Genomic DNA, 55799 nt, shown 5'->3' on the forward strand with positions numbered 1-55799 from the left:
CACGCGCCGCGAGAATGCTGATGGAGCTGCATCCGCGCGAGCTGGCGCCGGCCGCCGTCCAGGCCGCGCTGGCGAAAATCGGCGTCGACGCCCCCGGACGCACGGCCGGCGAGCTGCTCGATGCAGCCGCATGGGCGGCAGCCGCGGAACAGGTCCGGGCGGCGGGCTTCCCGGCCGAGGCGCTGGCCGGCCTGGAACCCTGGTTCGGCGCCATCAGCCTGTACACGGGCGCGCTCGGCGCCGCCGGCTACGATGCCGCGCTCGGCGTCGATCAGCAACTCGGCGAGCGCGCCCTGCGCGACGGGCTCCCGGTGTCCGGCCTGGAGACCCTCGAGGAACAGCTGCGCCTGTTCAAGGGGCTCGAACTGCCGACCCAGCTGGCCCTGCTGGCCAAGACACTGGAGGAGCTCGACACGGCCGGCGCCGACACGGCACGGCTGGTGGCCGAGTGGCGCGCCGGCGACGTCGCGGCGCTGGCGCGGAGGCTGGAGGCCGATTTCGCCGGCTATCCCCAGCTGCGCGAACAGGTGGTCGAGGGGCGTAATCGCCGCTGGACGCCCGAGGTCGCGTCACTGCTCGACGCGGAAGGCGTAAGCCTGGTGGTGGTGGGCGCGTTGCACCTGGTCGGCCCGGAAGGCTTGCCGGAGCTGCTGCGCCAGCGGGGCCTCGTGGTCGAAGCCCTGCAGGATCACTGAGGGGCCGACCTGGTGCGGCGGACGCCCATGCCGCGAGTGCGGCGCTAGATCTCGATCATCTCGAAATCTTCCTTGCCCGCACCACAATCCGGGCAGCGCCAGCTGAGGGGAACGTCGTCCCACTTGGTGCCGGGTGCCACGCCCCCGTCCGGGTCGCCTTCCGCTTCTTCATACACATAACCGCAAATCACGCACATGTAAGCTTTCATCGCTGCTCCGGCACGGGGATAATCCAGGTCGGCGCGAATTCTCGCATGCGAACTTCCCCAGCCCAAGCCGGACGCCTGCCATGCCTCCCACCGTACTCGTCATCGCCGGCAACGATCCCTCCGGCGGCGCCGGCATCGCCGCCGACATCCAGGCGATCACCGCGGCCGGGGCGCATCCCGCGCCCGTGATCACCGCGCTCACCGTGCAGGACACGGTGAATGCCAGTGCCGTGGAACCCGCCGCCCCGGAGTTCGTCGCCGCCCAGGCGGAGGCCGTACTGGCCGACATGCCGGTCGCGGCGGTGAAGATCGGGCTGCTGGCGACGGCAGGCATCGCCGACGCCGTCGCCACGGTGCTGGCGCGATACCCGGCGATCCCCCTGGTGCTGGACCCGGTGCTGGTGGCGGCGGGCGGCGCGCGGCTCGCCGAGGAAGCCCTGGTGGACGTGGTGCTGGACCGCCTGTGCCCGCTCACGACCCTGCTGACGCCCAACGCGCTGGAGATCCGCCGCCTCGCGCCGGCAGCCGGCGATACGGCTGCACGTGCCGGCAGCTTGCGGACGGCGGGCTGCAAGTGGGTGCTGGCCAAGGGCGGCGACGAGGCCGACGAGGGCCGCCAGGAAGTGGTCAACACGCTCTACGGCCCGGGCGCGCCGCGGGTCTTCCGCTGGCCGCGCCTGGCGGGCGGCTTCCACGGCTCCGGCTGCACGCTCGCTTCCGCCTGTGCCGCGCGCATCGCGCTGGGCGACCCTGTCGACACGGCGGTGGCCGCGGCCCAGGCGCTGGTGCACACCTGGCTCGAGCGTGCCTTCCGCCCGGGACGCGGCCAGCTCGTCCCCCTGCGCCGCCCGGCCTGACATGGGACGCGTGACGCTGCCGCCCGGCCTGTACGCCATCACCGACCCGGAGCTGGTGCCGGAGGCGGTGCTCGGCCAGGCCGTGGCTGCAGTCGTCGCCGGCGGCGCGCGCGTGGTCCAGTACCGCGACAAGACGGCCGACGCCGACACGCGCCGGCGCCGCGCCGGCCTCGTGCTGGCCGCCTGTCGCGCCGGCGGCGCGCTGTGCATCATCAACGACGATCCCGTGCTTGCTGCAGCACTCGGCGCCGACGGCGTCCACCTGGGCCGCGACGATGACGACATCGAGTCGGCGCGGCAGCTGCTGGGGCCCGAGCGGCTGATCGGGCTGTCCTGCTACAACGAGCCGGCGCGCGCCCATGCCGCGGCGGCAGCAGGGGCCGACTACGTCGGCGTCGGCAGCGTCTGGCCCTCGGACACCAAGCCGGGCGCGGTGCGCGCGCCGTTGACCCTGCTCGGCGAACTTGCCGCAACCCTGCCGGTGCCGGTGGTCGCCATCGGCGGCATCAACCGCGACAATGCGGCCGCCACCATCGCCGCGGGCGCGCATGCGGTGGCGGTGATCCGCGACCTGTTCGCAGACCCGGACCCGCGCAGCGCAGCGCAAGTACTTTCCGCAGCCTGCGAGCGCGGGCGCGCGCAGATAAAATAACGGTTTTGCCGCGCGCCTCCGCGCCGGCCCAGATCCAGGAGACCCGGCATCGTGAACCTGTTCCAGGAAGCCCAGCGTTACATCCCCGGCGGCGTCAATTCACCCGTGCGCGCCTTCCGTTCCGTCGGCGGCGAACCGGTGTTCATCCGCAAGGCGGCCGGCCCCTACATCTGGGGCGAGGACGGGCGCCGCTACACTGACTACGTCGGCTCCTGGGGCCCGATGATCCTCGGCCACGCGCATCCCGACGTCATCGAGGCCGTGCGCACCGCGGCGCTGGACGGCCTGTCCTTCGGTGCGCCGACTGCGATCGAGACGGAGCTGGCACGGCGCGTGTGCGAAATCATGCCGTCGATCGAGCTGGTGCGCTTCGTCAGCTCGGGCACCGAGGCGACCATGAGCGCGATTCGCCTGGCGCGCGGCTACACCGGGCGCGACAAGATCGTGAAGTTCGAAGGCTGCTATCACGGCCACTCGGACTCGCTGCTGGTGAAAGCAGGCTCCGGCGCACTGACGCTGGGCGTGCCGACCTCCCCCGGCGTGCCCGCCTCGCTGGCGCAGCACACCATCACGCTGACCTACAACGATCTCGAAGAAGTGCGGCAGGTATTCGACGAGATCGGCGCCGAGATCGCCGGCATCATCGTCGAGCCCATCGCCGGCAACATGAACATGGTGCTGCCGGCGCCCGGCTTCCTCGAGGGACTGCGCGAAGTGTGCGACCAGCACGGCGCCGTGCTGATCTTCGACGAGGTCATGACCGGCTTCCGCGTCGCGCGCGGCGGGGTGCAGGAGATCTCCGGCGTCAAGCCGGACCTGACCACGCTGGGCAAGATCATCGGCGGCGGCATGCCGGTGGGCGCCTTCGGCGGCAAGCGCGAGGTGATGGAGCAGATCGCCCCGCTGGGCCCGGTCTACCAGGCCGGCACGCTGTCCGGGAACCCGGTCGCCATGCATGCCGGCATCGCCACCCTCGACCGCCTGCAGCCCGAGCTCTACCAGGAACTGGGCGCCCGCACCGAGCGGCTGGTGGCGGGAATCCAGGCGGCTGCGGATGCCGCCGGCATCCCCTTCACCGGCCACTCCGTCGGCGGCATGTTCGGCCTGTTCTTCAGCGGTGATGGCCCGGTCCAGACCTTCGCCCAGGTGATGGCCTGCGACCAGGAGCGCTTCAAGGCCTTCTTCCACGGCATGCTGGACGAGGGCGTCTACCTCGCCCCGTCGGCCTTCGAGGCCGGCTTCGTGTCCCTCGCCCACACCGACGAGGACATCGACGCCACCATCGCGGCCGCCGGGCGGGTGATGCAGAAGCTGAAGGGCTGACCGCCCCGGCGACCGCGGCTACCCGTCCGCGGCGCGACGGCACGGGGTGGCTCCGGCTACCCGTCCGCGGCGCGACCGCGTGATGCGCCCCTCTCGGTTAAAGGAGATGCCCTCGAGTGGCGCATCACGCGTTTCGCCGCTGCCTTGCCGGTCCAGGAAGCCTCCCGAGCGCGTCGCGTCGAGGCGGGCGCGCCGGGCTTGACCCGCACCCGGCCAATCCTGTGTCGCATTCGCTGCGTTTGCGGCGTCTGCCTGCGGATCACGGGCGCCAGCCACCTTGGCCGGAGCCCGGGGCGATCGCCCAGGCACGTCGCCCACCTCGCACCCGCAAAGTCATGCGAACCAGCAGCGCAGCGCCGCGGGATGTCATCGCCTCACCGAGCGAGATAAAGATTTCCGAGGGAGGGGAGGCGATGACAGTCCGCGAGCGCGGGCGGGCGGCAGTCGGGGATGGCCGGTCCGCGAGCGCGGCCGGGCAGACGTCGCGGCGAGTACGCGGGCGGGTCAGAGGCCGAGGGGGGCGGTCAGGCGCCGCGCTCCCGCGCGCAATTCCAGCAACTCTCGAAACTCGACGCATTGACCTCGCCGCAGCCGGAGCAGGTCCACTCCCCTTCCGCCGGGCGTTCGCTGCGGTAGCGCTCCAGCACCGCCACGGCCGCGAGACGATCGCGCGCGGCAACCAGCAGGCGCACGTCGCACACCTTCGGCACGCCGCTGTATCCGCCCACCAGGTCGGCGCCCGTCACCGTGGCGGCAATACCCTCGCTCTCGAGCAGGCCTTGCAGCAACGCCGCCTCGATGGGATCCGTGCCGCGTTGCACGCACACCAAGGCGCGGCTGTCACCCGAGCCGTGTCCCGCGAAACCGCTCACCTCAGCGCCCCAGGCTCTTCAGCAGCGGCTCGAGGTACTCGAGCCGTTTCACCGCATCGAACAGCTCCAGGCAGTGCTGCTTGTGCTCGAGGTCGATGGGCAGCAGCTCGGCGAGGCGGCAGCCGACCCACCCGGCGTCGTCGAAGCGTGGCTGGACGTGCTGGTACTGCGGGCCGAGGTCCTCGAAAACGCTCTCCAGCAGGCGCGCCATGTCGGCGAAACGCGTCGGCAGCGCCACCACCGGTTCGTCCTGCAGCAGCTCCACCATGCCCACGTTCAGGCCGTCCGGCTGCCGCGACACGGAGCGCACCATGAAGCGCGTGCTGCCGAGCACGACGATGCCGAGCGTGCCGTCCGCGAGCTGGTCGAAGTCGACGATGTTCGCCACCGTGCCGAAATCGTGCATCGAGGCCGCGCCGGTTTCCTGCCCGCTCTTGATGAGCGTGACGCCGAAGCCGACGCCGGACTTCATGCAGCGCCCGATCATGTCGACGTAGCGCGGCTCGAAAATCCGGAGCGGCAGCGGGCCGCCCGGGAACAGCACGGTCTGCAGCGGGAACAGCGGCAGCTCGAGCGGCGCGCTCATGACGCCCCGTCCATGCCCCAGGGCGTCACCAGGTGCTGCGGCAGGCCGAGGTGGTCGAGCACGCGGGCGACGACGAAGTCGACCAGCGCGTCCACCGTCCGGGGGCGATGGTAGTAGCCCGGGTTGGCGGGCATGATCACGGCGCCGGCGCGCGCCAGGGTCAGCATGTTCTCCAGGTGGATGGCCGAGAACGGCGTCTCGCGCACCACCAGCACCAGCGTCCGGCGCTCCTTCAGCACCACGTCGCCGGCACGCTCGATCAGGCTGCGACTGGCGCCGGTCGCCAGCGCCGACACGGTGGCCGTGGTGCAGGGGCAGACCACCATCGCGTCAGGCGCCGCCGAGCCGCTGGCGACCGGCGCGGTCCACTCCTCGCGACCGTAGACCTGGAGCTGCGCCTCGTCCACGCCGTGCCGCGCGCAGAAGAAGCGGCGGATGTCGGCGCTGCGCGCCGGCAGCGCCAGGTCGGTCTCCATGCCGATCACCACCTGGGCCGGCTTCGAGATCATCAGGCTCACGCGGCAGCCGCCCGCGAGCAGGCATTCCAGCAGGCGCAGGCCGTATTGCGCTCCCGAGGCCCCGGTCATCGCCAACGCGACGTGCAGACTCATTCTTTCCCGCCCTGTTCCCGTGTTTGCAGCGCGTGCAGCAGGCGCCCGTGCAAGCCGCCGAAACTGCCGTTCGACATCACCACGACGCGATCGCCGGGGCGCAGGTCTGCCTCGAGTATAGCTTCCAGCTCCTCCAGCGCCGCGCACACCCGGACACGCTCGCCCAGCCCGCCGAGGGCGCCGGCGGCATCCCAGTCCAGCTCCGCCGGCGCGTACACGTATACCGCGTCCGCCGCAGCCAGCGACGGCGCCAGCGCCGCCGCATGCACGCCCATGCGCATGGTGTTGGAGCGCGGTTCCAGCACCGCCACGAGGCGCCGCCCCTCCGCCCCGCCGTGCATGGCCTCGAGCGTGCGCGCGATGGCCGTAGGGTGGTGTGCAAAGTCGTCGTAGAGTTCGACGCCGGCGGCCGTGCCGATCCACTCCTGGCGCCGCTTTACGCCGCGGAAGCGCGCCAGGGCGCGGGCCGAGACCTCGAGCGGCACCCCGGCGTGGCGCGCCGCCAGCATTGCGGCGAGCCCGTTCTCGGCGTTGTGCGCACCGGGCATGGACCACTGCACCACCGCCGCCACGTCTCCCGCCGGATCGATAACCTCGAAGCCGCCCGGCACCAGGCGCGCAGCGTGCGCGCCTTGCGGGGGCGCCTGCCCCGGGCCGCTGAAGCGCTCCACCGGCGTCCAGCAGCCCTGCGCCAGCACCTCCTCGAGGGCCGCGTCGCCGGCCTTGCTGACGATCAGCCCGGAGCCCGGCACGGTGCGCACCAGGTGATGGAACTGGCGCTGGATGGCCCCCAGGTCGTCGAAGATGTCGGCATGGTCGAACTCGAGGTTGCCGAGCACCAGCGTGCGCGGGCGGTAATGCACGAACTTGGAGCGCTTGTCGAAAAAGGCGGTGTCGTATTCGTCCGCCTCGACCACGAAAAAGGGCGCCGCGCCGAGACGCGCCGAGACGCCGAAGTCGGCCGGGATGCCGCCGACGAGAAAACCGGGCTCGAGGCCGGCCGCGTCGAGCAGGAAGGCGAGGATGCTGGTGGTGGTGGTCTTGCCGTGCGTGCCCGCCACGGCCAGCGTCCAGCGCTCGTGCAGCAGTTCGCGCGCCAGCCACTCCGGTCCCGAGCAGTACGCCAGTCCCGAGTCGAGCAGGCGCTCGACCACCGGCATGCCGCGGCGCATGACGTTGCCGACCACCACGCAGTCCGGCGCCGGTTCGAGCCGGTCGTTGTCGTAACCCTCGATGATCTCGACGCCGAGCGCCGCCAGCTGGGTGCTCATGGGCGGATACAGGGCGCGGTCGGACCCGGTGACGCGGTGCCCGCGGGCGCGCGCCAGGGCGGCGATGCCGGCCATGAAGGTGCCGCCGATGCCGAGAATGTGCACGTGCATCAGGACACCGGGAACACGCTGCGGAAGACGAACGTGCTGAGGGCGAAATACGCCGTGGCGGCCATCACGCCGCCGGCATAGCTCCAGTCCAGCGCGTGGCGCAGGATATGGCCCGTGACCAGCAGCGAGGCCAGCAGCAGGCCGAACAGGGCGATGCTGCTGAGCGCTGCCGCCGGCGGGATCGTCTCGGGCATCGTCTCCACGCCGCCGAGGGTCGCGGCCAGCAGCCACACGAAAGGCAGCGCCGCGGCGCTCAGCAGGGCGCCGGTGCCGAACAGTGCCGCCAGGGTCTGCCCCAGCCGCGCGGCCCGCCCGGTCAACGCCAGCAGGGCCGCGCACACGGCGACGATCAGCACCAGGTCGAGGATGAGCTGGCCGAACACCTCGCGCGTCCCGGACGCCGTGGGCCAGAGTGCAGCGGCGCCGGCCAGCAGGTAAGCCCCGAGGGCAAACACGAACACGCCCCGCTCCGCCGGCACGTCCTGCGGGCCCTTGCGGTGCATGGCGATGTCGAGAAAGAGCCGGATCACTGTCGGCAGGCCTCGGTGCTCATGGTTGCGCATCATACCCGCGCCCCTGCGCCCGCGGCAGATTCTGGGATAATCGCCCGATGACTGATTACCTCTTCATCGACACCGCAACCGAAGCCGCGGCCCTGGCGGCCGACTGGGCCGGCGCGACACGGCTGGCCGTGGATACCGAGTTCGTGCGCGAAAGCACCTACCGGGCACGCCTTTGCCTGCTGCAAATCTCCGACGGCGAACGCATCGCCTGCATCGACACCCTGGCGCTCGGCGGCCCGGGGCCGTTCACCGGGCTATTGCTCGACCCCGGCGTGCGCAAGGTCTTCCACGCGGCGCGCCAGGACCTCGAGGTGCTGAACGACCACCTGGAGACGGTCCCGGGGCCGGTGTGGGACACCCAGGTCGCCGCCGCCATGCTCGGCCATCCCGACCAGGTCGGTTACACGCAGCTCACCGGCGCAGAGCTCGGCGTGACGCTGCCCAAAGACCACGCCCGGACGGACTGGAGCCGGCGGCCGCTGGCCCCGGAACAGCTGCACTATGCCGCAGCGGACGTGGAATGGCTGCTGCCGCTGGCCGACCGCCTGGCCGCGGCGCTGCAGCAGCGCGGGCGCCTGGAGTGGGCCGAGGCCGAGAGCGCAGCCCTGTGCGACCCGGATCTCTACGCCTTCGACGATGCCGGAGCCTGGCGACGCGTGAAGGGGGCCAGCCGGCTCGATGCGCCGGCGCTCGGCCGCCTGGTTGCGCTCGCCGCCTGGCGCGAGCGCGAGGCGCGCGACCGCGACCGCCCGCGACGCTGGATCCTCAAGGACGAAGACCTGGTGGCGCTGGCCGAGCGCAATCCGCCCGACCGCGAGGCGCTGGCGCGCGAGACGCGCCTGCCCGGCGCCTCGCTGCAGCGGCTGGGCGGTGTCTTGCTGGATGTGCTGCAGGCGGCAGCAGACGTGGCGCCGCCGGCGGTGTCCATCCCGGCCCGGCTCGAGCCGGCGCAGGAGCGGCTGGTGAAACAGCTCCTGGCGCGACTGCGGGAGATTGCAGAATCGGCACAGGTTTCTGCACCCATGGTCGCAACCCGCAAGGACGTCGAAGCGCTCGTCCGCGGCCGGCGCGACCTGGCCCTGCTGCAGGGATGGCGACGCGCGCTGGCGGGCGACGAGCTGCTGCGGATGGCGGAACGCGCGGGGCCGGCCGCGGCGCCACCGGGCTGAATCAGAGCCCCAGCGCAGCCACCAGGCGCGCGTATACCTCGGCGAAGGAACCGTCGGCGTCGACCACCTTGAGCTTGCCGAGCTCGCGGTAGTAGTCGACCAGGGGCGCGGTCTCGTTGCGATAGACCTCGAGCCGGCGACCGATGGTCTCCTCGCGATCGTCGGCACGCTGCACCAGCTCGCCGCCACAGCTTTCGCAACGGCCGTCAGCGGGCGGCGGCAGGAAATGGATGTTGTAGACGCGGCCGCAACCGGTGCAGCTGCGCCGCCCGGTCAGGCGCTTGAGCAGGATGTCGAAGTCGAGGTCCATCAGCACCGCGGCGTCGAGCGGCTGGCCGAGCTCCGCGAGGACCTCCTCCAGCATCCGGGCCTGCGCCAGGTTGCGCGGGAAGCCGTCGAGGATGAAGCCGTTGGCGGCGTCCGGCTGGGCGACGCGGTCCTTGAGGATTCCGAGCACGATGTCGTCCGACACCAGTTGGCCGGCGTCCATGGCGGCCTTGGCCTTGAGGCCGTATTCGGTGCCGCGCGCCACGGCATCACGCAGCAGGTCGCCGGTCGACACCTGGGGATAGCCGTAGTCTGCGACGAGTTTTTTCGCCTGGGTGCCCTTGCCAGAGCCCGGAGCGCCGAGCAGAACGATGCGCATGCAGTTTTCTCCTGGTTCCATAGGCCGGTCGCCGGGCCTGGCCGCCAAGCTTGCCGTCCGCGGGCGGCGCGGTCAAACCTTGCCGCCGCCTGTGACCACGGCGCAGCGAATCCGCTATTCTTGCCCTGCCCCCGCAAATGCCTGCCAGAGGAGCCCGGATGAAGAAGCGGAACCTGTTTTACGCCCAGTCCGGCGGCGTCACCGCCGTCATCAACACCACGGCCTGCGGCGTCATCGAGACCGCCCGCAAGCAGCCCGGCCGCGTCGGCAAAATTTATGCGGGCCGCATGGGCATCGTCGGCGCCCTGCGCGAGGAACTGGTGGACACCGGCAAGGAGTCGGCGAAGGACATCGCGGCGCTGCGCCACACGCCGGGCGGCGCCTTCGGCTCGGTGCGCTACAAGCTCCGCAGCATCGAGCAGAGCGCCGCCGAGTACCAGCGCCTCATCGAGGTGTTCCGCGCCCACGACATCGGCTACTTCATCTACAACGGCGGCGGCGACTCCATGGACACCGCGAACAAGGTGGCGCAGGTCGCCAAGTCGATGGACTACGACATCACCTGCGTGGGCGTGCCCAAGACCGTCGACAACGACCTGCCCATCACGGACACCTGCCCCGGCTTCGGCTCGGTGGCGAAGTACGTGGCGGTCTCGACTCTCGAGGCCGGGATCGACATCGCCTCCATGCCGGCCACCAAGGTCTTCATCCTCGAAGTCATGGGGCGCCACGCCGGCTGGATCGCGGCTGCCGGCGGGCTCGCCGGCAAGGACCGCAGCGAGCCGCCGCACATCATCCTGTTCCCGGAAGTGCCCTTCGACGAGGACCGCTTCATCGACAAGGTGCGCGAGAGCGTGGAGCGCTACGACAGCTGCGTCATCGTGGCCTCGGAAGGCATCCGTCGTGCCGACGGCCGTTTCGTCGCCGAGTCGGGCACCAAGGACGCTTTCGGCCATGCCCAGCTCGGCGGCGTGGCCCCGCAGCTGGCGGAGCTCGTGCGCGGCAAGCTGGGCTACAAGTTCCACTGGGGCGTGGCGGACTACCTGCAGCGCTCGGCGCGCCACATCGCCTCGAAGGTGGACGTGGAGCAGGCCTACGCCATGGGCAAGGCCGCGGTGGAGATGGCGCTCGCCGGCGTGCACGGCAAGCTGCCGATCATCGTGCGCACCTCCGATGAGCCCTATCGCTGGAAGGTCGGCCAGGCCGACCTGGCCAAGGTGGCCAACGTGGAAAAGAAAGTGCCGAAGCGGTACATCACCGCCGACGGCTTCCACATCACGGCCGCGTGCCGGCGTTACCTCGCGCCGCTCATCAAGGGCGAGGACTACCCGCCTTACAAGAACGGCTTGCCGCAGTACGTGAAGCTGAAGAACCGGTTGGCGCCGAAGAAGCTGCCGCCCTGGCAGGGCGGCTGAGCGGCGCGCTGCGGCGGGGTTGCGGGGCAGCGCCTGTCTCACTCGCAGGCATCTGAGCCAAGAGGGAGGCAGGCGCTGTCCCGCAACTTTCGTGTCCGCGCCCCGCGGCGCGCTGCTAGAGGATGGGGACGAGAAGCAGCGCGACGATGTTGATGATCTTGATGAGCGGGTTGATGGCCGGCCCGGCGGTGTCCTTGTAGGGATCGCCGACGGTGTCGCCGGTCACGGCGGCCTTGTGGGCCTCCGAACCCTTGCCGCCATGGTTCCCGTCTTCAATGTACTTCTTGGCGTTGTCCCAGGCGCCGCCGCCGGTGGTCATCGACACCGCGACGAAGATGCCGGTGACGATGGTGCCGATCAGCAGGCCGCCGAGCGCCTCCTTGCCGAGGACGAAGCCGACCACGATCGGCGCCGCCACGGGCAGCAGCGAGGGCACGATCATCTCCTTGATAGCCGCCTTGGTCAGCAGGTCCACCGCGCGCGAGTAGTCGGGCTTGGCTGTGCCTTCCATGATCCCCGGGATCTCGCGGAACTGGCGCCGTACCTCGTTGACCACCGAGCCGGCGGCGCGGCCGACGGCTTCCATCGCCATGGCGCCGAACAGGAAGGGGATCAAGCCGCCGATGAACAGGCCGATGATGACCATGTGGTTATCGAGCAGGAACTCCCCACCCTTGCCATAGGCCTCGAGCTTGTGGGTGTAGTCGGCAAACAGCACCAGCGCCGCCAGGCCGGCGGAGCCGATGGCGTAACCCTTGGTCACGGCCTTGGTGGTGTTGCCCACGGCATCCAGCGGGTCGGTGATGTCGCGGATCTCGCTGGGCAGCTCAGCCATCTCGGCAATGCCGCCGGCGTTGTCGGTGATCGGGCCGTAGGCGTCCAGGGCCACGATCATGCCTGCCATCGACAGCATGGCGGTCGCGGCGATAGCGATGCCGTAGAGGCCGCCCAGGGTGTAGCTGGCCCAGATCGAGAGGCAGACAGCGATGACCGGCAGGGCGGTGGACTTCATGGAGACCGCGAGACCGGCAATGATGTTGGTCGCATGACCGGTTTCGGAGGCCGCCGCCACCGTGCGCACGGGGCCGTACTCCGTCGCCGTGTAGTACTCGGTGATCACAACCATCGCGGCCGTGAGCGCCAGGCCGACCAAGGCGCACAGGAACAGGTTGGTCGCGCCCAGCGGCGAGTCCGCCATGAGCGACTGCGTGATCGGATAAAAGGCCGCCGCGGCGATGACGCCGGAAACAATCACGCCCTTGTACAGGGCATTCATGATCTTGCCGCCTTCGCTGGTCTTGACGAAGAAGGTGCCGATCACGGAGGCGACGATCGAGGCGCCGCCCAGCACCAGCGGAAAGAGCACGCCGTTGGCGCCGACGGAAGCAGCCATCACCACGCCGAGGAACATGGTGGCGATGATGGTCACGGCGTAGGTCTCGAACAGGTCCGCGGCCATGCCGGCGCAGTCGCCCACGTTGTCGCCGACGTTGTCGGCGATCACGGCCGGGTTGCGCGGGTCGTCCTCAGGAATGCCGGCCTCGACCTTGCCCACCAGGTCGGCGCCGACGTCGGCGCCCTTGGTGAAGATGCCGCCGCCGAGACGGGCGAAGATGGAGATGAGCGACGAGCCGAAGGCCAGCCCGAGGAGCGCCTGCACGGCGTACTCGACGTCGCCGAACTGCAGCAGCACCATGTAGTACCCCGCAACGCCCAGCAGGCCGAGGCCAACCACCAGCAAGCCGGTGATGGCGCCGCCCCGGAAAGCCACCTGCAGGGCCGCCGCCAGGCCGCCTCGCGCCGCCTCTGCCGTGCGCACGTTGGCGCGCACCGAGATGAACATGCCGATGTAGCCGGCCGCCGCGGACAGCAGCGCGCCGATGGCAAAGCCGATGGCGGTGCCCCAGCTCAGCACGAAGCCGACAATGACGAACAGCACGACGCCGACGACACCGATGGTGCTGTACTGGCGGTTCAGGTAGGCCTGCGCGCCCTCCTGGATGGCGCCCGCGATCTCCTGCATGCGCGCGTTACCGGCGGGCTGCTTGAGCACCCAGCCCACTGACCACGCGCCGTAAACCAGCGCGAGCACGGCGCAAGCAAGCGCCGCTATCAAGCCGTATTCAATCAACATGATGGTTGTTCTCCAAGTCTCCCCAAGTGCGCCAAACGCGCCCACCCCCGGCCGGGGGCTGACAAAACCTGAGCATTATAAACACACGGGAGGTGGTTGTGAGAGAGGCGGTGGCCTCAGGCCGCGCGTTCCCCGATGGGCACCGGGCGGCCGATGGCATAGCCCTGCACGAAGTCGACCTTCATCGCCCGCACCATCTCGAAGGCCTGCTCGGTCTCCACGTGCTCGGCGATGACCTTCACGCCGAGCGAACGCGCCAGCTCGATCATGGCCGTGACCATCGCGGTGCTGACGTCGTCCTTGCCGAGACCGCGGATGAAGGAACCGTCGATCTTCAGGTAGTCCATCGGCAACTGCTTGAGGTTGGCGAAGGAGCCCAGGCCGCTGCCGAAGTCGTCCAGCGCGAACGTGCAGCCGAGCCCGTGCATGACGGCGATAAAGCGCGCCGCGTGGGCATGGTGCGACGCCACCGCGGCCTCCGCCAGCTCGAAGCACACCTGCTCCGGGCGCACTGCGCCGCGGTCGAGGCACTCGACCACGAACTCCAGGAACTGCGGATCGCCGAGCGTCTGGCCGGAGATATTGATGGCGACGCTGCGGCCGTCGGGGATCTTGAGCACGCCCGAGCCGACTGCCGCGAATGTCGCCTGCACCACCCACCGGTCCAGGTTCGGCATCAGCTGGTAGCGCTCGGCGGCCTGCATGAAGTCCATGGGCAGGCTCTCGACCCCGTCCGCGTCCTTGAGCCGCAGCAACACCTCGAAGGCCGGACCGGTGTCGGGACGGCCCGCCACGGCCACGATGGGCTGCACGCGCAGCTCGAAACGGTTCTCTTTCAGCGCCGCCTGCAGGCGCTGCAGCCAGAGGATCTCGCCGCGCTGCCGGGCCGCGGCCTCGTCGCGCGAAGAGTAGACGTGGATGCGCCCGCGCCCCTGCTGCTTGGCGATGTAGCAGGCGGAATCGGCCGCGCTCAGGATATCCTCGATGGAACCGCTCTCGCTGGCCATCTGCACCAGGCCGACGCTGACGCCCACGCTGTAGATCTTGTCGCGCCAGACGAAATTGAAATCGCGCACCGCTGCGCAGACATCGTCCGCGATCTGGCGCGCCTTCTCCAGCGGGCAGCCCATGAGCAGCAACCCGAACTCGTCGCCGCCGATGCGCGCCACCACGTCGGAGTCGCGCACCTTCTCTTTCAGGATCCCCGCCAGCTCGCGCAACATGTTGTCGCCGGCGGTGTGGCCGCTGGTGTCGTTGACGGCCTTGAAACGGTCGAGGTCGAGATAGCACAACACGTGGCTGGCGCTGCGCGCACGCGCGTCCTGCAAGGCCTCTTCCAGGCGCCGCTCGAATTCACGCCGGTTCACCAGGCCGGTGAGGGGATCGTGACTCGCCTGGTAGGACATCTGGCGCGTGATGCCGCGCAGCTCGGAGACGTCGTGCAGCACCATGACGCAGCCGGTCGGCTGGCCGCCATGGCTGCTGCGGATGGGAGACGCGCGCATCTCCACGGAGAGTTCCTGGCCGGACGCCCTGGCCACCAGCAGGGCCCGGCGGCCGAGATCGATGCGACGGCGCTCATCCAGGCAGCGGTGCACGGGATCGGGCAGGGCGCGCCGGTCGCCTTCCTCGACCAGCGCCGCGAGATCAGCCAGCACACGCCCACGCGCCTGGTCGACCTTGCACCCCAGCATGCTCTCGGCCGCCGAGTTGAGGTACTCGATCTGCCCGCGCGTGTCAGTGATGATCACGCCCTCGCTGATGGAGTCCAGGGTCGCCTCGGCGAGCTCGGCGCCTTCGCGCCGCACCGAGCGCATCAATTCCTCGCGCGACAGCCGCACCACCGTGCCGAGGGCGCCGTCCGCGCCCGCCACGGGAAAGCCGGAGAGCTCGCAGTTCAGCGTCGCGCCGTCGTCATCGCGCAGCCGCAGGCTGACCACCGACTGGCGCCCCGCCCGGCGTGCGTTGAGCCAGGCCGCGAATGATTCTTCCTGGCCCGCATCGACCAGCTCGGCGAAGCGGCGACCGACCAGCGGCCGGCCGGCGCCCAGCAGGGCCTCGGCCGCGGCATTCGAGTAGCGGATGTCGTCGTCGTGCAACAGCACGGCGTCGCTGACGCGCTCGGCGAGGCTCAGGAACAGGTGCTGGTCGCCCACGGACACCCCGGGGCGCGGCCCCTGCGGAGAGGCTCCGCCGCTGGCGCGATGCGGCAGTGGGATGAGCTTGCCCTGCGTTGCCGACATGGACATGGAGCCGGCGCCTGGTTCCTCGCGCGGCTCGCCGCGCCGGCGCCACAACGACACGCCGAGCCATGCGAGCGCCCCGGCGGCGACGGCAATGGTGGCGGTTTCGAGCACTGGCATTCCTGTTGCCTCCCCCTGCGCCTGTCCTCAGCCCGGCCGGTAGACCTTGGCTGCCCCCTGGCGAAACTCGACCGATTTTTCCGCCATGCCGCGCTGGCGCGCCTCGTCCACGCTGGCATGCCCACGGGAAGCGGCGTACTCGCGCACTTCCTGCGTGATCTTCATGGAACAGAACTGCGGTCCGCACATGGAACAGAAATGCGCCAGCTTGTGCGCCTCCTTGGGCAGCGTCTGGTCGTGGTACTCGCGCGCGCGCTCCGGGTCGAGGCCGAGGTTGAACTGGTCCTCCCAGCGGAACTCGAAACGCGCCTGCGACAGGGCGTTATCGCGCAGTTGCGCGCCGGGATGCCCCTTGGCCAGGTCGGCGGCATGGGCCGCGATGCGGTAGGCGATCATGCCTTCTCTCACGTCTTCACGATCGGGCAGTCCCAGGTGCTCCTTCGGCGTGACGTAGCACAGCATCGCCGTGCCGTACCAGCCGATCTGCGCCGCGCCGATGGCCGAGGTGATGTGGTCGTAGCCCGGCGCGATATCCGTGGTGAGCGGGCCGAGGGTGTAGAACGGCGCCTCCGCGCAGGCCGACAATTCCTTGTCCATGTTCTCGCGGATCAGCTGCATGGGCACGTGGCCGGGACCCTCGATCATGACCTGGACGTCGTGTTCCCAGGCCTTCGCCGTGAGCTCGCCCAGCGTCTCCAGCTCCGCGAACTGCGCCTCGTCGTTGGCGTCCGCGATCGAGCCGGGGCGCAGGCCGTCGCCGAGGGAGAAGGCGACGTCGTAGGCCGCCATGATCTCGCAGATCTCTTCGAAGTGGGTATAGAGAAAGTTCTCGCGGTGATGCGCCAGGCACCACTTCGCCATGATCGAGCCGCCGCGCGACACGATACCGGTGACGCGCTGCGCCGTCATGGGAATGAAGGGCAGGCGCACGCCGGCGTGGATGGTGAAGTAGTCCACACCCTGCTCCGCCTGCTCCACCAGCGTGTCGCGGAACAGCTCCCAGGTGAGTTCCTCGGCGCGCCCGTCGACCTTCTCCAGCGCCTGGTAGATCGGCACCGTGCCGATGGGCACCGGCGCGTTGCGGATGATCCACTCGCGCGTCTCGTGGATGTGCTTGCCGGTGGACAGGTCCATCACCGTGTCGGCGCCCCAGCGGATGGCCCACACCAGCTTCTCCACCTCTTCCGCGATCGAGGAGGTCACGGCCGAGTTGCCGATGTTGGCGTTCACCTTCACGCGGAAGTTGCGCCCGATGATCATCGGCTCGAGCTCGGGATGGTTGAGATTGCAGGGGATGATCGCGCGTCCCGCGGCCACCTCGGCACGCACGAACTCAGGCGTGACCTGCGCCGGCAGGCGCGCGCCGAAGGACTGCCCCGGGTGTCGCGCCAGCAGGCCGGCCGCGGCGTAGGCTTCGCGCCGGGCTTCGAGATCGGCGTTCTCGCGCAGCGCCACGTATTCCATCTCCGGCGTCACGATGCCGCGCCGCGCATAGTGCATCTGGGAAACGTTCCGGCCACGCAACGCGCACCGCGGGCTACGCCCGCCGGGGAATGCCAGCGCCGCCGCCTCGAGGTCGCGTGCGCGCTGGCGCGCGAAGGCGGAGCTGCGATCGTCCAGCGGCGCCGAGTCGGCGCGCTCCGCGATCCAGGCCGCGCGCAGCGGGGGCAGACCCTGCAACAGGTCGACGCCGTGCGCGGGATCGGTGTAGGGACCCGAGGTGTCGTAGACCACGATCGCCGGATTGAGCCGGGAGCCGCCGGCGGCCGGTGTCGGCGTCTGGCTGATCTCGCGCATCGCCACGCGCAGGTCGTCCCTGCTGCCGGTGACGTGAATCTTGCGGGAGCCCGGATAGGGCTGCGTCACGGCGTCGCCGAGGCGGGCCGGATCCCGGAGTTCGTCGCGAGGACTTGCGCTCATGTCTTTCCTTGCCGCCGGGAACGACGGGACTCGTTTAATCCGCAGAGCTTAACCCATTCGCGCCGGCGCCCTGCAGAGGCGCCACGATAATCCAATGCGCCGCCGCTTGTCACACTCCGCGGCAGCCACTAACCTCAGCACGCTCGGCCGCAGCGCGGCCCGTCTGAAGCGTTCCGCAAATGGACCTCGCTACTGCAAGACAACAAATGGTAGGCCAGCAGCTCCGTGCCTGGGACGTGCTCGACGAGCGCGTCCTCGACGTCATGGACGCCGTGCCGCGGGAGCGCTTCGTCCCGTCGGAATGGCGCGGGCTGGCTTACGCGGACGCCGAGATCCCGCTGGGCGCCGGCAAGCTGCTGGCACCGCCCAAGCTGCAGGGCCGCGCCCTCCAGGCGCTGCTGCCGCAGGCCGAGGACAACGTGCTCGAGATCGGCACCGGGACGGGCTATATGACCGCCTGCCTCGCGCTGCTGGCCCGCAGCGTCACCTCGGTCGAGCTGCACCCCGCCCTGGCGGCGGCCGCGCGCAGCAACCTGGCGGCCCTCGACATCCGGAATGCGGAAGTCGTCGAAGGCGACGGCCTGGCAATGGAATTCCCGCCCGAGTTCGATGTCATATGCCTGAACGGCTCGCTGCCGGTCGCCGAGCCGCGCTTCGCGCACCTGCTCAGGCCGGGCGGCCGGCTGTTCCTCGTCGCGGGCAAGCCGCCAGTGATGGAAGCGCTCCGGGTGACGCGCCATGGCGAGAACGCCTGGACGACCGACAAGTTGTTCGAGACCTGCCTGCCGCCACTGGAAAATGCGCGGCAGCCGGCGGAGTTCGTATTCTGATGATCAAGGAAATGAGTCCGGTGGAATTCGTGGCGCGACGCGACAAGGGCGAGACGCCCGTGTTGCTGGACGTGCGCGAAGACTGGGAGCTGGGGATCGCCCGCGTCGAAGGCGCCGTGCACATCCCCATGGGGGACATTCCGGCCCGCCTGGGGGAGCTGGAGCCTGAGCGCGAGGTGGTGGTGCTGTGCCGCAGCGGCGGCCGCAGTGCCCAGGTGGCGCGCTTCCTCGAGCAGCAGGGCTTCTCCAGCGTGTGGAACCTCGCCGGGGGCATCCTCGCATGGGCCCAGCAGGTGGATCCCAGCCTGACGCCCTACTGAGACTGCACCGGTCCGGACTTGCTCCCGGGACAGCGATATGGTGATATATCTCACTATATCACCGGCGCCTCAAACAGCAGATTCAAGGAATCGCCCATGAAGCTCAACAGCCTGTATTCGTTGCTCGCGGCCCTGGCGCTGCTCGCCTCCTCCCAGGCCGGCGCCACCAGCCTGTTCGAAGCCTATCGCGACGCCCTGCGCAGCGACCCCACCCTGCGCGAGGCCGCCGCGAATCGTTCCGCCACGCTGGAAGCGAAGCCGCAGGCGCGCGCCGCCCTGCTGCCGCAGATCGAGGCCACCGGCAGTTACCAGCACTCGTCCAGCTCGGGCACGCAGACCTTCACCCAGCGGCTGGAATCGGGGCAGGTCGTGACGTTGTCTTCCGGCTTCCGCCAGGAAGTGGAGCCGCTGCGCAACTGGCAGCTGCGCGTCACCCAGACCCTGTTCCGCTGGGACCAGTGGGTCGCCTTGCGCCAGGCCGACAAGGAACTGGCGCGGGCCGAAGCCGAGTTCCGCGCCGCCGAGCAGGACCTCATGGCGCGTGTCGCCAACCGGTATTTCGAGATCCTCGGCGCACGCGCCACCCTGGAAGCGGCGGAAGCCGCGCGCGAGGCCATCGGCCGCCAGCTGGAGCAGGCCGAGAAACGTTTTGAGGTCGGCCTGTCCGCCATCACGGACGTGCAGGAAGCCCAGGCCAGCTTTGACGCCGCCACCGCCGGCGTCATCGAGGCGAAGCGGACCTACGCCGTCGCGCGCGAGTTCCTGCGCGAAATCACGGGCGTGTATTACGACGATCTCGCCGACGCAGGCCCCGACACGCCGCTGGTCTCGCCCGAGCCCGACGACGTCGATGAATGGGTGCAGACGGCGCTGTCGCGCAACCTGAGCCTGGAGGCTGCCCGCATCGCCGCGGACATCAGCCGCGACAATATTTCCCTGCAGCGCAGCGGCCACTATCCCGCGCTGGAGCTGTTCGCCACGCGGGGCAATTCGCGCGTCACGGCCGAGCGCCAGGACAGCCCCGTGGTCCTGCCCGGCGACCCGGATCCCGGCCCGCAGCCCTTCCTGCCGGCCGACAGCGATTCCTGGCAGGACGCCTACGGCGTCCAGGTGCGCGTGCCCATCTACTCTGGCGGCGCCGTCAGCGCCGGGGTGCGCGAAGCGACTTACCGTCATGAAGCCAGCCAGCAGCAGCTCGAGCGCGTGGCCCGCCAGACTGAGCGCGCCGCGCGCGACGCGTATCTCTCGGTGACCTCGGAAATCAGCCGCGTCGAGGCGCTGACCCAGGCCGTGGAATCCGCGCAGACCGCGCTGCGCGCCACCGAGGCCGGCTTCGAGGTCGGCACGCGCACCACGGTGGACGTCCTGCAGTCGCGGCGCCAGCTGTTCGAGGCCCAGCGCGACCTGGCCAACAGCCGCTATACCTACCTGGTCAACGCGCTGCTCCTGAAGCAGGCGGCGGGCACATTGCAGGAGGCGGACATCAGGGAAATCGATGGCTGGCTGAAGCCCGCCGACCAGGTGCCCACGCCCAGCCAGCCGGCGCCCTGAGCGGCGACAGCCTCAGCGCTACGCCAGCAGCGGCGCCAGCAACTCGCGGAGCTTCTCCAGCGCGCCGCTGCTCTGCTCGAAGACCCGCCGGGCGCGGGCGCCGCGCTCTGCGCGCAGTGCGGTATCCAGCAGCAGGGCTGTGACCGCCGCGCCGAGCCGCTGCGCATCGGGCACGATCTCCAGCCCGCCGGACTCCGCCAGGATCGAGGCGATGTCCTCGGCATTGAAGTTGTGCGGACCGGCCAGCACCGGCAGGCTCAAGGCGGCCGGCTCGAGCAGGTTGTGCCCCCCCACCTCCACCAGGCTGCCACCGACGAAAGCCACGTCGGCGGCGGCGTAGAACATCGGCAGCTCGCCGAGCGTGTCGACCAGGTAGACCGGCTCGGCGTCGCGTGCACCCTGCCCGAGCGTCCGGCGCCCGAATGCCGCGTGCCGGTCAGCAACCTGCTCCGCGACCGCGCCGAACCTGTCCGGGTGGCGCGGCACCAGCAACAACAAGGCGTCCGGGATTCGTGCGGTGACGATCGCATGGGCGTCCAGCGCTGCCTTCTCCTCGCCCTCGTGGGTGCTCGCAGCGATCCACACCGGGCGTGACGGCGCATGCTCGTCCCGGAACGCGCGGCCTGCCGCAACCAGGGCATCCGGGAGCGCCACGTCCGCCTTGAGGTTGCCGGCCACGACCACGTTGGCCGGATTGGCGCCGATGAGCCGGAAGCGCTCGGCATCCTGCTCGCTCTGGGCCGCCACTACGATGCCGTGCGCCAGCGCCGCGCGAAACAGGCTGCTGAAGCGGCGGTAGCGTCCCACCGAGCGCGGCGAGATGCGGGCATTCGCCAGCACCAGCGGCACGCGCTGCGCGCCGCACTCCGCGAACATGTTGGGCCAGAGTTCGGTTTCCATCACGATCACCAGGCGCGGCTGCATGCGGCGGAAAAACCGCCGCACCGAACCGGGGGAATCGTACGGGGCGTAGCTGTGCAGCACGCGATCGCCGAACAGCTCGCTGACGCGCGCCGCGCCGGTCGGCGTCGCCGTGGTCATCACCAGGGGCATGCCGGGGTAGTCGCGCAACAAGGCCTCGACCAGGGCAGAGGCCGCGACAACCTCACCCACGGAAACCGCGTGCACCCAGATGGAGGGGCGGTCGAGCCGCGGGCGCCCGAAGCCGAACCGCTCCGGGAAGCGTCGCCAGTAGGCGCGGTTGCCCAGCCCTTTCCAGAACAGGATCAGGGCGACGACAGGGACCGCAAGGTAGGAGATGAAGACGTAGAGACGGAACAACGGCGCCGAACCCGAAGGGTGTCGGCGATGGTATCACAGCGTCCGCCGCGCCCGGCCCGGATGGCTATAATGCCGGCAAATTGCACGCCCGCTCCGCACCGGACACCAGCTTGAGCAGCACCTCCACGCCCCTGTACCGTTTCCTTGCCCCGCGCTACTGGCCGGTCTGGCTCGCGCTCGGCGCAGTGCGGTTGCTGGTCGCGCTGCCCTACGGCGCGCAACGGATCGCGGGGCGCATCATCGGTCGTACGGCGCTGGTGTTCGCGCGCCAGCGGCGGGCGATCGCCGCGCGCAACCTGGAGCTCGCCTTCCCCGAGCTCGACGCCGCCGCGCGCCGCGAGCTGTTGCGGCGGCACTTCGAGTCACTCGGCATGTCCATCATCGAGACCGGGATGTGCTGGTGGGCCAGCGACGCGCGCATCTCGCGCCTGGTCGAAGTGTCCGGCCTGGAGCATGCCGAGGCGGCGCTCGCTGCAGGCCACGGCGCGATCATGCTCACGGGCCACTTCACCACCCTCGACCTCGGTGGGCGGTTCCTCACTCGCGTGGCGCCGGTCAGCGCCATGTACCGGCCGCATCGTAATCCGCTGTTCGAAGAGATCATGCGCCGCGGGCGCGAGCGCTCCGCGCGCCAGGCCTTCGTCAAGACCGACGTGCGCGCCATGATCCGCGCGCTGCGCACCAACCACCTGGTCTGGTATGCGCCCGACCAGGCTCACAAGCGCGGCAAGTACAGCGCCGTGGTCCCGTTTTTCGGCGTGCCCGCGCCCACCAACACGGCGACCTCCGCCTTCGCCCGGCTGGGCCAGGCGCCGGTGATCCCTTTTTTTCCCGTGCGGCTGCCGGGGCGCGGTGGCTACCGCCTGGAAATTCTCCCGCCACTCAAGGACTTTCCGGGGTCAGACCCCGATGCGGATGCGCTGCGCATCAACCACCTGCTGGAGGAGCGCATCCGGCTGTGCCCCGAGCAGTACCTGTGGGTGCATCGGCGCTTCAAGCCAGCGGGCGCCGCGGGCGAGGACCACTACGGCCCGCTGGGCCGCAAGCGCAAGCGGCGCGCCTCGGCGTAACCCGCCAGCAGCAGGCCCCAGCCCCCAGAACTGAAGGGCGGCATCGTCGCATCGCGCGCGATCTTGCGCAGTGAGCGCTCGAGCCGCGCCAGGTTGTGCTCGCGCCAGGCGCCCGGCGCCCGGAAACGACCGCGATCAAAGTCCAGCAACCAGGCGGCACCCGCTGCGTCGAGCATGATGTTGTGCGCATTCAGGTCCGCGTGGCAGGCGCCGGCAGCATGGAAGCGCCAGATCGTCGCGCCGAGCTCGCGCCAGTCGACCGCCTCGCCCTGCGCGAGCCGGCTCGAGAGGGGTACGGCGGACGGAATGCGCTGCGTGACGAGATCCGCGCGGTACCAGGGCCCGGCGCGGCGCCAGGCCGCGGCGACCGGCCCGGGCACAGGCAGGCCGAGTTCCGCGAGCGCCGCGAGCATGCGCCATTCGCGGTAACAGCGCGTCCGCTCCGCACCGAGCCAGGCATAGCGATCCTGCACGAGGCGACCGAACAGGCCGCCGCGGCGGTAGTGCCGCACGGCCCACTCGCCGCCCGGGGCCGGCACGAACACCACTTCGCCGCGACCGCGCTCGGCGAGCCCGGCCGGGGCGCGCGCACGCAGGGAGGCGATGAAACCCGGGCCGGGCGCCGCGACCAGGGCCGGATCGTACAGCAGCCCCCAGCCGGCGCCCTGCGCGAGCGCGGCGTTCACGGCCGCGCGGGCCTCACTCGGGCGCGCCCGGCGCGTCGGCCAGCACGAACACGGCGCCGCAGTAGGGGCACTTCGCGCTGCCCGTGGCCTCGATGGGCAGGTAGACGCGCGGGTGCGAGTTCCACAACTTCATCGCCGGCGTCGGGCACGACAGCGGCAGGTCGCTGCGCGTGACCCGGTAGAGGCACTCGGTGTTGGCGTCGAGGGGTTCTTCTCCGGCCATGGTCGCTCCCGCAATGTGGGGCGCATTATAGCGGGCCGGGCGCCTCCATGATGCGCTGCCACAGCGCCTGCACCCGGTCGCGCAGTGCCGCCACCTCCGCGACCGGCGCCACCCCGGGGGCGCCGGCCAGCGCCTGGCGATGCAGGCGCTGGCGGAACTCCAGGTAAGCCTCGTGCAGCAGCGCACTGTCCGCGGGGTCCAGCAGGCCGGCATCACGCAGGTCCTCGAGCTGGCGCACGTTATCGCTCCAGCGCAGCAGCGCCGGCCGCTCGGCAGCGTGTTGCAGCACCAGGTACTGCACCATGAACTCGATATCGGCCACGCCGCCCGCGTCCTGCTTGATATCGAACAGCGCCTGCGTCCCGGAAGACAGCTCGCTGCGCATGCGCTCGCGCATCGCGGCCACTTCCGCGCGCAGGTTTTCGCGCCGCACTGCTTCGACCAGGACGCGCTCGCGCAAGGCCGCGAAGGCCGCGCGCACACCCGGGTCCCCGGCCACCGCCCTGGCGCGCAGCAGTGCCTGGTGCTCCCAGGTCCAGGCGCGCTCGCGCTGGTAGGACTCGAAGGCGTTGAGCCCGGTCACCAGCAGCCCGCCCTTCCCGCTCGGACGCAGCCGCGTGTCCACCTCGTAAAGCACGCCGGCCCCCGTGGGCGTCGCCAGCAGGTGCACGATGCGCCGCGTCATGCGCGCGAACAGCATGCCGGTCTCGATGACCGCCGGGCCCTCGCTGCGCTGGATCTCGCCCGCCGCGTCGTGCACGAACACCAGGTCGAGGTCGGAACCGTAGCCGAGCTCGATCCCGCCCAGCTTGCCGTAGCCGATGACCGCCATGTGACAGGGCGACAATGCGTCCTCGTCGTCGCCGCACAGCGGACGGCCGTGGCGCCGTTCGGCGTCGTCGCGCGCGATGCGCACGCATGCTTCCAGCAGCACCTCCGCGATCCAGGTGAGCTGGTCGCTGACCTTCATGACCGGCAGGCGGCCCGTCAGGTCGGCCACCGCCACGCGGAACACGGCGGCACGCTGGAAATTGCGCAGCGCGTCCATCAGCCCCTCGAGATCCTCCGGCTCGACCCCGGCGAGACGCTCCTCGAGCTCCACGCCGAGCTGGTCCCGTCCCGGCGGCGACTCCATCACCCGCGGGTCGATGAGGTCGTCCAGCAGCAACGGATGCACCGCCACCTGGCCGGCGAGGAACTCGCTGCCGCCGCACAGCGTGATGAAGCGGCGCAGCGCAGCGGGGTTCTCGTTCAGCAGGGCGAAGTAGGCACTGCGCCCGCCGATCGCGCTGACCACGCGCAGCAGGCGCTCGAGCGCCTCCTCCGGCGCCTCGAGCTCACACGCGCCCCGCGCCAGCGCGGGCACCAGGGTGCCGAGGCGCTGCCGTGCCGTCTCGTCCAGGCGCCGGTACCAGCCAGCATCCGCCACGCTGCGCATGGCCTCCAGGGCGCGCTCCGGCGCCGCATAGCCGGCATGCGCCAGGCCATCCAGCGCAGCCTTCTCGCCGGCGTCGCCGCGCCAGGCCGCGGCCAGCCCGTCCGCGCCCTGGTCCGCACTCACGCCCGCCGTCTGGTGCCGGAACCACGTATCCACCCGGGCCAGGTGGCCGTCCAGCCGGGTGCGAAACGCCTGCCAGTCTTCGCAGCCCATGGCGAAAGCCAGTCGCAGTCGACCGACCTCGTCGGTCGGCAGGTCGTGGGTCTGGCGATCCTGCCAGGCCTGGAGCCGGTTCTCCGTGAGGCGCAGGAAACGCCAGGCGGCGCGCAACTCCTGCACCGCCTCCGCTGGCAGCTGGCCGGTCTCCTCGAGCCGCGCCAGGGCGGCCGGCAGCCCCTGCTGCCGCAGGCGCGGATCGGCGCCGCCGCGCAACAGCTGCAGGCACTGGACGATGAACTCGATCTCGCGGATGCCCCCGCGCCCCAGCTTGATGTTGCCGCGCAGCTCGCGCCGCTCCACCTCCGCGGCGATCTTCTGCTTCATGTCGCGCAGCGCCTCGAACAGGCCGAAGTCCAGGTAGCGGCGGAACACGAAAGGCCGCAGCACGTCGCGGTAGAGCCCCATGCCGGCGCGGTGGCCGGTCACGGCGCGCGCCTTCACATAGGCATAGCGCTCCCAGGCGCGACCGTGTTGCTGCAGGTAATTCGCGAACGCGGTCAGGCTCATGGCCAGCGGGCCGCTCTCGCCGAAGGGGCGCAGGCGCATGTCGACCCGGAACACGAAGCCGTCGGCCGTCACTTCGTCCAGCAGGCGGATCAGCTCGCGCCCGGCGCGGGTGAAGAACTGCTCGTTGCTCAGCGGCCGCTCGCCGTCGGTCTCGCCGGCCTCCGGGTAGAGAAACACCAGGTCGATGTCGGAGGAGAAATTGAGCTCGCCGCCGCCGAGCTTGCCCATGGCGATCACCAGCAGGCGTTGCACCACGCCGTCCGACCCGCGCGGCTGGCCGTGCCGCGCGCTCAGGCGTGCATGCACCCAGTCATCGGCGGCCCGGATGCAGACCTCGGCCAGCTCGCTGAGGTGCCCGAGGGTTTCTTCCAGCACAGCCCACCCGGCCAGGTCGCGCCAGGCGATGCGCAGCATCTCGCCGCGGCGGAAGGCGCGCAGTCGCGTCATCGCCTCGGCCTCGTCCGCGACGCCGCCCAGCAGCTCCCCCGCCGCGCCCAGCAACGTACCCGGCGTCCACGGCTGCTGCGCCGCGGTGGCCAGGGCATGCAACTGCGCACCGCCGCGCAGGGCATGCTCGACGACGAACTCGCTGGCAGCCCACACCCGCGGTGCCGCCTCCGCCAGCGCCGCCACAGCGGCGAAATCGCCGGCCTCGTCCGGCCATTGCGCGGCGAAGCGACGCCAGCGTTCAGGCAGGTCACGCTGCAGGGGTTCGGGCAGGGCCGCCAGGCCGGCGGCCACCGGATCGGTCGCGGCGGATGATGTCATCGCTGCAGAGGATATCAGCGTGCCGGCCGGAGCGGCGCGGCAAAAGAAAGGGCCGGGCGACATTGCCGCCCGGCCCTTCCGGTCTCTGCGTCTCCGCGACTGTGCGGATACTTACATCATGCCGTCCATGTCAGGCATCGCGGGCGCCTTCTCATCGTCCTTCGGCATTTCCGCGATCATCACTTCGGTGGTGAGCAACAGGCCGGCCACGGAAGCGGCGTTCTGCAGCGCCAGGCGGGTGACCTTGGTGGGATCCAGGATGCCCATGTCGATCAGGTCGCCGTACTCGCTGGACGCAGCGTTGTAGCCGTAGTTGCCCTTGCCTTCGCGCACCTTGTTGAGCACCACGGAGCCATCCTCGCCCGCATTGGCGACGATCTGGCGCAGCGGCTCCTCGGCAGCGCGGAGCAGGATCTTCACGCCCATGTCCTGGTCGTGGTTGTCGCCCTTGAGCTTGCCCAGCTCGGCCACCGCGCGCACCAGCGCCACGCCGCCGCCCGGGACCACGCCCTCCTCGACCGCCGCGCGCGTGGCGTGCAGCGCGTCTTCGACGCGGGCCTTCTTCTCCTTCATCTCGACCTCGGTGGCCGCACCGACCTTGATCACGGCGACGCCGCCGGCGAGCTTGGCGACCCGCTCCTGCAGCTTCTCCTTGTCGTAGTCGGAGGTGGCGTCCTCGATCTGGGCGCGGATCTGCTCGATGCGGCCCTTGATGTCGTCGGCCTTGCCGTGGCCGTCGATGATGGTGGTGTTCTCCTTGGTGACCTGCACCTTCTTCGCCTCGCCGAGGTCGGCCAGGGAGGCCTTCTCGAGCTGCAGGCCGACTTCCTCGGAGATCACCGTGCCGCCGGTCAGGATGGCGATGTCCTGCAGCATGGCCTTGCGGCGGTCGCCGAAGCCCGGCGCCTTCACGGCGGCGACCTTGACGATGCCGCGGATGGTGTTCACCACCAGCGTTGCCAGCGCCTCGCCCTCGACGTCCTCGGACACGATCAGCAGCGGACGGCCGGACTTGGCGACGGCCTCCAGCAGCGGCAGCATCTCGCGGATGTTCGAGATCTTCTTGTCGTGCAGCAGGATGTAGGGGTTCTCGAGCACCACCGACTGGGTCTGCTGGTCATTGATGAAGTATGGCGAGAGGTAGCCGCGGTCGAACTGCATGCCCTCGACCACGTCCAGCTCGCTCTCCAGGCCCGAGCCGTCCTCGACGGTGATCACGCCTTCCTTGCCGACCTTGTCCATCGCCTCGGCGATGCGGTTGCCGATCTCGCTGTCGCCGTTGGCCGAAATCGTGCCGACCTGGGCGATGGCCTTGCGGTCCTCGCAGGGCTTCGACAACTTCTTCAGCTCGGCGATGATGCTGGCGGTGGCCTTGTCGATGCCGCGCTTCAGGTCCATCGGGTTCATGCCGGCAGCCACTGACTTCATGCCCTCGCGCAGGATCGCCTGCGCCAGCACGGTGGCGGTGGTGGTGCCGTCGCCGGCCTCGTCGGAGGTCTGCGAGGCGACTTCCTTCACCATCTGCGCGCCCATGTTCTCGAACCGGTCCTGCAGCTCGATTTCCTTGGCGACGGAGACGCCGTCCTTGGTCACGGTCGGCGAACCGAAGCTCTTCTCGAGCACGGCGTTGCGGCCCTTCGGGCCGAGGGTCACCTTGACGGCGTTGGCGAGGATGTTGACGCCGCGGACCATGCGGCCACGCGCTTCATCACTGAACTTGACTTCTTTTGCAGCCATGGATGTCTGCTCCTTGGGTATCTGTGTTCGCTGGGAAGGAGGTGCGGGGCGCTCAGCCCTCGAGCACGGCCATGACGTCGTCTTCGCGCATCACGAGCACGTCTTCGCCGTCGACCTTCACCTCGGTGCCGCTGTACTTGCCGAAGAGGACGCGATCGCCCACCTTCAGGTCGAGCGGGCGGGTTTCGCCGTTCTCGAGGATCTTGCCGTTGCCCACGGCGATCACTTCACCGCGGATCGGCTTCTCGGTGGCAGTGTCGGGAATGACGATGCCGCCCGGCGAAGTGCGCTCTTCCTCGAGACGCTTGATAACGACCCGGTCATGAAGCGGACGAATCTTCATATTCGCTTTCTCCTTGAAATTCATTGGGTTGTGGAATCCAACCCGGACCATTTTGACGGGCGAGACTGTTAGCACTCACCCCGAGTGAGTGCTAATAATAGGGACGGATCGGCCGGAGTCAAGGGTGGACGCCTACGCATGGCGTGAACCGGGCCGGGCCGCTATCCTTGGCGGCCACGAAATTCGGCGGAACTGCGCAAGTGACTGAACCGCAATGTATTGTCGTGCTCTGTACTTGTCCGGAAGGTGACGCGGCCGGCGACATCGCCCGCGCCCTGGTCGAGGAAGGCCTGGCGGCGTGCGTGAATCGCCTGCCCGGCGTGGTGTCGAACTTTCGCTGGGAAGGGCGCGTGGAGGAAGAACGCGAGATCCTGCTGCTCATCAAGTCCACCCCGGCACGACTCGATGACCTCAGCGCGCGTATCAAGGCACTGCACCCCTACGAACTTCCGGAGGTCGTGGCTGTCCCTGTAACCGGGGGCCTCGCAGGCTACCTCGACTGGGTGCGCAGCAGCGTGGCCGGCGCTTCCGGCTCATGAACGGCGAAGAATAATGTTGAGACTGATCCTGCTGGCGCTCGGCACGCTGCTGTCCCTGTCCGCTGCGGCCGAGCCGCAGCTGCTGCGCGCGGAGCAAGCCTTCCGTTACACCGCCGTGCACGAGGGCGGCGAGGTCGTGGTGCGCTGGCAGGCCGCCGACGGCTACTACATGTACCAGGACCGCTTCGGTTTCCGCAGCCTCGACCCGGCCGTCAGCCTGGGCGAGCCGGTGATGCCGGCCGGCCTGCCCTACGAGGACGAGTTCTTCGGCGCCACGACGATCCATCGCGGCGACTTCGAGATCCGCGTCCCCATGACCGGCGCGCCCGGCGACGCCCCCTTCCCCATCGAAATCCGCTCCCAGGGCTGCGCCGACATCGGCGTGTGCCTGCCGCCGCAGACCTGGCAGGCCGAAGTCGCGTCCGCAGCCGCCGCGGCGCCCGGACCTGCCGCCGGCACGCCGGGGCCCGCCGCGGAACGACCGCGGCGTTCCTTGCTGTCCTTCCTCACCGGCAACGGGGCCCCGGGCCAGCAGGCCTTCCTGCCGCCGCAGGAGGCCTTCAAGACGCGCGCCTGGCGCGACGGCGAGCGCATCGTGCTGGAGTGGGACATCGCGCCGGGCTATTACCTCTACCGCGACAAGTTCGGCGTCAGTGCCGACGGCGTCGAGCTGCCCGCGGGTTTCCCCGCCGGTGAAATCATTCATGACGAGACCTTCGGCGACGTCGAAGTGTTGTTCGACTCGGCCGCCACCAGCGTGGTGCCGCCGCAAGGAGTCGAGGCGCTGGTGGCTCGCTACCAGGGCTGCGCCAAGGACGGCATCTGCTACCCGCCGGAGAAGTGGACCGTCACCCTGGCCGGGCTCGGCGCAGCGCCTGCGGGCGCGGCCGGCGCCACGAGCAGAGCGGGCAGCGCAGGCAACGCGATCAGCGGCGCGGCCGCCGGCCAGGCCCCCGTGTCCGAAACCGATCGCCTCGCGGCGCTGATCAGCGACGGCTCGCTGCCGGCCGTGCTCGGCGTGTTTTTCGGCCTCGGACTGCTGCTGGCATTCACGCCCTGCGTGCTGCCCATGGTGCCCATCCTGTCCGGGCTGATCGTCGGCCAGGGCGCCGGCCTGACGACGCGGCGGGCTTTCTCGCTTTCGGCCGTATTCGTGCTGGCCATGGCGCTGACCTACACCATCGCCGGGGTCGTGGTGGCCCTGCTCGGCTACAACCTGCAGGCCGCATTCCAGCATCCGGCGGTGCTGTCGGGCTTCGCCGTCGTCTTCCTGCTGCTGGCGCTGGCCATGTTCGGCTTCTACGAGCTGCAGGTGCCGGCCTCGTTGCAGGCGAAGCTGATCAACCTGTCCAACCGCCAGCGCTCGGGCACCTGGATCGGAGCGGGCGCCATGGGCGTGTTCTCCGCTCTCATCGTGGGACCGTGCGTGGCGGCGCCGCTGGCCGCGGCGCTGATCGTGATCGGCGCCACCGGCGACCCGGTGCGCGGCGGCGCCGCGCTGTTCGCGCTGTCGATGGGCATGGGCGCGCCGTTGCTGGCCTTCGGCGCTTCCGCGGGCAAGATCTTGCCGCGCGCCGGCGCCTGGATGGTGCACGTCAACAACCTGTTCGGGCTGCTGCTGCTGGCGGTGGCCGTGTGGATGCTGGAGCGGATCGTGCCGCCGGCCGTGACGCTGGCGCTGTGGGCGGGGCTGCTGTTGCTCGCCGCCGTGTTCCTCGGCGCGGTCGAGCCGCTCAAGCCCGACGCGGGCCCGGGACGCCGCATCGCCAAGGGCCTCGGGCTGATGAGCCTGCTGTATGGCGCCGTGCTGCTGGTCGGCGCCGCCGCCGGGGGCCAGTCCCCGTGGCAGCCACTGTCCGGCCTGCGCGCACCGGCCCAGGGAATCGCCGCCACCGCCACGACCCGCGAGTTCAAGGTGATCAAGACGGTCGCCGACCTGGAGCGCGAACTGCGCGCGGCGGGCGCTGCCGGGCGCACCACCCTGCTCGACTTTTATGCCGACTGGTGCGTGGACTGCAAGCGCATGGAGCGCTACACCTTCCCCGAGCCGGCCGTGCAGGCCGCGCTGGGCGACACGCTGCTGCTCAAGGCCGACGTGACCGCAAACGACGACGCCGATCGCGAGCTCATGAACCGCTTCAACATCTTCGGCCCGCCCGCCACGCTGTTCTTCGGGCCGGACGGCGACGAGCTGCGGCCTTACCGGCTGCTCGGCTTCGTCCCCGCGGAGCGCTTCGCCCAGCACGTGCGCACGGCCCAGGACAGCGCAGGAGAGCGGCCGTGAGGAAGATCGTCGCGCTGGTCCTGTTGCTGCTGGCCTCCGCCGTCGCCGGCTTCCTGCTCTACCAGGGACTGGCCGGCGGCGGCTTCGGCACGCAGGCCCGCCCGGCGCCTGAATTCACGCTGCCGGACCTGGACGGCGTGGCCCGCTCCAGCGACGAGTGGGACGGCGACATCCGCGTGGTCAATTTCTGGGCCACCTGGTGCCCGCCCTGCATCCGCGAGATCCCGCTGCTGGTGGAGATCCAGGACGAGTACCGCGACCGCGGCGTGACGGTCATCGGCATTGCCGTGGACGAGACCGAGGCGGTGGCCGAGTTTGCCGCCGATTTTGCTTTCAACTACCCGGTCGTGGTGGGCCAGGAAGAGGCCATGAACCTGGCCCAGGCGTATGCCGAGAACTTCATCGGCCTGCCGTTCACCGCCTTCACCGATCGGGCCGGGCGCATCCGCCATATCCACACCGGCGAGATCCACCGCGCCGAGATCGAGGAGATCCTCTCGCGCCTGCTCTGAGGCTGGTGCGCCGCAACAGGCAACTCGTGCAACTTTGCCGCGAAAAGTTATAGACTTGCGGCGATCTCACCTGAAACTGCCCGAGTTGGACGAGTCGCACCACGATGAGCCGCCTCCTGCTGCTGAACGGACCCAACCTGAACCTGCTCGGCGACCGCGAGCCCGACCTCTACGGCACGGTCACGCTGGAATCCATCGAGCAGCGGTGCCGCGAACTGGCGCGCGAACTCGGCCACGAGCTGGACTGCATGCAGTCCAATGCCGAGCACGAGCTCATCCACCGCGTCCAGGCGGCGGGCAGCGCCGGGACCGGCGTCATCATCATCAACCCGGCGGCCTTCACGCACACCAGCGTGGCGTTGCGTGACGCGCTCACTGCCGTGGCGATCCCTTTCATCGAGGTCCACTTGTCCAACGTGCACGGCCGGGAACCCTTCCGGCGGCGCTCCTATTTTTCCGCCGTAGCGGCCGGCGTCATCTCCGGCCTCGGCCCGCTCGGCTACGAACTGGCCATCCGCGCCGCAGACGCCCTGCTGCGCGGCAGCGACAGGAACTGAACATGGATATACGCAAGGTAAAGAAGCTCATTGAGCTGCTCGAGGAATCGGGCATCTCCGAGATCGAGATCCACGAGGGCGAGGAATCGGTGCGCATCAGCCGCCACGCCTCGACACCCGGCTGGGCGCCGCCGCCCCAGCCCGTGACCTACGCCGTCGGCGCGCCAGGCGCAGCCGCCGCAGGCAGCGAACCGGCCGCCGCGCCGCCGCCACCGCCGCCCGCCGGCCATACGGTGACCGCGCCGATGGTCGGCACGTTCTACGGCGCCGCGGCGCCGGGCGCCAAGCCCTTCGTGCAGATCGGCAGCAAGGTCGAGGTCGGCGACACGCTCTGCATCATCGAGGCCATGAAGATGATGAACCAGATCGAGAGCGACGCCGCCGGCACCGTGGTGGCGATCCTGGCCGAGAACGGCGAGCCGGTCGAGTTCGACCAGCCACTGTTCGTCATCGAGTAACGGCGCGTGCTGGACAAGATCGTCATCGCCAATCGCGGCGAGATCGCGCTGCGCATCCTGCGTGCCTGCCGCGAGATGGGCATCAAGACGGTCGCGGTCCACTCCACCGCCGACCGCGCGCAGAAGCATGTGCTGCTGGCGGACGAGTCGGTGTGCATCGGACCGCCACCCTCGGCGCAGAGCTATCTCAACATGCCGGCCATCATCAGCGCCGCGGAGGTGACCGACGCCGTCGCCATTCATCCCGGCTACGGTTTCCTGTCCGAGAACGCGGACTTCGCCGAGCGCGTCGAGAACAGCGGCTTCGTCTTCATCGGGCCGCGCGCCGAGACCATCCGCCTCATGGGCGACAAGGTCTCGGCCATCCGCGCCATGAAGGCCGCCGGCATCCCCTGCGTGCCCGGCTCCGACGGCCCGCTCGGCGACGATCCGGAGGAGAACCTGAAGATCGCCCGGCGCATCGGCTACCCGGTGCTGGTGAAGGCCTCCGGCGGCGGCGGCGGCCGCGGCATGCGCGTGGTGCATTCTGACGCCACGCTCGTCAACGCCATCACCGTGACGCGCAGCGAGGCGCTCGCCGCCTTCGGCAACGAGACGGTGTACCTGGAGAAGTTCCTCGATCGGCCGCGCCACGTCGAGTTCCAGGTGCTGGCCGACGGCCAGGGGCACGCAGTCCACCTGGGCGAGCGCGACTGCTCCATGCAGCGGCGCCACCAGAAAGTCATCGAGGAGGCGCCGGCGCCCGGCATCAGCGCCGAGCAGCGCGCCGCCATCGGCCAGCGCTGCGTGGACGCCTGCCTGGAGATCGGCTACCGCGGCGCGGGCACCTTCGAGTTCCTCTACCAGGACGGCGAGTTCTACTTCATCGAGATGAACACGCGTGTGCAGGTCGAGCACCCGATCACGGAGATGATCACCGGCATCGACATCGTGCAGGAGCAGCTGCGCATCGCCGCCGGCCAGCCGCTGCGGATGCGCCAGGAGGACATCGTCCTGCGCGGCCACGCCATCGAGTGCCGCATCAACGCCGAGGACCCGAAGACCTTCATGCCGAGCCCCGGCCCGGTGCGCCAGTGGCATGCCCCGGGCGGTCCCGGCATCCGCGTCGACAGCCACGTCTACTCCGGCTACCAGGTGCCGCCGTTCTACGACAGCATGATCGGCAAGCTCATCGCGCACGGCCCCACGCGGGACTCGGCGCTGGCGCGCATGCAGACGGCGCTGACCGAGATCGTGGTGGAGGGGATCCGCACCAACATCCCGCTGCACCAGGAGATCTTCAGCCACAGCGCCTTCAAGGCCGGCGGCACCGACATCCACTACCTCGAAAAGCGCCTCGGCCTCTAGGCCGGCGGCGTCGCGCATGCCGTCCGCTCCGGCCCATCCCGACTGGCTCGAGGTCTCGGCCACGCTGCCGCGCGAACAGGCGGAGACTGCCGAAGCGGACCTGCTCGCAGCGGGCGCCATGGCGGTCACGCTGCTGGACGCGGAAGACCAGCCGGTGCTGGAGCCCCTGCCCGGGGAAACACCGCTGTGGCCGACGCTATGCATCACCGGTCTGTTCCCGGGCGATGCCGACCCATTGCGCATCCTGGCCGAGCTGTCGCAGCGCGCGCCCGGCGTGGCATGGCGACCGTCACGCCTGGCCGGCCGCGCATGGGAACGGGAATGGCTGCGCGACTTCGGGCCGCGGCGCTTCGGCCGCCGTCTCGCCGTGGTGCCGGGCGGGCAGGACGCGCCGGAAGGCAGCGTGGTGGTGAGACTCGATCCCGGCCTCGCCTTCGGCACCGGCAACCACCCCACCACCGCGCTGTGCCTGGAATGGCTCGACGCCCTGGCCCAGCCGGACACGGGTGGCGACATGCCGCTGGCCGGCGCGCTGGTGATCGACTACGGCTGCGGCTCCGGCATCCTCGCCGTCGCCGCACTGAAGCTCGGCGCCCGTTCGGCCGTCGGCGTCGACCTCGATCCGCAGGCCTTGCTGGCGACGCGCGAGAACGCCGTCGCGAACGACGTCGCCGGGCAGGTGGTCACCTGTGACCCGGAGGGGCTGGATACCGTGCTCGCCAGCCGCAAAGCAGATATCCTGCTGGCGAACATACTCGCGGGTCCGCTGCACGAACTGCTGCCCGAGTTCGCGGCGCGACTGCGGCCGGGCGGGCGGCTCGCGCTCTCGGGTATTCTTGCCGACCAGGCGGCGCCGCTGTCCGAGCGCGCCGCGACCTGGTTCGAAATCGAACAGCCCGAGATCCGGGAGGGTTGGGCCCGGCTGGCGGGCAGGAGAAAGGTCGAGGACTGATGTTTACGCGTTGCCCCGAGTGCTTGACGGTGTTCCACATTTCGGCGGCGGAGCTGCGTGCCGCGGACGGGACCGTAGTGTGCGGCGAATGCGATGCCACCTTCGATGCGCTCGGATCCCTGAGCGAAACCCCGCCCGCAGAACCACCGGCACGCCCGCGCGAGCCCGAGCCGCCGCCGGCGGTGACGGTCGCTGCAGAGGACGAAAGCGCGGACGCCGTGCAGGCGCGCGACGAGGAGGCGTTCCTCGAGGAGCTGGAGTCCCTCATCGGCGCGGAAGAGCAGCCGGAGCATGAGGGGGCGGCGGCGGAAGCGCTGGCGACGGATGCGGAGGCCGCTGCGGAGGCCGTCACGCCCGTGCTGGACGACACCGTGGAAGAGGACTGGGAAGACCATGCCGGCGGCGAGAGCGCGGGCGCATGGGAAGACGACACCGGGCACGAGGACACCGGGCACGAAGACGCCGTGGACGCGGGTGCGGACGCGGAAGAAGTGGTGTTCGATCCCGACTCACCCTTCCGGCTCGACGCGGACGCCATGCACGTCGGCGAGACCTTCGGCGAGCCGTTCGTCGGCGCGGACACGGACGACGACGCCAGTGAATCCCCGCTCTCCGCCCGGCCCGAAGCGGCACCGGACGGAGACGCCGGCGACCATGATGTCGACGCGCCGGAGCGCCGCAGCAGCAGCGCTGCGGCGGCACAGGCGCAGGACGCCGACGAGGACGTCGAGGTGCCCGAGTTCGCCGCAGGACCGCCGCGGCGCCGACGCGGCCTGGCCGTGGGCGTGGTCGCCGTGGCGCTCCTCGTCATCGCCGGGGCCTGGGCGCATGCCCAGCGCGGCACCTTGCTGCGTCACCCCGCCGGCGAGGCGGTGATGGGCCCGATATACGCCCTGCTGGGCGTCGCCGCGACGCCCCGCTGGAGCCCGGAGAAATTCCGCGCCCTGAAGTGGGAGGCGGAGGCGGATCCGACGCAACCGGAGCGCCTGATCGTGGCGGTGGAGTTCCTCAACTCGGCCGACTTCGCGCAGCCTTACCCGGTGCTGCGGGTGGTGCTGGAGGACCGCTTCGGGCGCCGCGTCGGCAGCCAGGACGTGGCGCCGGCCGAGTACCTCGAGGGCTATTCGCGCGGACGGCGCCTGCCGGCTGGCGGGCGCGTCCGCACCACCATCGAAGTGCCTGACCCCGGCGCCCGCGCCGAGGGCTTCAGGGTCGACTTCTGCCTCGAGTCCGGCACCGGCGAGCCCGCCTGCGGCGCCGAGACCTTCCGCTAGTCGGGCCGCAGGCCCGCGAGCACAGGCGATGCGCATCGGCCCGTACCTGTTCGACGACCCCGTGGTGCCGCTGGCGCCGATGGCGGGCGTCACCGACCGACCCTTTCGCGCGCTGTGCCGGCAGCTCGGCGCGAGCTATGCGGCGACCGAGATGGTCAGCGCCGACCAGCGCCTGTGGGACACGCCGAAAAGCCGGCACCGGCTGGATCACGCCGGCGAGGGCGACCCCGTCATGGTGCAGATCGCCGGCGGCGAGCCGCAGATGATGGCGGCGGCCGCGCGCGCCAACGTGGCGCTCGGGGCCCAGGTCATCGACATCAACATGGGCTGCCCGGCAAAGAAAGTCTGCAACCGCGCCGCCGGTTCCGCACTGCTGCGGGACGAGACGCTGGTGTCACGCATACTCGAGGCGGTGGTCGAGGCGGTGGCGCCGCAGGGGGTCCCGGTCACTCTAAAGACACGTACCGGCTGGAGCCCCGAGCAGCGCAACCTGTTGCGCATCGGGCAGATCGCGGCGCAGGCCGGGATCGCCGCGATCGCGGTACACGGACGCACGCGCGCCTGCGCCTACGGCGGGCGCGCCGAGTACGACTCCATTCGGGCGCTGAAAGCCGCGGTCGACATCCCCGTGATCGCCAACGGCGACGTGCGCACGCCCGAGGACGCGCGGGCCGTGCTGGCCTCTACGGGGGTTGACGGCGTGATGATCGGGCGCGCCGCCCAGGGCCGGCCGTGGATCTTCCGCGAGGTCCGCCACCTGCTGCGCACCGGCGAGCCCCTGCCGCCCCCCGAAGCCGCCGAGGTCCGTGATATCATCCTCGCCCACCTCGACGCCCTGCACCGCTTCTACGGCAGCGCGCGCGGCGTGAGGACCGCACGCAAGCACCTCGGCTGGTACCTGGCCGGCCGGCCGGGAGGAGAAGCGCTTCGCCGCCGCTTCGTCCAACTCGAGGATGCGCGCGCGCAATTGGAGCTCGTTGAAAAATATTTCGAAGAAGCCCTGCATGAAGGGCTCGCAGCGTGACGGGGAACAGCGCAGTGTCCAGCGACAAGAAACAGGCAGCGCCGAACGGGAACGGGCGCGCCGGCGCCCGCGACGGCGCTCTCGGCAACATGGCCCGGGAAGCTCTCGAGAGCTATTTCCACACCCTGAACGGCCACAAGCCGGAAGAGCTTTACGACCTCGTCATCGGGGAAGTGGAAAAGCCCCTGTTCCGCGCCGTGCTCGACTATACCGGCGGGAACCAGAGCCAGGCAGCCGACATCCTCGGCATCAACCGCGGCACGCTGCGCAAGAAACTGCGGCGCCACGGCCTGCTCGACTGAACGCCAGCGGATCTCACATGGCACATATCAAGCGCGCGCTGATCAGCGTTTCCGACAAGCATGGCGTGGTCGACTTCGCCCGCGGCCTGGCTGATCTCGGCGTCGAGATCCTCTCCACCGGCGGCACGGCCACCGTCCTGCGCCAGGGCGGCCTCGAGGTGCGGGACGTCTCCGACCTGACGGGTTTTCCCGAGATCATGGGCGGGCGCATCAAGACGCTGCACCCGCGCGTGCACGGCGGCCTGCTGGGACGCCGCGGCGTCGACGAGGCCGTGATGGCGAGCCACGGCATCGAGCCGATCGACCTCCTGGCGGTGAATCTCTACCCCTTCCGCGAGACGGCGTCCGACCCGGACCGCACGCCCGACGAGATCGTCGAACAGATCGACATCGGCGGCCCGGCGATGCTGCGCGCGGCGGCGAAGAACCACGATGCGGTGACCGTCGTCGTGGAACCGAACGACTATGACACGGTGCTCACGGCGCTGCGCGCAGCCAGGGAAGTGCCTTACGAGATGCGGCTCCAGCTGGCCGGCAAGGCCTTCGCGCACGTCGCCAGTTACGACTCGGCCATCGCCCACTGGCTGGGCTGGCAGTCGGATATGGACGGCTCCCATATGCCTGACGACCTCGTGCTGCCGACGCGCAAGGTCATGCAGTTGCGTTATGGCGAGAACCCGCACCAGCGCGCCGCGGTTTACTCCCTGGGCATGCAGCGCGCGGGCACCATCGGTGCTGCGCGGCAGGTCCAGGGCAAGGCGCTGTCCTACAACAACCTGCTCGACGCGGACGCCGCGCTGGAATGCGTGAAACAGTTCGCGGAGCCGGCCTGCGTCATCGTCAAGCACGCCAACCCCTGCGGCGTGGCGACGGCCGACGACATTCTCGACGCCTATCGGCGCGCCTACACCACAGACCCCGTGTCCGCTTTCGGCGGCATCATCGCCTTTAACCGCCCGCTCGACCCCGGCACCGCCGAGACCATCCTCAAGCGACAGTTCGTCGAGGTCCTGGTCGCGCCCTCCCTCGCGCCCGGTGCCGAGGAGGTGCTCGCCACCAAGCCCAATATCCGGGCGCTGGTGACCGGGCGGTGGCACGACGCACCGATCGGCACCATCCAGTTGCGCAGCATCGGCGGCGCCCTGCTGGTGCAAGACGTCGACGCAGCCGAGATGGACCCGGCAGAAGTCAAGGTCGTGAGCCGGCGCGCCCCGACCGAGCGCGAGATGAAAGACCTGATGTTCGCCTGGAAGGTCGTGCGCTTCGTCAAGTCGAACGCCATCGTGTTCTGCAAGGACACCACCACCATCGGCATCGGCGCGGGGCAGATGAGCCGGATCTACAGCACGCGCATCGCCACCATCAAGGCGGCGGATGCCGGGCTCGCCGTGAAGGGCTCGGTCATGGCGTCGGACGCCTTTTTCCCCTTCCGCGACAACGTGGACGCGGCGGCGGAGCACGGCGCGACCGCCATCATCCAGCCGGGTGGATCGGTGCGCGATGCGGAAGTGGTCAAGGCGGCGGACGAGCACGGCCTCGCCATGGTATTCACCGGGATGCGCCACTTCCGGCACTGAAGCCGGGAATGCGCGTGCCGAAAAAAGCCGGAGGTAAGCAGCGGTGAAAATCCTCGTCGTGGGCGGCGGCGGGCGCGAGCACGCGCTGGCCTGGAAAGCCGCACAGTCGCCGCGAGCAGAGCGTGTCTTCGTCGCCCCGGGCAACGCCGGCACGGCCTTGGAGCCGCGCTGCGAAAACGTACCCATCCCTGCCGACGACATCGGCGCGCTGGCCGACTTCGCGGCGGCGCAGGACATCGGGCTGACCATCGTCGGGCCGGAGGTGCCGCTGGTCGCCGGCATCGTCGACGAGTTCCAGCGTCGCGGCCTGAAATGTTTCGGGCCGAGCGCCGCGTGCGCGCGGCTCGAGGGCTCCAAGGCATTCTCGAAAGCCTTCTTCGATCGCCACGGCATCCCCACGGCGGCCTGGGGCGAGTTCAGCGACGCCGATGCCGCCTGTGCTTACATCCGCCAGCAGGGCGCGCCTGTCGTGGTCAAGGCCGACGGCCTCGCGGCGGGCAAGGGCGTGATCGTGGCGCAGACCGTGGCGGAAGCAGAGGCTGCCGCACGCGACATGCTGTCGGGCAACCGCTTCGGCGATGCCGGCGCCCGGGTGGTGGTGGAAGAATTCCTCAGCGGCGAGGAGGCCAGCTTCATCGTCATGGTGGACGGGCGGCATGTCCTGCCGCTGGCCTCCTCCCAGGACCACAAGGCGCGCGACGACGGCGACCAGGGCCCGAATACCGGCGGCATGGGCGCCTATTCGCCCGCGCCGGTGGTCGACGCCGCCCTGCACGACCGCATCATGCGCGAAGTCATCGCGCCCACCGTGGCGGGCATGGCTGCGGAAGGCACGCCTTACACCGGCTTCCTCTATGCCGGCGTCATGGTCGGGGCCGACGGCGCGCCCCGGGTGCTGGAATTCAACTGCCGCTTCGGCGACCCGGAAACCCAGCCCGTGCTGTTCCGGCTGCGCTCCGACCTGGTCGAGTTGTGCCTCGCTGCGCTCGAGGGCGCACTCGACCGGGCCAGCTGCGACTGGGATCCGCGCGCGGCACTCGGCGTGGTGCTGGCCGCGGGCGGGTACCCGGACGACTACCGCAAGGGCGACCCCATCAGCGGGCTCGAAGCCGACGCCGGGCGCGACGACCTGAAGATCTTCCACGCCGGCACGCGCGCGGACGACGACCGCGTCCTCACCAGCGGCGGCCGCGTGCTGTGCGCCGTCGCCCTCGGTGACGACGTGGCCGAGGCGCAGCGCAAGGCCTACGCCCTGGCCGACGCCATCCGCTGGGACGGCGTCTACTACCGCCGCGACATCGGCTGGCGCGCCATCGGGCGCTGAGCTCGCCGCAGGCGGCGCGACCAGGTCGCCGCCTGGCCTAGAAGCTGCGCTTCCCCTCCACCAGGAACTGGAAGCTGTCCACGGAATCGTCGCCGTCCAGCGGGAAGGCGAAATCGATGTGGATCATCTTGCCGATGCTCGAGCGCGTGCTGGACAGCCGCAGGCCGAATCCGACGTTGCGCAGCAGGCCGAGGTTTTCGCTGCCGAAGGGGTCGCGGCCCCAGACACGGCCCGCATCGAAGAACACCGCCCCGCCGACGCGGAACAGGCGCCACAGGTAATAGTCGGTGAAGTAGCGCTGCTCAATGGTGAACTGTGCGCGCCGTTCACCGCGCTGGTAGCGCAGGGGATAACCGCGCAGCCCGTCGTCGCCGCCGATCTCCACCGGGTTGTCCCGGTCCAGCGCTTCGCCGACGTCGGCCCGCAGCGAAGCAAACAGCAGGCGACGTTCCGATTGGCGCAGGTACCAGCGCGCCGCGCCGCCGAACATGGCGTTGCGCAAATCGCTGCCTTCCACCCGGCCGCTGGCGTAGACGTTGTATCTCCACAGCTGGCGCGACGGGTCGCCGTGGGCCCAGCGGGCGCCGCTCCAGTAGACCAGTGCATCGCGGTCGGCGCCCAGCGCCTCGGCCGAAAGGCCGAGGCGCACGCCGATTTCGGCGCCCAGGCGGACGTCCTCCTGGCGATAAATCTGGTCGAGGTTGGAAGCGAGCTGGTAGTCGTCTTCCAGCAGCTGGTACTCGATGTAGGGATACACGAGGCGCCGGTACTCGGGCACCAGGGCCGGGTCGAGGCGCTCGTCCACCTCCTCGAAACGGTGCCGATCGTAGACCACGCCCGTCAACCAGCGCCGTACCCAGCCGTCGGACCACCCGCGCGAGCGCCCGATGAAGAGGTTGTAGCTCTCGATGTCGTGGCGGAACTTGCCGATCTCGTCGCCCAGGGCGTAGACGAGGTCGTTGCGTTTCTCGTCCAGCGCGCTGCCGCCCATGGCGCGGCGGGTGTCGAGCGCATAGAAGGGACGCGACAGGCTGAGCGCGACGACATGGCCGTCGCTGTTGTCGGCGAGGCTGGCATCGACAGAGATCCGCCGGCCGCGAAAGTTGGCGTCCCGGTAGCCGATTTCCGTGGAAGTGCGCTCCTCGTCGATGCGGCGCACGTAACGGATACTGCCGCCAAGCCCCAGCAGGTTCTCCTCCTCGAGATCGATGCCGGAGCGACTTTCGCCGCCACTGCGGGAAACAGACACGCCCACCTTGAGGGTCCAGACGTCGCGGGTGCGCACCCGGATGTCGACCTGCCCTGCGTCGCAGCCGACGACGGCGATGCTCGCCTCGTAGAGGTAGGGCGTCGCGCGCAGGATGCGGCCGGATTCCTCCAGCAGGCGCTGCTCGAAGACATCACCCTCCGCGAACAGGAGCTGGCGCTGGATGACCTCGGGGCGGGTGCGGATATGCAGTTTGTTCAGCAGCCGGAAAAGCCGCCGGTCTTCCTCCGGCTGGCTGAGATCGAAAATGTTGAGGTTGTCGATACTGATGCTGCGGATGCGCGCGCCCTGCGCCTCCAGCGTCGCCGGCGGGATATCGCATCCCGCGTTCTCGGCCGCCAACGCGGGACCACCGGACAGGAAAAGCGCCAGGGTGAGCCCCAGCGTCCCGACCACCGGCCGGCGAGAGACATCAGTTCGGACACGGATCCTTGCGCTGGCCATCGTGCCTAGATTACCCCGGAATCGTCGTCCTCCAGTGTGACGGGATGCGCGTGGGCCAAGGCAGGCCGCCATCCCGGGCCACACGGACCGATAGAATATTCCTATCGATGTCAGAGAAACAATCCATTTCACTAATGGCCACCGGACCCGTAGGCTGTCAACCAGAGTCAATCCGGGGATCCAGCGCCATGACCAAGACATTCAGCTTTGCCGTAGTCCACTTTTTCGTGGCGTTCAGCGTCGGTTTCGCCCTCACGGGCAGCGTCGCAATCGGCGGCGCCATGGCCCTGGTCGAACCTGCCCTGAACACGGTCGCGTACTTCTTCCACGAGAAGGCCTGGGAGCGCCTGCGGCCGGCCGGCGTGCAGGCGGCGTGAGCAGCGCCGCGCGTTTGGGCGGATAATCGGGGGCCATGAGCCCTGCAGCAACCAGCCACGACACGCCCACCCCCGCGTCGGAAGTGATCCTCAGCCTGGGCGGGATGCACTGCGCCTCCTGCGTCGGGCGGGTCGAGAAGGCCTTGCTCGCGACCCCGGGCGTGCAGGAGGCGAAGGTGAACCTCGCCTCCGCGCGCGCGTTCGTGCGCATCAGCGGCGGTGACGCCGAGGTCGCCGCCCGCGCGGTGCGCGCGGCAGGCTTCGAGGCCGAGCCCCTGCTGGACACGCCCGAGCAGTCCGAACGGGAGGCGCAGGCGCGTGCCGAGGAGTCCCGCAGCCTGCGTCGCGCCTTCCTCTTCGCCGCCGTGCTCACGCTTCCCATCTTCCTGCTGGAGATGGGCTCCCACGTGGTGCCTGGCCTCGCTGCGCAACTCGCCGCCTGGCCCGGCACGCGCTCGCTGCACCTGCTCTATTTCGTCCTCGCCACCGCGGTGCAGTTCGGTCCGGGCCTGCGTTTTTATCGCAGCGGCTGGCCGGCACTGTGGCGGGGCGCGCCGGACATGAACTCCCTGGTGATGCTGGGCAGTTCCGCCGCCTGGGGTTACTCGGTGGTGGCGGTCTTCTTCGCCGGGCTGTTGCCCCCCGGCACCGCCAACGTCTACTTCGAGGCGTCGGCCGTGATCATCACCCTGATCATCGGCGGCCGCTACCTGGAGGCGCGCGCCAGGGGCCGGGCCGGCGACGCCATCAGGCGCCTGGTGTCGCTGCAGCCGCGGCTCGCGCGCGTCCGCCGCAACGACCGGGAACTCGAAATCCCTGCGGACCGGGTGCGTCCCGGGGACACGGTCCTGCTGCGCCCGGGCGAGCAGGTGCCCGTGGACGGCGAAGTGCTCGAGGGCAGTTCGTGGGTCGACGAGTCCATGGTCAGCGGCGAGCCGCTCCCGGTCGAGAAGCAGGCCGGCGCCGAGGTGATCGGCGGCACCATCAACACCAGCGGCGCCCTCGCGTTCCGCGCCACGCGGGTCGGTGCGGACACCGTGCTGGCGCGCATCGTGCGCATGGTGGAACAGGCCCAGGCCGCCAGGCTGCCGATCCAGGCGCTGGCCGACAAGGTGACACAGGTGTTCGTGCCCGTGATCATCGCCATCGCGCTCGCCACCTTCATCGCCTGGTTGTGGCTGGGTCCCGAGCCGGCGCTCTCCTTCGCCCTGGTCAACGCGGTCGCGGTGCTGATCATCGCCTGCCCCTGCGCCATGGGGCTCGCGACGCCGACCTCCATCATGGTCGGCACCGGCAAGGCTGCCGAGCTGGGACTGCTGTTCCGCAAGGGCGAGGCGCTGCAGTCCCTCAGCGAGGTGGACACCGTGGCGCTGGACAAGACCGGCACGCTGACGCGCGGCGCCCCCGCGCTCGACCACGTCGCGACCGCGCCGGGCTTCGACGAGACCGACGTGCTGTGCAAGGCCGCTGCGGTGGAGCAACGGTCCGAGCACCCGATCGCCGCGGCGATCGTGGCGGGGGCGCGTGAGCGCGGCCTGCAGATCCCGGCCGCAGCCGAGTTCAAGAGCAGCACCGGACTGGGCGCGGCTGCTACGGTCGACGGCGCCTCGGTCGCGATCGGCGCCGCGCGTTTCATGCAGCAGCGCGGCGTGGATACGAGCCCCCTGGCCGACGCGGCACAGGCCCGGGCCGCCGCGGGCGGCACGCCGCTCTACGTCGCCATCGACGACCGGCTGGCGGCGTTGCTGGTGGTGGCCGACCCGCTCAAGGACGGTGCGCGGGACGCGGTCGCCGCGCTGCAGCGACTCGGCATGCGCGTGGCCATGCTTACCGGCGACGACCAACGCACGGCGCGCGCCGTAGCCGCGGCGGCGGGCATCGACGAGGTCTATGCCGAGCTCATGCCGGGCGACAAGTCGGAGCTGCTGCAACGCCTGCAGGCCGAGGGACGACGCGTCGCCTTCGTCGGCGACGGCATCAACGACGCCCCGGCCCTGGCGCGCGCGGAGGTCGGTATCGCGATCGGCACCGGCACGGACATCGCCATCGACAGCGCGGAACTGGTGCTGATGTCGGGCGATCTCGGCCACCTGCCGACCGCGGTCGCCCTGTCCTCGGCAACGCTGCGCAACATCCGCCAGAACCTGTTCTGGGCTTTCGCCTACAACGCCAGCCTGGTGCCGGTGGCCGCCGGCGTGCTCTACCCGGCTACCGGCGTATTGCTGTCACCGATGCTGGCGGCGCTGGCAATGGCCCTGTCCAGCCTGTGCGTGGTGGGCAATGCGCTGCGCCTGCGCCGCTTCAGCCCCGCGGTGCTTACCAGTTCTTCGGGCCCGACTTGACGCCGGCCTCGCCGGTTTCGCCGTCCATGACGTGGCAGTGCCGGCAGTCCCCGCCGAATTCCTGCACGAACTTGTTTTCGGCCGGCTCGCGGTAGTGGGACATATGGGCGACTTCGCTCAGCAGCCACATGCCGCCTTCCTCGCTGTGGCAATCGCTGCAGTCCGCCGGCAGCACCTCCGTGTCGTCGGAGACGTCGGGGTGCCCGAGTGTCTCCAGCAGCGCACCCACGGTGGCCACCGCGGCGCCGTCGTGACAGTCGGCGCAGCCCTCCGCATAGGTGGCCTCGCCATCCGTGCTGATCTGCACGGCCACCGTCGTGGTCTCGGCCTGCGTGGCCTGCAGTCCCGCCAATGACAGCGCCACCCCCGCGACCAGTCCGGCAGCCAGGAAGATATGAGTGTTCGGCCTGTTCATGGTCCTCTCCTTCGCCCAGGGGCGAGACTTTGTATGCTGTTCCAGCATAGCAGCGGATCACCAGCCCTGCCGCGGCCAGGGCCGTCAAGCGAACAGCCACGCGAGGCATGCAGCCACCAGCAAGAGCAGCAGGGCGGTCAGCGCCCATGCGCCCAGTCGCGCCTCGGCGCGCCCCAGCGGCCCGGCACCTGCGAGCACCCGTCCCGCCATGGCGCCGCCAAGCGCTCGCACCTGCGCGAGCTCCCGTGGCAGCCGCTCGCGCATTGCGTGGCCGAGGCCATGTCCGATCGCCAGCACCGCCCGCTCCAGCAGGATGCCGATGTCCCCGGGCGGTACCACCGGCAATGTCCGGCGCCCGTGGCGCCGCCATGCCGACACCGCGACGAGGGCCAGCGCCACGGCGACCGCCGGTGGCCATAGCGCATGCAGGGCGCCCGCAGTGGACATGAGTGTTGCCCGCACGGAGGCCGCGGCCAGCCACCACGGCACCAGCAGCGCGGCAGCGGCGAGCGCCAGCCAGGCGGCCGTCACCCGCACGGGCAGACGCCCGGCCGCGCCGTCCGCGCCCGGCCATGCGACCCACAGGAACCGCAGCAGGAGTAGCCCCGTGAGCAGCGAGCTGAGGGTCAGCATCGGCGGGACGACGTCATGCCAGGTGCCCGCGTCCGGGAGGGCGCCCTTGATGCCCAGCTTGGCGGCGAGGCCGCCGCTGAACGGGGCACCGGCCATGGACCAGGCCGCGAGGCAGAGCACCACCGCAGCCGTCCGCGCCAGGAGCGGCGGCAGCGCGTCGTGCACCATGCCGGCGCCGAGAAACAGGGTCCCTTTCACCAGGCCGTGGTGGACGATGTATACCAGCAGCGCCGCCTGCGCCAGCGGCCAGCATTCGGGCAAGGCCAGGCCCAGCCCGACGGCCAGCGTCATCACGCCCATCTGGCTGACGCTGGAATAGGCCAGCACGGTCTTGGCCTCGCGCTGCGGCAGGCCGACCAGCACGCCGTAATACGCCGTGAACAGGCCGAGCGCCGCAAGGCCGGTACCCCACGCCGGCAGCGCCAGCTCACCGAGCGGGAGAAAGCGCATCCACGCCACCAGGCCGGCCTTGATCATGGCGCCGGACAGCACTGCGCTGGCCGGGGCCGGCGCCACCGGGTGCGCCAGCGGCAGCCAGAAATGCAGGCCGGCAACGCCCGCCTTGACGCCGAAGCCGAGCACCAGCAAGGCGATGATGAGGTGGTCGCGCGCGCCGCTCGCGGCCGTAAAGCTGGCGCGCATGTCCCCGAAATCGGTGGACGACTGGCTGGCCAGCATCATCAGTCCGGTAATGACGCAGACCTCGCCCAACACCACCATGGCGATGTAGTAGCGCCCGGCATGGCGCGCGCGCGCCGTGCCCGAGTGCACCACGAGGCCGTAGGACGCGAAGCTCATGAGAGCAAAACCGAAATAGAAGGTCACCGCGTCGAGCGCCGCCAGCAGCACGAAGTTGCCGCTCATCGCGGCGAGGAACCAGCCGAAGAAGCGCGCCCGGCGCCCGCCGGCCTCGATGTAGTGTGCGGCGAACAGGCCGGCGGCCAGCCACAGCGCCGCCGTCGCCGGCAGCAGCGTCGCGCCGATCACGTCGAGGCCGAGGCGCGCGTCGAGGAGCATCCATGTCGCCCCGAGGTCGCGCGCGCCGAGCGGCCGCGCCAGCAGGGCCGGCAGCGCGGCCCAGGGCGCCAGCAGGACCGCCACCTTGCGGGTACGGAGCGGCACGAGCCCGGCGGCAATGACCAGAGGAACAGCGACGGCCGCGAGCAGGGCCGGATAATTCATCGCGCCAGCAGGAAGGCCGTCGCCAGCGCGACCGCAAGCATCATCAGGCTGGTTGCGGGCCAGGAGCGCAGGCGGATGTCCAGGGCCTGCATGCGCCGTGACCAGGCGGAGCCGTCCCACAGGCCGAGCAGGAACGCCTGGCCGGCATCACGCAGCCGGGCGAGATCCTCCAGCGCCAGGTTGCGTCCCGCGTTCACCGCGACAGCTGCGGCGCGCTGCAGTGGCAATAAAAGGTCCCCGGGCGCCACCGCCCCGTGCGCGCGCGCCGGAGTGAAACGGTGCCACAGCAGCCCCAGGGTGATGCCGACGGGCGCCGTCCACACGGCCGCAAACCCCGGCGGCGCAGCCCACCAGGCCAGCCCCAGGCCGATGGCCGCGAGCGCCACGGGGAAGAGCACCAGGCGCGTGGCATCGCCGGCTGCCGTCTCCCACGGCGCCGTGCGGCGCAATGTGACCGTAAGCGTGACGCTCGCCATCACCGCGGCCAGCGCCGGCAAGAGATCGATGCCTGCCGGCAACGCCGTGCCCGCATGCACCGCGACTTGACCTGCCGCCAGTCCATGCACCAGCAGCAGCGACGCCGCGGCGAGATCGCGCAGCCAGCCGGTGGCCTGCAGGCCCAGCAGGGGCATGGCGGCGCAGGCGGCCAGCAGCGCGAGGACCAGCCAGGGCAGCTCGGCCCCTGTCCCCTCGCCTGCCGGCAGGGCGAGCAGCAACAGCGCCGAGCTGGCGGCAACGGCATAACCCAGGGTGGCGCGACCCCGCACCTGCAGCAGCCCCGCCGCGGTCGCCCATGCAGCGCCCAGCAGGCCGAGCAGCAGGCACGCGGCCGCAGCCCCCGCAGCGCCCGCGGGCAGCAGCTTGATGCCGCCCTGCCATGCCGCCCCGGCGGGCACGGCCGCCAGCAGCACGGCACCCGGCCGGGTGGCGGCCGACAGTGCCGGCGGCAGCCAGCCGTGCGCCGGCGGCACAGCGGCGCGCAACAGCAGCGCGACCGCCGCCAGCACGGCCAGGTGCCCGCCGATACCCGCGGCGGGATGCGCCATGTCGCTCAGCAGCAGCTCGAAGACCAGCAGGTCGCTGACGACCAGCAATACGATCAGGGCGCCGCGGGGACGACGATCCGGACACACCTGCTCGCTCGCCATGACGGCGTAAATCCCGTAGCCCACCGCCAGCATGCCTGCGTACACCAGCGGGCCGCCGCGCGCCAGCGCCAGGGCCAGGGCGCCGGAGAGGGTGATCAGCAGCGCCGTCACGGGCGGCCCGCGCTCGCCGGCACGGGTCATCAGCAGCCCGGCGACGAACCAGCTGCCACCGAACAGGAGCAGGGACGCCCGTGCGCCACCGTCCAGGACCAGTGCCGCGGAGCCCTGCACGAGGAGATCCGGCAATGCCATTTCCTGCGGAGCGAGCAGGCCGGCCACCGCGAGCGGGAAGGCCGCGACCAGCGCGACGAGCCAGCCCGTCGACAGCTCGGCGCGGCGCGGCGAAAGCGCCAGCCAGGCGACCGCGACCAGGGGCAGGAGCGGCAGCGCCAGGAGCAGCTTCATGGCGCGTACTTCCGTGCCGCGATGAACTGCACCCAGTCCAGCGGCGTGCCCGGCATGGAAGCGAACAGCCCCCACGCCAGCACGGCCGCGGCGGTGGCCAGGGGCGGCAGCAACAGCATCCACGCCGTCTCCTTGCGCCCGAAACTGCGTTCGTGCGGCCATTCATCCGGCGGCGCGTCGAACCACGCGGTGCGCAGGATGGGCAGGAAATAAGCTGCGTTGAGCACACTGCTGCCTGCCAGCACGAACACCGCCCAGTCCTGGCCCACCTCCAGCGCGCCCAGGCCGAGGTACCACTTGCTGATGAAACCCACCACCGGCGGGACGCCGATCATGCCGAAGGCGGCGATCGTGAAGGCGGCGGTGGTCCAGGGCATGCGCCGGCCGATCCCCCGCATCTCGCTCACCTTGTGCACGCCGAGCGTCTCGGCGTAGTTGCCGGCGCAGAAGAACAGCGTGATCTTCATGAAGCCCTGGTGCACCAGGTGCACCAGCCCGCCGATGGTGGCGATGGGACCGGCGATGGCCACGCCGAGGGTGATGTAGGAGACCTGGCTCACGGTGGAGAAGGCGAGGCGCCGTTTCAGGTCGTCCTGGAACAGCGCGCGCAGCGAACCGTAGATGATGGTGATGGCAGCCAGGATCGCCAGCGGCAGGGTGACGCCCAGGCTCGCGGCGTACTCCACGCCGAAGACGTCGTAGACGATGCGCACGATGCCGAAGGCGCCGGCCTTCACCACCGCCACGGCGTGCAGCAGGGCGCTCACGGGCGCCGGGGCGACCATCGCCGTGGGCAGCCAGGCATGCAGGGGCACCAGCGCCGCCTTCACCCCGACGCCGAGAATGAGTACGGCGAAGATCGCGCGCAACACCCCGGGGTCGATGCCCAGCCCGCTGACGAAGCCGCGATCAACAAACTCCAGCGTGCCGGTCAGCGAGTAGAGCCAGATAGTGCCGGCCAGCACCAGCACGCCGCCGAACAGGGTGTAGGCAAGGTAGGTGCGCCCCGCCTTGCGCGCCGCCTCGGTGCCGCGGTGGACCACCAGCGGGTAGGTGGTGAGCGTCAGGGCCTCGTAGAACACCAGGAAGGTGAGCAGGTTCCCGGCCATGGCCAGGCCCACCGTGGTGGTCACGCAGAGGCTGAAATAGCCGAAGAAACGACTGCGGTTGGGCGAGTCCTCGAGGTAGCCGATGGCATACACCGTCGTCGCCAGCCACAGCACCGCGGAGAGATTCACGAACATCAGCGACAGGGCGTCGGCATGCAGGCGGAAGTCGATCCCGGGCACCAGCGGGATGCTCACTTCGTAGTCCACGCCGTGGAACACGCCGATCATCATCAGCACCAGCAGGATGATCTTCAGCACCGCGCCGCCCAGGTTCAGCGTGATGCGCAGCGCCACGGCTTTTTCCGGCAAGGTGAAAATGATCAGGCCCGGCACCAGCGAACTGGCCAGCACGAGCAGCGGCAGCCATGCATTGCTGGTCATGGCAGCACGCCTTCGAGCAGGGGCAAGGCCCAGGGCGCCACGAAACCGAGCAGCACGGCGCCGAGAGCCAGCAGCAGCGCGGTCCATTCCATGGTCGCGGGGACGTCATGGCGCTCGTGGTGATGCTCGGAGCTGGTGAAGGCAAAGCCCAGCACCCGGAACACGTAGGTCGCCGTGAGCAGGCCGCCGACGATGATGATCGCCGCCCACGCGAACTGCCCCTGCGCCATTGCGGCCTGCAGCAGCAGCCACTTGCCGACGAAACCGCCGCTGGGCGGCAGTCCCGCGAGGCTGATCCCCGCCAGGGCGAATGCCGCGAGCGTGAGCGGCATGCGCTCCACCACCCGGTCGAGCTCGTCGATCTCGTCGTGCCCGCCCTGCGTCATGATGCTGCCCGCGGCGAGGAACATGGCGCCCTTGGCAAAGGCGTGCGACAGCGCCAGATAGACGGACCCGCTCCATGCCAGCTGCGGCTCGAGGCCGGCGAGCGGAAAGGCGATGAAGAGGTAGCCGAGCTGGGCGACGGTGGAATAGGCCACCAGCAGCTTGAGCCGTTTCTGGCGCAAGGCCTGGATGGAGCCCCAGAAGATGGCCGCGGCGCCCAGGCTGCCGAGCAACATCGGCACGCCCTGGCCTTCCGGCGTGAAGGTGAACCACAGGCGCAGGATGAGATAGAAGGACGCCTTGACCACCAACCCGGAGAGCAGCGCGCTCACCGGGGCGCGCGCGCTGCCATGCGCCGGCGGCAGCCAGACGTGGAAGGGGAACAGGCCGGTCTTGAGCAGCAGGCCGGCGATCATCGCCCCCAGCGGCACGGCCAGCTGCAGGCCGCCCTCGGCGCGCTCGCCGAGCAGCGCTAGATCGACGGTGCCGTAAGCGTGGTACAGCAGCGCGACGCCGACCAGGTAGGAGAGCGATCCCAGCAGGCTGACCAGCAGGTAGCGCATGGCCCCCCACAGCGCGGGCCCCGACCCGGTCAACGCCACCAGCGCGACGGCGGAGAGGCCGAGCAGTTCCAGCGTGACGTAAAGGTTGAACACGTCGCCGGCCTGGAACAAGGCATTCAACGCCGCCCACAGGAACAACCACAGCGGCCAGAATCGCCGCACCTTGTCCGGGTGGTTGGTAAGGTAGACGCGCGCATAGACACTGACGGCCGTGCCGACGATGGCGGCCATGGCCAGCATCAGCACGCTCAACCCGTCGGCAACCAGGTCGATGCCGAGCGGTGCGCCCCAGCCACCCGCCTGGTGTCGCTGGGTGCCCCAGGCAACGAAGTCCAGCAGCACGCCGAGCGCCGCCGCCGCGGTGAGGAAAGCGAAGCTGAGACCGATGGGCGCCGCGTGGCGCGGGCGCAGGAAGGCGGCGAGCGCGCCCAGCAGGGGCACGGTGATGGCGAGCACCATCCAGGGCAAAGCTTGGAGCCAGGCGCTCATGTCGGCTTATTCGCCCTCCTCGTCCATGAGGTCGCGCTCGCGATCCTCCGGCAACGCCGGCTTGCCGGTGACGTAGGCGATGCGCAACACCAGCGCCAGCGCCAGCGCCGTGGCGGAGATGGCAACCACGATGCCGGTGATGACCATGGCCTGCGGTACCGGGTCGACCGGTCCGGTGCCCATGGCGCCGGCCCCCACCAGCAGCAGGAATGCGCCGCTGCCCATGACGTTGATCGCCAGCACCTTGCGGATCAGGTGGGCGCGCAGCACCAGCGCCCAGCTGCCGATGATCAGCAGGCCGAGGCCGGCACAGGCGTAGAGCAACGGGCCGCTCACGGCTCGCCCTCAGGCCGGCCGCCGATGAAGAGGCCGGCCAGGATCAAGGCGATGCTGACCGTGGCCGCGGTCTCGATGAGGAGCATCAGGGTGCCGGCGAGATCGCGCGGATACTCCAGCAGCTGCACGCCGCGGGGCATCACCCCCAGCGCGACGACCACGAAAAACCCCAGGCCGATGACCACGCCCCAGCGCATCGGCGCCGCCGGCAGCTGCAGCACGGGGCGGCGACCGGAGATCACGAACAGCACGCCGGCCGCCGCCAGCACCGCGCCCGCCTGGAAGGCGCCGCCCGGGCGGGTGGCCCCGGCCCACAACAGGTAGGCGCAGATCAGCGGCGCCAGCGGGATGAGCACGCTGTTCATGCCCAGCAGCACCGGGCTGGGCTCGGTTTCGCGGATGCGCGGCGCCGGCCCCAACGCCCATACGCCCATCAGGGCGGAGGTCAGCACCGCCATTTCCAGCAGGGTGTCGTAGCCGCGGAAGTTCAGCAGCACGGCAGTGACTGGATTGTCGGTGCCGCTCTGCGCCAGCGTGTCCGCCACCGCCGCAGCGAGCCCCGGCGAAGCCGGCCCGGCGAGCAACGCTGCCACCAGCCCGCCCGCCACTGCGACCAGGAGCAGCGCCAGCCCGGCGCGCAACAGCAGGCTGGGCTCGCCGCGACCTGGCTGGCGGCGGCTATTCATCATCGCGCCTCTGCCCTTCGAGATCGTCGCCGGGCCGTTCGTCGGTCTTGCCCGGCAGGCGGCCCCAGGTGGCGAGCAGCAGGGCGCCCGCCAGGCCGGCGCCGATGGCGGCCTCGGCCAGCGCCACGTCGGGGGCGCCCAGGCGCACCCAGCCCATCGACAGCAACAGCCCGAAGGCGATGAACAGCACGATGCCGCGGAACAGGTCGCGGCTCGACAGCGCGGCCCAGGCCACCCACAGCAGCACCACCACCAGCACCCCGTCCAGGACCAGGCCGGCGTTCACGGCCGGCTCCATGGCTCGATGCCGCGCCGCAGGCTGGAGCGCGCGATAAGGTGCGACGCTGTGGCGCCCGCCAGCAGCACGAGCATCCAGATCACGATCAGCTTGCCGACCACGGCGAGGGAGCCGGAACGCAAGGCCAGTCCCAGGACTGTCAGCCCCAGGCCGACGTTGTCGCCCTTGGTCACGGCGTGCAGGCGACTGAAGACGTCGGGGAAACGCAGCACACCGATCGTGCCGGCGAAGAAAAAGCCTGCGCCGGCGATGATGAGAGCGGTGCTGAGCAGATCAATCACCTGCATGCCCGCCTCCCCGGCTCCACACGCGCTGCACGAAAGCGACAGCCGCGACTGCGGCCAGCAGCGCGAACACCAGCGCCACGTCCCGCAGCGCCGGCTGCGCCATGCCCTCCGCCAGCAGCAGCAACACCGCCACGGCGGTGGTGCCGAACAGTTGCGCCGCGATCATGCGGTCCGCGGCCGTCGGCCCGCGCATGACGCGCCACAGACCTGCCGCCAGGTTGAGGAGCAGGAAGGCGCCCACGCCCAGCAGCAGCTCGTTCATGCTGCACCCCCTGCCTGCGCCGGCTGCTCCAGGGCCAGGCCGAACAGGGCCGCGATGCGCGGCTCGAGGTCCAGCACCATGGCATGCATGTCGCGCCCCGTGTCCAGGGTGTGGACCACCAGCTCGTCGTCCACCAGGTCCGCGCTGAGCGTGCCCGGCAACATGGTGACCACGTTGGCCAGCGACACCCGGCAGACGCCCGCGGGCAGGCGCAGCCGGTGGCGCACCAGGCCCGGCTGCAGCGGCATGCGCGGCAACAGGGCGCGCCGGGCGACGTCGCTCGCGCCGGCCAGCGACTGGACCGCGAACCACGGCAGGAAGCGGGCGACGCCCCGCAGCGAAAGACGGTATTCCGTCCACAGCTGCAGGCTCAGCCATGTGGCCAGCAGGACGAAAGGGGCGCCGACGTACCAGCCGCCGCCCCCGCTGAGCACCCACCACAGGGCGGCGAACAGCAGCAAGCGACGCAACCATGCCTGCCACCCCGGTATGCGGGATGTGCGCGCGGCGGGCATGGTGCTGGCGTTCATCTTTGCTCCGTTGGCGGTCGGCTCCGTTCAGGCAGCGCGCGGCCGGCGCGCGAGGAAACCATGCAGGCCTGGCGGCAGCGCATGCTCGCCATAGCCCTCCAGCTGCTCCGCCTCGAGACCGGCGCGGGCCAGGTCCGCCAGCACGTCTTCCGGCGGCAGCAGGTCGAGTTCGTGGCACTCGTCGTCGCGGCGGAACAGCTCGCCGGCGCGGCGAAAACTGGTGATGCAACGGGTGACGCGACCGAGTGCCTGGTCTTCTTCGGCATGCATCAGCAACGCCCAGTCACCGCCGTCGACATAGGTCTTGAGGCGCCCGTCGCCGGGGACCCGTCCGGGGCCGGCCGCGTCAAAGAGCAACAGGCCGCCGGGCTCCAGGGCCGCATGAATGCGCCGGAACAGCGCCCGCAGCGCCTCGCGCGAGTTGCTCTCGTCGAAGCGGTAGTTGAAACACTCGCCCACGGCGACCACCGCAATGCTCGCGGGCAGCTCGGCGGTGAGCAGCGACTCGCAGCGGAACCGGGCCTCGGGCACGCGATGGCGGGCCATGTCGAGCATGGCGGGCGAAATATCGATGCCGAGGACGTCGTAGCCGCTGTTGCACAGCGTCTCCGCCAGGATGCCGCTGCCGCAGCCCAGGTCCACCACCAGCCCCTCGCCCACACCATCGGCCGCCAGTTCGCGCAGCAGGACTTCCGCCGCATTGCGCGCCAGGTCGCCGAACCCCAGGTCATGGATCCAGGACAGGTCTTCCCGGTAGGCGTGGCTCATTGCGCTGCCTCCTCCCTGGCACAAGCCGGCTCCGCAGGACCCCCGTCCTGCAGGCGTTTGGATATCCATGATGAACCGCCCGCCCGCCGCCCGCGTTGGGATTTTCCGAAGTAGCGGGTCGTCGGGCGGCGGAGCGCAGGGGCCTAAGTGTGACAGCCAACAGACCCGCGCGCCCGCATGGGGTACGGTCGATCTTGTCGACGCGGCGATCCCGGTGCTGCTGGCACGGCCACGGCAATCCGGACACCGCGATTTCCGTAGAACATCGAGAAAAGGACCGTGAAATGAACAGCAAATCACTATTGCCCGCCGTATTCGCTGTATGCACCCTCCTGGGTTACGGTCTGGTCGCATCCGCTGATGAGCCCGCCGAACCCGCTGAACCGGCGCAACCCGCTGCCACCGCTGAACCCGAGAAGGGCCCCAAGCCGGGTGGGTCAGCCCACACCTTCCAGTCCGGAAAGCCGGTCGAATCATGGACTTCCGGCGCCCCGTCGCCTGACGACGAGTCGCGGGAAGAACGCGCCGCCGAAACGGAGATCGTGGACAATCTCGACCCGGTCGCTGCCGGCGAGACCACGCCGAGCTCCGGCCAGGCACGAGAGGAAGATGGGCCGCGCAACGCCTCCGACAGGTGCCTGGTGAACACCGTCGAGGCCGTGCTGGATGTTGACCGTGCGGGACGTGGGGCCGAATTGTCGGTCGACGCGCAGGATGGCGTGGTGTTCTTGACTGGCGCGCTGGACGACCAGGCCTCAATCGACCACGTCCAGAAACTGCTCGCAGGCGTGAAAGGCGTCAACCGCGTAGACACCAGCGGCCTGACGACCTCCGCCACACGAGCGAGAGCGAAGTAACCCGAGTGCAGGCTGGTAGGAATCAGGGCGTGTAGTAGGTCGGCGTTGCGGGTCCCACCGGCAGCCCGAGAGCGAAAACCCAGAGGAAGAAGAAAGCCGTCCAGAGCGTGATCAGC

At 70.2% G+C, this 55799-nt stretch carries 55 protein-coding genes (2 of these 55 running past the window's edge); 25 read left to right on the forward strand and 30 right to left on the reverse strand.

The window, feature by feature from the left end; genetic code table 11:
- Positions 1-695: the 3' portion of a TraB/GumN family protein gene (locus G8346_RS14190; RefSeq protein ID WP_166052446.1), read on the forward strand. 178 nt of this gene lie to the left of the window's left edge; the window shows 695 of its 873 coding nt (coding positions 179-873); the start codon falls outside the window, past its left edge; its stop codon occupies positions 693-695.
- A gap of 44 nt (positions 696-739) precedes the next feature.
- Here G8346_RS14190 and G8346_RS14195 read toward each other — a convergent pair whose 3' ends face one another.
- Positions 740-904: a rubredoxin gene (locus tag G8346_RS14195; RefSeq protein ID WP_166052448.1), complete on the reverse strand. Its 165-nt coding sequence runs from the start codon at positions 902-904 to the stop codon at positions 740-742.
- Positions 905-984: 80 nt separating this feature from the next.
- Between G8346_RS14195 and G8346_RS14200 the strand changes: the two genes are divergently transcribed.
- The 3 genes from G8346_RS14200 to hemL are packed head-to-tail and all read left to right on the forward strand — an operon-like array spanning position 985 to position 3736.
- Positions 985-1761 (forward strand): hydroxymethylpyrimidine/phosphomethylpyrimidine kinase, encoded by a 777-nt coding sequence (locus G8346_RS14200; protein ID WP_166052450.1) that lies wholly within the window; start codon positions 985-987, stop codon positions 1759-1761.
- A 1-nt stretch (position 1762) separates the two neighbouring features.
- A complete protein-coding gene (gene thiE, locus G8346_RS14205; RefSeq protein WP_166052452.1) occupies positions 1763-2413 on the forward strand; it encodes a thiamine phosphate synthase in 651 nt (216 codons plus the stop codon).
- Between the two features lie 51 nt (positions 2414-2464).
- Positions 2465-3736 carry a glutamate-1-semialdehyde 2,1-aminomutase gene (gene hemL, locus G8346_RS14210; protein WP_370520666.1) on the forward strand — a complete coding sequence of 424 codons (1272 nt, stop codon included), beginning with the start codon at positions 2465-2467 and terminating at the stop codon, positions 3734-3736.
- Between the two features lie 524 nt (positions 3737-4260).
- Here hemL and G8346_RS14215 read toward each other — a convergent pair.
- Genes G8346_RS14215 through G8346_RS14235 form a run of 5 tightly spaced genes read right to left on the reverse strand, consistent with a single transcriptional unit; the run spans position 4261 to position 7753 of the window.
- A complete protein-coding gene (locus G8346_RS14215; protein WP_166052454.1) occupies positions 4261-4608 on the reverse strand; it encodes a DUF2007 domain-containing protein in 348 nt (115 codons plus the stop codon).
- Between the two features lies 1 nt (position 4609).
- Positions 4610-5194, reverse strand: coding sequence for an LON peptidase substrate-binding domain-containing protein (locus G8346_RS14220; RefSeq protein WP_166052456.1), 585 nt, complete (start codon positions 5192-5194; stop codon positions 4610-4612).
- A complete protein-coding gene (locus G8346_RS14225; protein WP_240901518.1) occupies positions 5191-5805 on the reverse strand; it encodes a flavin prenyltransferase UbiX in 615 nt (204 codons plus the stop codon). The genes G8346_RS14220 and G8346_RS14225 overlap by 4 nt, the downstream gene beginning before the upstream one ends.
- Positions 5802-7187 (reverse strand): UDP-N-acetylmuramate:L-alanyl-gamma-D-glutamyl-meso-diaminopimelate ligase, encoded by a 1386-nt coding sequence (gene mpl, locus G8346_RS14230; protein ID WP_166052458.1) that lies wholly within the window; start codon positions 7185-7187, stop codon positions 5802-5804. The genes G8346_RS14225 and mpl overlap by 4 nt, the downstream gene beginning before the upstream one ends.
- Complete coding sequence (locus G8346_RS14235; RefSeq protein ID WP_166052460.1) at positions 7187-7753, reverse strand: hypothetical protein; 567 nt, start codon at positions 7751-7753, stop codon at positions 7187-7189. Before G8346_RS14235 ends, mpl begins: the two co-directional genes overlap by 1 nt.
- 44 nt (positions 7754-7797) lie before the next feature.
- On the opposite strand from G8346_RS14235, the gene rnd reads away from it, so the two are divergent.
- Entirely contained in the window at positions 7798-8919 is a 1122-nt protein-coding gene (rnd, locus tag G8346_RS14240; RefSeq protein ID WP_166052462.1) for a ribonuclease D, read from the forward strand.
- A gap of 1 nt (position 8920) precedes the next feature.
- Here rnd and G8346_RS14245 read toward each other — a convergent pair whose 3' ends face one another.
- Positions 8921-9565, reverse strand: a complete 645-nt coding sequence (locus tag G8346_RS14245; RefSeq protein WP_166052464.1) for an adenylate kinase — start codon at positions 9563-9565, stop codon at positions 8921-8923.
- Positions 9566-9723: 158 nt separating this feature from the next.
- On the opposite strand from G8346_RS14245, the gene G8346_RS14250 reads away from it, so the two are divergent.
- Positions 9724-10980 (forward strand): 6-phosphofructokinase, encoded by a 1257-nt coding sequence (locus G8346_RS14250; protein WP_166052466.1) that lies wholly within the window; start codon positions 9724-9726, stop codon positions 10978-10980.
- 115 nt (positions 10981-11095) lie between these two features.
- Here the strand turns inward: G8346_RS14250 and G8346_RS14255 are convergent, their stop codons facing one another.
- The 3 genes from G8346_RS14255 to thiC form a co-directional block, all read right to left on the reverse strand.
- Complete coding sequence (locus G8346_RS14255; protein ID WP_166052468.1) at positions 11096-13114, reverse strand: sodium-translocating pyrophosphatase; 2019 nt, start codon at positions 13112-13114, stop codon at positions 11096-11098.
- A 116-nt stretch (positions 13115-13230) separates the two neighbouring features.
- Positions 13231-15477 (reverse strand): EAL domain-containing protein, encoded by a 2247-nt coding sequence (locus G8346_RS14260; protein ID WP_166052470.1) that lies wholly within the window; start codon positions 15475-15477, stop codon positions 13231-13233.
- Between the two features lie 27 nt (positions 15478-15504).
- Positions 15505-17397 (reverse strand): phosphomethylpyrimidine synthase ThiC, encoded by a 1893-nt coding sequence (thiC, locus tag G8346_RS14265; RefSeq protein ID WP_166052472.1) that lies wholly within the window; start codon positions 17395-17397, stop codon positions 15505-15507.
- Between the two features lie 206 nt (positions 17398-17603).
- On the opposite strand from thiC, the gene G8346_RS14270 reads away from it, so the two are divergent.
- The 3 genes from G8346_RS14270 (at position 17604) to G8346_RS14280 (ending at position 20098) form a co-directional block, all read left to right on the forward strand.
- Entirely contained in the window at positions 17604-18227 is a 624-nt protein-coding gene (locus G8346_RS14270; protein WP_370520667.1) for a protein-L-isoaspartate O-methyltransferase, read from the forward strand.
- Positions 18227-18547, forward strand: a complete 321-nt coding sequence (locus G8346_RS14275) for a rhodanese-like domain-containing protein (RefSeq protein WP_166052476.1) — start codon at positions 18227-18229, stop codon at positions 18545-18547. Before G8346_RS14270 ends, G8346_RS14275 begins: the two co-directional genes overlap by 1 nt.
- A gap of 96 nt (positions 18548-18643) precedes the next feature.
- Entirely contained in the window at positions 18644-20098 is a 1455-nt protein-coding gene (locus G8346_RS14280) for a TolC family outer membrane protein (RefSeq protein ID WP_166052478.1), read from the forward strand.
- Between the two features lie 18 nt (positions 20099-20116).
- Here G8346_RS14280 and waaA read toward each other — a convergent pair whose 3' ends face one another.
- A complete protein-coding gene (gene waaA, locus G8346_RS14285) occupies positions 20117-21379 on the reverse strand; it encodes a lipid IV(A) 3-deoxy-D-manno-octulosonic acid transferase (protein ID WP_166052480.1) in 1263 nt (420 codons plus the stop codon).
- A 110-nt stretch (positions 21380-21489) separates the two neighbouring features.
- On the opposite strand from waaA, the gene lpxL reads away from it, so the two are divergent.
- The gene (lpxL, locus tag G8346_RS14290) at positions 21490-22449 is read left to right on the forward strand and encodes an LpxL/LpxP family Kdo(2)-lipid IV(A) lauroyl/palmitoleoyl acyltransferase (RefSeq protein WP_166052483.1); all 960 of its coding nucleotides are present in this window, start codon (positions 21490-21492) and stop codon (positions 22447-22449) included.
- Here the strand turns inward: lpxL and G8346_RS14295 are convergent.
- The 5 genes from G8346_RS14295 to groES form a co-directional block, all read right to left on the reverse strand.
- Positions 22404-23135, reverse strand: coding sequence for a 3-deoxy-D-manno-octulosonic acid kinase (locus G8346_RS14295; protein WP_166052485.1), 732 nt, complete (start codon positions 23133-23135; stop codon positions 22404-22406). The genes lpxL and G8346_RS14295 overlap by 46 nt on opposite strands.
- A gap of 13 nt (positions 23136-23148) precedes the next feature.
- A complete protein-coding gene (locus G8346_RS14300; protein ID WP_166052487.1) occupies positions 23149-23358 on the reverse strand; it encodes a zinc-finger domain-containing protein in 210 nt (69 codons plus the stop codon).
- A 25-nt stretch (positions 23359-23383) separates the two neighbouring features.
- Positions 23384-26290 carry a bifunctional [glutamate--ammonia ligase]-adenylyl-L-tyrosine phosphorylase/[glutamate--ammonia-ligase] adenylyltransferase gene (gene glnE / locus G8346_RS14305; RefSeq protein ID WP_166052489.1) on the reverse strand — a complete coding sequence of 969 codons (2907 nt, stop codon included), beginning with the start codon at positions 26288-26290 and terminating at the stop codon, positions 23384-23386.
- A 111-nt stretch (positions 26291-26401) separates the two neighbouring features.
- A complete protein-coding gene (groL, locus tag G8346_RS14310) occupies positions 26402-28027 on the reverse strand; it encodes a chaperonin GroEL (protein ID WP_166052491.1) in 1626 nt (541 codons plus the stop codon).
- 52 nt (positions 28028-28079) lie between these two features.
- Positions 28080-28370, reverse strand: a complete 291-nt coding sequence (gene groES / locus G8346_RS14315; RefSeq protein WP_166052493.1) for a co-chaperone GroES — start codon at positions 28368-28370, stop codon at positions 28080-28082.
- A 200-nt stretch (positions 28371-28570) separates the two neighbouring features.
- On the opposite strand from groES, the gene cutA reads away from it, so the two are divergent.
- From cutA to purD, 12 genes are all read left to right on the forward strand, one after another.
- Positions 28571-28909, forward strand: coding sequence for a divalent-cation tolerance protein CutA (gene cutA / locus G8346_RS14320; protein ID WP_166052495.1), 339 nt, complete (start codon positions 28571-28573; stop codon positions 28907-28909).
- Positions 28910-28922: 13 nt separating this feature from the next.
- A complete protein-coding gene (gene dsbD, locus G8346_RS14325; RefSeq protein ID WP_166052497.1) occupies positions 28923-31193 on the forward strand; it encodes a protein-disulfide reductase DsbD in 2271 nt (756 codons plus the stop codon).
- The gene (locus tag G8346_RS14330) at positions 31190-31705 is read left to right on the forward strand and encodes a TlpA disulfide reductase family protein (RefSeq protein ID WP_166052499.1); all 516 of its coding nucleotides are present in this window, start codon (positions 31190-31192) and stop codon (positions 31703-31705) included. Before dsbD ends, G8346_RS14330 begins: the two co-directional genes overlap by 4 nt.
- A 104-nt stretch (positions 31706-31809) precedes the next feature.
- Complete coding sequence (gene aroQ, locus G8346_RS14335; RefSeq protein WP_166052500.1) at positions 31810-32262, forward strand: type II 3-dehydroquinate dehydratase; 453 nt, start codon at positions 31810-31812, stop codon at positions 32260-32262.
- Between the two features lie 2 nt (positions 32263-32264).
- Positions 32265-32720: an acetyl-CoA carboxylase biotin carboxyl carrier protein gene (gene accB / locus G8346_RS14340; RefSeq protein ID WP_166052502.1), complete on the forward strand. Its 456-nt coding sequence runs from the start codon at positions 32265-32267 to the stop codon at positions 32718-32720.
- A 6-nt stretch (positions 32721-32726) separates the two neighbouring features.
- Entirely contained in the window at positions 32727-34067 is a 1341-nt protein-coding gene (gene accC / locus G8346_RS14345) for an acetyl-CoA carboxylase biotin carboxylase subunit (protein ID WP_166052504.1), read from the forward strand.
- 16 nt (positions 34068-34083) lie between these two features.
- Entirely contained in the window at positions 34084-35019 is a 936-nt protein-coding gene (prmA, locus tag G8346_RS14350; protein WP_166052506.1) for a 50S ribosomal protein L11 methyltransferase, read from the forward strand.
- Positions 35019-36293: a zinc-ribbon and DUF3426 domain-containing protein gene (locus tag G8346_RS14355; RefSeq protein ID WP_240901519.1), complete on the forward strand. Its 1275-nt coding sequence runs from the start codon at positions 35019-35021 to the stop codon at positions 36291-36293. The genes prmA and G8346_RS14355 overlap by 1 nt, the downstream gene beginning before the upstream one ends.
- 28 nt (positions 36294-36321) lie before the next feature.
- Positions 36322-37317 carry a tRNA dihydrouridine synthase DusB gene (gene dusB, locus G8346_RS14360; RefSeq protein WP_166052510.1) on the forward strand — a complete coding sequence of 332 codons (996 nt, stop codon included), beginning with the start codon at positions 36322-36324 and terminating at the stop codon, positions 37315-37317.
- Positions 37318-37331: 14 nt separating this feature from the next.
- Complete coding sequence (locus G8346_RS14365; protein ID WP_370520668.1) at positions 37332-37619, forward strand: helix-turn-helix domain-containing protein; 288 nt, start codon at positions 37332-37334, stop codon at positions 37617-37619.
- A gap of 17 nt (positions 37620-37636) precedes the next feature.
- Positions 37637-39196: a bifunctional phosphoribosylaminoimidazolecarboxamide formyltransferase/IMP cyclohydrolase gene (gene purH, locus G8346_RS14370; protein ID WP_166052512.1), complete on the forward strand. Its 1560-nt coding sequence runs from the start codon at positions 37637-37639 to the stop codon at positions 39194-39196.
- Positions 39197-39239: 43 nt separating this feature from the next.
- A complete protein-coding gene (gene purD / locus G8346_RS14375) occupies positions 39240-40520 on the forward strand; it encodes a phosphoribosylamine--glycine ligase (RefSeq protein ID WP_166052514.1) in 1281 nt (426 codons plus the stop codon).
- Between the two features lie 37 nt (positions 40521-40557).
- Here the strand turns inward: purD and G8346_RS14380 are convergent, their stop codons facing one another.
- Positions 40558-42231 carry a hypothetical protein gene (locus G8346_RS14380; protein WP_166052516.1) on the reverse strand — a complete coding sequence of 558 codons (1674 nt, stop codon included), beginning with the start codon at positions 42229-42231 and terminating at the stop codon, positions 40558-40560.
- A 188-nt stretch (positions 42232-42419) separates the two neighbouring features.
- Between G8346_RS14380 and G8346_RS14385 the strand changes: the two genes are divergently transcribed.
- Positions 42420-42608, forward strand: coding sequence for a DUF2061 domain-containing protein (locus tag G8346_RS14385; protein ID WP_166052518.1), 189 nt, complete (start codon positions 42420-42422; stop codon positions 42606-42608).
- A 35-nt stretch (positions 42609-42643) separates the two neighbouring features.
- The gene (locus G8346_RS14390; RefSeq protein ID WP_166052520.1) at positions 42644-44950 is read left to right on the forward strand and encodes a heavy metal translocating P-type ATPase; all 2307 of its coding nucleotides are present in this window, start codon (positions 42644-42646) and stop codon (positions 44948-44950) included.
- Here G8346_RS14390 and G8346_RS14395 read toward each other — a convergent pair.
- The 12 genes from G8346_RS14395 to G8346_RS14450 all read right to left on the reverse strand — a co-directional run bounded on the left by G8346_RS14395 (position 44925) and on the right by G8346_RS14450 (position 54826).
- On the reverse strand, positions 44925-45365 hold the full coding sequence (locus tag G8346_RS14395) for a hypothetical protein (protein WP_166052522.1): 441 nt from the start codon (positions 45363-45365) through the stop codon (positions 44925-44927). The genes G8346_RS14390 and G8346_RS14395 overlap by 26 nt on opposite strands.
- 84 nt (positions 45366-45449) lie before the next feature.
- Positions 45450-47180: a complex I subunit 5 family protein gene (locus G8346_RS14400; protein WP_166052524.1), complete on the reverse strand. Its 1731-nt coding sequence runs from the start codon at positions 47178-47180 to the stop codon at positions 45450-45452.
- Positions 47177-48733: a hypothetical protein gene (locus G8346_RS14405; RefSeq protein ID WP_166052526.1), complete on the reverse strand. Its 1557-nt coding sequence runs from the start codon at positions 48731-48733 to the stop codon at positions 47177-47179. Before G8346_RS14405 ends, G8346_RS14400 begins: the two co-directional genes overlap by 4 nt.
- Positions 48730-50223, reverse strand: coding sequence for a complex I subunit 5 family protein (locus tag G8346_RS14410; RefSeq protein WP_166052528.1), 1494 nt, complete (start codon positions 50221-50223; stop codon positions 48730-48732). The genes G8346_RS14405 and G8346_RS14410 overlap by 4 nt, the downstream gene beginning before the upstream one ends.
- Complete coding sequence (locus G8346_RS14415; RefSeq protein ID WP_166052530.1) at positions 50220-51659, reverse strand: complex I subunit 5 family protein; 1440 nt, start codon at positions 51657-51659, stop codon at positions 50220-50222. The genes G8346_RS14410 and G8346_RS14415 overlap by 4 nt, the downstream gene beginning before the upstream one ends.
- Before the next feature lie 6 nt (positions 51660-51665).
- Positions 51666-51995, reverse strand: coding sequence for an NADH-quinone oxidoreductase subunit K (locus tag G8346_RS14420; RefSeq protein WP_166052532.1), 330 nt, complete (start codon positions 51993-51995; stop codon positions 51666-51668).
- Positions 51992-52684, reverse strand: coding sequence for an MnhB domain-containing protein (locus G8346_RS14425; RefSeq protein WP_166052534.1), 693 nt, complete (start codon positions 52682-52684; stop codon positions 51992-51994). The genes G8346_RS14420 and G8346_RS14425 overlap by 4 nt, the downstream gene beginning before the upstream one ends.
- Complete coding sequence (locus G8346_RS14430) at positions 52674-52967, reverse strand: DUF4040 domain-containing protein (RefSeq protein WP_166052536.1); 294 nt, start codon at positions 52965-52967, stop codon at positions 52674-52676. The genes G8346_RS14425 and G8346_RS14430 overlap by 11 nt, the downstream gene beginning before the upstream one ends.
- Complete coding sequence (gene mnhG, locus G8346_RS14435) at positions 52964-53266, reverse strand: monovalent cation/H(+) antiporter subunit G (protein WP_166052538.1); 303 nt, start codon at positions 53264-53266, stop codon at positions 52964-52966. The genes G8346_RS14430 and mnhG overlap by 4 nt, the downstream gene beginning before the upstream one ends.
- Positions 53253-53528, reverse strand: coding sequence for a monovalent cation/H+ antiporter complex subunit F (locus G8346_RS14440; protein WP_166052540.1), 276 nt, complete (start codon positions 53526-53528; stop codon positions 53253-53255). Before G8346_RS14440 ends, mnhG begins: the two co-directional genes overlap by 14 nt.
- The gene (locus tag G8346_RS14445) at positions 53525-54058 is read right to left on the reverse strand and encodes a Na+/H+ antiporter subunit E (protein WP_166052543.1); all 534 of its coding nucleotides are present in this window, start codon (positions 54056-54058) and stop codon (positions 53525-53527) included. The genes G8346_RS14440 and G8346_RS14445 overlap by 4 nt, the downstream gene beginning before the upstream one ends.
- Positions 54059-54085: 27 nt before the next feature.
- On the reverse strand, positions 54086-54826 hold the full coding sequence (locus G8346_RS14450; RefSeq protein ID WP_166052546.1) for a class I SAM-dependent methyltransferase: 741 nt from the start codon (positions 54824-54826) through the stop codon (positions 54086-54088).
- A gap of 284 nt (positions 54827-55110) precedes the next feature.
- Between G8346_RS14450 and G8346_RS14455 the strand changes: the two genes are divergently transcribed.
- The gene (locus tag G8346_RS14455) at positions 55111-55683 is read left to right on the forward strand and encodes a BON domain-containing protein (protein ID WP_166052548.1); all 573 of its coding nucleotides are present in this window, start codon (positions 55111-55113) and stop codon (positions 55681-55683) included.
- Positions 55684-55705: 22 nt separating this feature from the next.
- Here the strand turns inward: G8346_RS14455 and G8346_RS14460 are convergent, their stop codons facing one another.
- Positions 55706-55799, reverse strand: partial view of an AbgT family transporter gene (locus G8346_RS14460; RefSeq protein WP_370520669.1) — the 3' end only. The gene runs 1502 nt beyond the window's last position; only the last 94 of its 1596 coding nucleotides appear in the window; its start codon lies beyond the right edge, outside the window — the gene reads right to left on this strand; the stop codon is at positions 55706-55708.

Origin of the sequence: Thioalkalivibrio sp. XN279 (assembly GCF_011089885.1) — a bacterium.
GTDB lineage: Bacteria > Pseudomonadota > Gammaproteobacteria > Steroidobacterales > XN24 > XN24.

What these genes read in the sequence shown, in the direction of transcription:
- G8346_RS14250 (WP_166052466.1), top strand. Translation starts at nt 9,724, where the DNA reads ATGAAGAAGCGGAACCTGTTTTACGCCCAGTCCGGCGGCGTCACCGCC.
- accB (WP_166052502.1), top strand. Translation starts at nt 32,265, where the DNA reads ATGGATATACGCAAGGTAAAGAAGCTCATTGAGCTGCTCGAGGAATCG.
- G8346_RS14280 (WP_166052478.1), top strand. Translation starts at nt 18,644, where the DNA reads ATGAAGCTCAACAGCCTGTATTCGTTGCTCGCGGCCCTGGCGCTGCTC.
- G8346_RS14245 (WP_166052464.1), bottom strand. Translation starts at nt 9,565, where the DNA reads ATGCGCATCGTTCTGCTCGGCGCTCCGGGCTCTGGCAAGGGCACCCAG.
- G8346_RS14455 (WP_166052548.1), top strand. Translation starts at nt 55,111, where the DNA reads ATGAACAGCAAATCACTATTGCCCGCCGTATTCGCTGTATGCACCCTC.
- G8346_RS14415 (WP_166052530.1), bottom strand. Translation starts at nt 51,659, where the DNA reads ATGAGCGCCTGGCTCCAAGCTTTGCCCTGGATGGTGCTCGCCATCACC.
- G8346_RS14390 (WP_166052520.1), top strand. Translation starts at nt 42,644, where the DNA reads ATGAGCCCTGCAGCAACCAGCCACGACACGCCCACCCCCGCGTCGGAA.
- mnhG (WP_166052538.1), bottom strand. Translation starts at nt 53,266, where the DNA reads ATGCAGGTGATTGATCTGCTCAGCACCGCTCTCATCATCGCCGGCGCA.
- G8346_RS14275 (WP_166052476.1), top strand. Translation starts at nt 18,227, where the DNA reads ATGATCAAGGAAATGAGTCCGGTGGAATTCGTGGCGCGACGCGACAAG.
- glnE (WP_166052489.1), bottom strand. Translation starts at nt 26,290, where the DNA reads ATGACATCATCCGCCGCGACCGATCCGGTGGCCGCCGGCCTGGCGGCC.
- groES (WP_166052493.1), bottom strand. Translation starts at nt 28,370, where the DNA reads ATGAAGATTCGTCCGCTTCATGACCGGGTCGTTATCAAGCGTCTCGAG.
- rnd (WP_166052462.1), top strand. Translation starts at nt 7,798, where the DNA reads ATGACTGATTACCTCTTCATCGACACCGCAACCGAAGCCGCGGCCCTG.
- G8346_RS14235 (WP_166052460.1), bottom strand. Translation starts at nt 7,753, where the DNA reads ATGATGCGCAACCATGAGCACCGAGGCCTGCCGACAGTGATCCGGCTC.
- G8346_RS14225 (WP_240901518.1), bottom strand. Translation starts at nt 5,805, where the DNA reads ATGAGTCTGCACGTCGCGTTGGCGATGACCGGGGCCTCGGGAGCGCAA.
- G8346_RS14385 (WP_166052518.1), top strand. Translation starts at nt 42,420, where the DNA reads ATGACCAAGACATTCAGCTTTGCCGTAGTCCACTTTTTCGTGGCGTTC.
- G8346_RS14255 (WP_166052468.1), bottom strand. Translation starts at nt 13,114, where the DNA reads ATGTTGATTGAATACGGCTTGATAGCGGCGCTTGCTTGCGCCGTGCTC.
- G8346_RS14440 (WP_166052540.1), bottom strand. Translation starts at nt 53,528, where the DNA reads ATGAACGAGCTGCTGCTGGGCGTGGGCGCCTTCCTGCTCCTCAACCTG.
- dusB (WP_166052510.1), top strand. Translation starts at nt 36,322, where the DNA reads ATGCGCATCGGCCCGTACCTGTTCGACGACCCCGTGGTGCCGCTGGCG.
- G8346_RS14405 (WP_166052526.1), bottom strand. Translation starts at nt 48,733, where the DNA reads ATGAAGCTGCTCCTGGCGCTGCCGCTCCTGCCCCTGGTCGCGGTCGCC.
- G8346_RS14425 (WP_166052534.1), bottom strand. Translation starts at nt 52,684, where the DNA reads ATGATGAATAGCCGCCGCCAGCCAGGTCGCGGCGAGCCCAGCCTGCTG.
- prmA (WP_166052506.1), top strand. Translation starts at nt 34,084, where the DNA reads ATGCCGTCCGCTCCGGCCCATCCCGACTGGCTCGAGGTCTCGGCCACG.
- G8346_RS14445 (WP_166052543.1), bottom strand. Translation starts at nt 54,058, where the DNA reads ATGAACGCCAGCACCATGCCCGCCGCGCGCACATCCCGCATACCGGGG.
- mpl (WP_166052458.1), bottom strand. Translation starts at nt 7,187, where the DNA reads ATGCACGTGCACATTCTCGGCATCGGCGGCACCTTCATGGCCGGCATC.
- dsbD (WP_166052497.1), top strand. Translation starts at nt 28,923, where the DNA reads ATGTTGAGACTGATCCTGCTGGCGCTCGGCACGCTGCTGTCCCTGTCC.
- aroQ (WP_166052500.1), top strand. Translation starts at nt 31,810, where the DNA reads ATGAGCCGCCTCCTGCTGCTGAACGGACCCAACCTGAACCTGCTCGGC.
- G8346_RS14355 (WP_240901519.1), top strand. Translation starts at nt 35,019, where the DNA reads ATGTTTACGCGTTGCCCCGAGTGCTTGACGGTGTTCCACATTTCGGCG.
- G8346_RS14220 (WP_166052456.1), bottom strand. Translation starts at nt 5,194, where the DNA reads ATGAGCGCGCCGCTCGAGCTGCCGCTGTTCCCGCTGCAGACCGTGCTG.
- G8346_RS14300 (WP_166052487.1), bottom strand. Translation starts at nt 23,358, where the DNA reads ATGGCCGGAGAAGAACCCCTCGACGCCAACACCGAGTGCCTCTACCGG.
- thiE (WP_166052452.1), top strand. Translation starts at nt 1,763, where the DNA reads ATGGGACGCGTGACGCTGCCGCCCGGCCTGTACGCCATCACCGACCCG.
- G8346_RS14395 (WP_166052522.1), bottom strand. Translation starts at nt 45,365, where the DNA reads ATGAACAGGCCGAACACTCATATCTTCCTGGCTGCCGGACTGGTCGCG.
- G8346_RS14380 (WP_166052516.1), bottom strand. Translation starts at nt 42,231, where the DNA reads ATGGCCAGCGCAAGGATCCGTGTCCGAACTGATGTCTCTCGCCGGCCG.
- thiC (WP_166052472.1), bottom strand. Translation starts at nt 17,397, where the DNA reads ATGAGCGCAAGTCCTCGCGACGAACTCCGGGATCCGGCCCGCCTCGGC.
- purH (WP_166052512.1), top strand. Translation starts at nt 37,637, where the DNA reads ATGGCACATATCAAGCGCGCGCTGATCAGCGTTTCCGACAAGCATGGC.
- G8346_RS14260 (WP_166052470.1), bottom strand. Translation starts at nt 15,477, where the DNA reads ATGCCAGTGCTCGAAACCGCCACCATTGCCGTCGCCGCCGGGGCGCTC.
- G8346_RS14410 (WP_166052528.1), bottom strand. Translation starts at nt 50,223, where the DNA reads ATGACCAGCAATGCATGGCTGCCGCTGCTCGTGCTGGCCAGTTCGCTG.
- G8346_RS14450 (WP_166052546.1), bottom strand. Translation starts at nt 54,826, where the DNA reads ATGAGCCACGCCTACCGGGAAGACCTGTCCTGGATCCATGACCTGGGG.
- G8346_RS14270 (WP_370520667.1), top strand. Translation starts at nt 17,604, where the DNA reads ATGGTAGGCCAGCAGCTCCGTGCCTGGGACGTGCTCGACGAGCGCGTC.
- G8346_RS14195 (WP_166052448.1), bottom strand. Translation starts at nt 904, where the DNA reads ATGAAAGCTTACATGTGCGTGATTTGCGGTTATGTGTATGAAGAAGCG.
- G8346_RS14400 (WP_166052524.1), bottom strand. Translation starts at nt 47,180, where the DNA reads ATGAATTATCCGGCCCTGCTCGCGGCCGTCGCTGTTCCTCTGGTCATT.
- G8346_RS14200 (WP_166052450.1), top strand. Translation starts at nt 985, where the DNA reads ATGCCTCCCACCGTACTCGTCATCGCCGGCAACGATCCCTCCGGCGGC.
- groL (WP_166052491.1), bottom strand. Translation starts at nt 28,027, where the DNA reads ATGGCTGCAAAAGAAGTCAAGTTCAGTGATGAAGCGCGTGGCCGCATG.